Here is a 57,671-nt window from a genome sequence, read left to right as displayed (position 1 = left end):
CATAAAGCTGTCATTTTTTTCGATAATCGCAACATCGAATTTAGGATCGATTTTTTTCAATTCTTTGGCAACGGTCAAACCGCCCCAACCTCCACCGATAATAACCACTTGATGTTTACCGAGCATTTTAACGGAAGTTCCTTGTGCACCCGGAGTTGCACCAGTTGCAGTTGTACAACCGGAAACAGCAGCTGCCGCTACACTAATACCGGCAAATTTAAATAAGTCCCGTCTTGAAATATTCATAATGAATTCTCCTTCATCTTCAAGTATAAGATTTTTGTATCAGCCAGCAGTCTATCTACGCTTAGCTTAATGATTTTTAAATATTATAATTTTTAATTTTATAGGTACTATAAGTAAAAATTAAATCTCACATTTTTATTTTGACTCTATCCGTTAAAATAGGAGTTTTAATCCATTTTTATCACATTTTAGCCACAAAGCAGCCTCTTATATTTTTATCAACTTCCATTTTTATGTGATAATAATGTGATGAGCGACGCGCCCACAACTTTATGCTATCATTATGAGAAATTAAAATTCCGTACAGGGAGAGTAAGAACCATGGAAGTCAATAATTGCCAAAGCCTAGAAGAGGTACGCAGCCATATCGATCAATTGGATGATCAAATCGTCGAACTGATCGCCGCTCGTAACGGCTATGTGAAACAAGCTGCCAATTTCAAACACTCACTCGAAGAGATCAAAGCCAATGAGCGCATGGAAGCGGTAATGGATCGGGTAAGATCGCGTGCGATGGAGTTCGGCGTCTCTCCCAATCTTCTCACAAAACTTTACTCCATCATGATCGATGCGATGGTTGAAGCGGAGATTTCAGAGTTTAGGAATGCCAAGTCCCTTTAAAACTTCGTTACTTCTCCCCGACAAAGAGCCATCACCACTTTCCCTTTTAGCGTCTCATTTTTATAAAGGCTATGGTGGTGCGGAACGCTCGTACTTTGCGCCGGATCAAACACAATACAATCACAAGATGAACCGATTTTGATCTCTCCCGCATCTAGGCCTATCTGCGCTGCGGGAGCGTGAGAAGCTACCTTGAGCAATGTTGCCATATCAATAATATTCTCTGAGATGAGATACGTATACAACAACGGCAAATATTCTGCGATAGAGGTCGTACCGACGTGAGCATCGTAAAAGGTAATATCTTTATGAATATCGGAGTTCGGCTGATGCAATGCGCTCAAAGAGTGTATATCTCCTCGTTTCAAGGCTTCTATGAGTGCAAGACGTTTGCTCTCATTGACCAGTGGCGGATTGATCTTCGCATCGGTATCAAAGCCTAAACATGCCGAATCGTTTTTAAAGAGGTGGTGGATCGATACTTCACACTCAACTGCGACACCGTTTTTACGAGCCTCGCTAATCAACTCGATGGAACGAGGCTCTTTTATACTTTTGAATATGATTTTGATTCCGAAATAGCGCGCGATCTCAATCATCGATGCGACATGAACCACTTCTGAAATCGGAGGTATCCCCGGCAATCCCAGCTGAGATGCAACGGCACCGTCGGAGATAACACCGCTCTCAATCAAACTTTTCTCTTCCGCTTTATAGAAAATAGCCTTTTCTGCCATTTTTGCGTATTGGGCGATACGGCTAATGAGATTGTAATCATTGATCGTCGATGTGTGCAGTGCAACGCACCCTTTTTTCAGCATGATAGCGATATTGCTCAACACACCCGTATCATTCAACGCGCTTACTGAAGATTCGATCGTCGCACCGTTTTGTGAATAGCGGTGTTGTTGAACAAACTCCAAAGTGATCTCATCATCGATTCTCGGGTGGGTGTCACTCGCTAATACGGCTGTCGTTACTCCCCCGCTCAGCGCACGGTAGGAGAGCTTTTCGAGGTTGGTACGACTGAGTTGAGCATCTTTAAGACGCACATCGGTATCGACTAACCCCGGAATCAGATAGCACCCCTCGGCAGATACTATTTCATCCCCGCTTAAATTTTCTCCGATCTCAGTAATGATCCCCTCTTCAATCCGAACATCGCCGCGACGTTCTCCGTTGATGTCGCAGATAATTGCCCCCGTTATGATCATAATCGCTCCCGTTCGCTATAATTACGCAATTTTAATCTAAGTAACGTTTAAAAAGGGTTAGAGTGTCTAAAATCATTCTCTTGATCTTACCGATGATGGTGCTAATGGCAGCACCTTCATCCTATGAACAAGGCAAAAACCTCTATTTCGCCAAAGGGTGCAGCGGCTGTCACGGCATCTCGGCGGGTGGAACCAATCAATACCCCGCCCTCGCTTATCGCCGTAAAGTGTTTTTGATGAATAAATTACAAAACTATCGCTCCAAACAAGGTTCTACACAACAATCCCAGCTTATGATCCCTTTTGCAATGGGACTCAGCGATAAAGAGATTGACGCATTGACCACTTTTTTTAGCGAGTATCACGAAAATAAAAGTAACTATAAACCTGATTTAGGTGCCAGAGGAGACGGGGGATCATGAAATTATTAGTCAGCGCACTCGAACATTCTGCCAACATCCATTTGAAATATCTGGTGAAAGAGCTCGGAGACGAAGTAGCTTTATCAGGGATTTTTGACAGTGCGTTAGGAGATAGTATCGTCGATTTGCGTTCTACTTCGATCATGGGGTTTGTCGACGCGCTCAAAAAGCTCCCTTTCTTTTTTGCTCTCAAAGATGAGATGGTAGAACTAGCTCGTGATGCCGACAAAGTCCTTCTCATTGATTCTTCGGGGTTTAATCTCCCCTTGGCAAAAGCGATCCGAAAACGCTATCCTGACAAAGAGATCATTTACTATATCCTCCCTCAAGCGTGGGCATGGAAGAAAAAGCGTATCCCCGTACTCGAAAAAACAATTACCAAACTCTGTTCAATCCTCCCGTTTGAACCCTCGTACTATTCCCCTAACGCTCCTATCGAATACGTCGGGCACCCTCTGCTCGATGAGATTACCATCCGCAAAACCGATCTGACACCCAGCGGAAAAATCACCTTTATGCCCGGCAGCCGTCCCGGAGAGATCAAACGACTTATGAGTATTTTCCGTGAACTGCGCACTATGATTGATACACGCGCATTGATCGTCATTCCGCCGCACTTCACCAATGAGCAGGTCAAAGAGCTTTACGGAGATATTTCGACGTTTGAAATCACCCATGAAGCGCATCAAAGCCTTGCTGATTCTGATTTCGCTTTTATCTGCAGCGGAACGGCAACCCTCGAAGCGTCATTGATCGGAACGCCGTTTGCTCTCGTCTATATCGCCAAAGCACTCGATTACGCCATTGGAAAACGGTTAGTGAAACTCGATTATGCGGGACTAGGCAATCTCCTGTTTTTTCATCAATACGGACGAGCCATTCACCCTGAGTTCATTCAAAACTCCGTCAATGCTCAAAATCTGTATAATGCTTATCAAGAAATGGATAGAGAAGCTTTTTTCAAAGACGCTTCCCATCTACGAGAACTTTTAGGGCATGGCAGTGCTAAACGTGTCAGCCAAATTATCAAGGATACCAATGCTTAGAATTTTTTCATGGATTCAAACCTCTAGTCGCAAATTTACGGATGAAAAAATCATCCCTTATGTTTTTACATTGAGCGACGAGCCGATGCTCTTTCGGGATATGCTCAAAACCAATAAAATGTACCATGAGGGGTTGAAATTAGAGGGGAAAATACCGGGATTTCGTCTCAGTATCGGACGAAGTTATCTCGTATTCATCGGACTTTGGCACCTATTTATCCTCCCTGTATCAGTTGCATTTCACCCCTTTTTGGCAAAAATCGACTGCCATCTGCTCATCATCATGGCAATCTTGTTTACGGGGATGTTTTTTGCGACGTACGCTATTTATAAAGAGTACCTCATCGATACGGTTGCTTTAAAAATCATCAAAAACGGATGGGAAAACCATTTTCCCCATTTTGATTATGACCTTCATGCTAAAGAAGTCGCAAAGATTTATTCGGAAGCGTTGGAAAAAGAGATCCCGCATAAAAATATACAGCTCTACATTTTAGATAAATTAGTAGAGAATAAATAATCCTCTAAAAAGCATAGATAAGATCAAGAGAAGCCTTATTATCGGGTTGATCCGCTTCTAAGCTTTTCGTGACACTAAGTGACGTTTTCAATTTTTTGTTAATTTTATGTTTGTGCGCTACTTTGATTTTTTTGTTCGCCCCAAGTGTCGGGTCGGAATATTGTTCCAACACATACGAAGCGTTGATCGTAGTGATGTTACCGTCTGAGTAGGTCACCCCAGTCGTATAACTGTAGGGGTTTCGGTACAAAGTACTCTCAGATGCGGGAACCTCCAATAATGAATAGCTCCCCTCCGCAAAGAGATTATAAATACCATTGAGTGGATAGTGGGCTTTGAGCACACTCGTATATTTCGTAGGCTCAGGTACATCATAGGCAGTTTTTACCGGTATTGTGACATTCTCCGCAGCGTTCAGAGACAACGAATCCCATAATGTTTGACGATACTGAAGTAAGAGATTTGTTTTTCCGCTGGAAGGGGTATTATCCACTTTGGGCTTGATGTATGAGCCTTGAACTTTTGCGATGAACTGATCATTTGAGTATTGGGCGCCCATCGACACGGTATCAGCAGTCGTATTTTTTTTCATATCGTAGATGATACGTGTCTCACCCCCCAATAGAGGAACTAAAGGGGCATTTTTCGTGTATTGCAATGCTTTTTTAGTACACTGATTCTGAGAATAAGCCCACGTCGGAAGAGAGCTATCACATGGTGTGACGACACTATAATCCGCCCCCATCAATGCCGTCGCGAACATTATCAAGATGACACTACTGCATCGCACCTATAAACACCTACCGCTTAGAACATGGTGAAATTATAGCGGAATCGAAAACGTTACTTTTTGTATTTTCCCAATATCCCGATAAATGAAGGGATATTTGCCGCACCGTCATAGCGACCGATCTTTTTACCATTCGCATCGAGAAAATGAAATGTCGGAGTCCCCATATACCCTAACCCATCAGGGATAAAATCGTTATGAATATCGATATGAACAGGGATGAAGTTTTTGTGTACCTCGTTAATAACTGCATTTTCCTCAAAAACGATGTCACTCATATACTCACATGCCGGACAGTTCTCCCTTGAAAGCATCACCATAACTTTTTTCTTCTCTTTTTTAGCCTGTGCTAATGCCGCATCATACGACGAAGCCCATTTGAGTTCGGCACTTGCCAGACTTGCCAACAATGAAAGTGCTAAGATTATTTTTCCCATGATTATTGTCCTAAGTGTTTGATAAATTCTTGCGGCTCTTTGAACCCTACAATATCGGCATCTTTTTGGCGTGTTCCGTTTTCATCGAAAAACAATATCGCCGGAGGACCGAAAATTCCGAATTTGCTGCTGATCGCACGTGAGGCTTCATCGTTAGCGGTGAGATCAACCTGTACCAAAACATAGCTGTCCATCGCGGTTTTAACCCCCTCATCACTAAAGGTTTTTTCTTCGAGTTCTTTACACGCGGTGCACCAGTCGGCATAAAAATCGACCATCACACGTTTCCCTTTGTTTTCTGCCAAAATAGCATTTAACTCTTCGATAGAGGTGATCTTTTCAAATTTTTTATGCTCTTTTACCGAAATTGTCGCAGCCTGTGCTTGGGAAATAAACGGATCAAGCGGATGTAAAATATTTTTAGCACCAGCCATACCTCCGACCAAGAGGCTAATTCCATACAATAAGATCATAAATCCGAGCGCTTTGACGTTTGCACGGGAACTCCATGACGGATGAACGCCTAAGGGTTCTAACGCATTCATATTGATTGCTACAAACACCGCTAAACCGCCCCACAACAACAAGGTTGTATTTTCATCCAACACACGTCCCATCATCCATATCGCAATACCGAGCAACATAACCCCGAATACCGCTTTGATGACATCCATCCACATTCCCGGTTTCGGCATAAAGCGACCCGACGTTGTCCCGACAATCAGCAACGGAATCCCCATTCCGATAGAGAGGGAAAAGAGGGCTACCCCACCGAGCAGTGCATCACCCGTTTGACCGATATAGATCAGTGCTCCCGCCAACGGTGCCGCGACACACGGTCCGACGATCAGTGCCGACAAGAAGCCCATGATCGCGATTCCGATCACTCCGCTACGCTGAGAGCCGAGTTTACTGAGACGTGATTGGATGAAATTTGGAATTTGCAACTCATACACATCGAACATCGATAACGACAAGAGGACAAAGATGAGCGCAAATGCGGTAATAATCCACGGTGTTTGGAACGCAGCTTGGAGGTTCGCTCCGAACAGACCGGCTAAAACACCCGCGATCGTGTATGCAACCGCCATGGATAATACATAAACAAGAGAGAGTAAAAAAGCTCGCTTTGTCCCCATCCCTTTACCTTGGGCAAGAATAACCGAAGAGATGATCGGAATCATCGGGAATACACACGGAGTAAGTGCCAACAACAAACCGAATCCGAAGAAGCTCAGAATGATAAACCAAAGGCTTCCCCCTTTGATCACTCCGGCGATTTGATCCGTTTCGGATTCTTTAACCTCTGCTTTAGGTGCAGGAGAGGCTGCGACATCGATCGCTTTGGTTTCCACCGCAGGGGCTTTTAGAACAGATGATTCACTCATCGGAACTTTGGAAGCGTCCAACGTCACCTCCAACGTTTTCTCCATCGGTTCATAACACAACCCTGCGCTTGAGCACCCCTGATAGGAGAGTTTGATTTTCACCTTTTTTTCGCCGCTGAGTTCTTTGGTTTTTAAGAGCGCGATGCGGATCGCGGGGGAGGACTCATATACGCGCTCACCGTCAAGCTCGATCGGTTCAACCATCGTTACCGATTTAAAATCGATCCCGTCTTTTTTATCCGCATCTTCTACTTTGAGCTTATCGGCATAGATATGGATCTGATCGCCCATAATCATCTCAACACCGATTGTCTTAGAGTCAACCATTTTGGCTGAGGGCTTGAATGCCTCATCCGGCTGTAAAAAACCAACCGCCCAAACATTTAATGAAATAAGTAAAAACAATAGTCCACGCATACATAACCTTCTTGAAAAATCGTCTCTATTTTATCACAATTAGCTGTTACGAAACTCATAGAGAAACATTGTTAATATTTTTCAGCTTAGACATAGCCGTAAATGAGAAAATATAACACCGTTCGCCATGAGCCTGTCGAAGGGTGTTTTGTTCATGGTTCGACAAGCTCACCACGAACGGAAAAGTAGATTATGCAAGAAGTCTAATAAAAACAGAAAAACAGGGTCAGGTATTCAATCTTCACTTTTACAATTTTGTTTAGGCAACTTTACTATCGGTAACTTCCAACATACTTTCGATATTGAGGTGATAATCCAACTCTTCCCACTCGATACCTGTATTCATGCAAATTAATTTATAGTTTTTTAGTTGAGATATGGTCGCTTTTTTAAGTGGTTTGTACCATTCGATAGGTGTAGATATAATTCTCTCATCTTCTAACTTGACATGCAAATAAGTATCATCGAAATGGACTTCTTTCCCTTTAATTAAACCACTCATCCCACATCCTTTCAAATTCATTTTTATTTTCTTTGATAATTTCAAGTGCTACTTTTAAATCTTTGGCTTTTAAATAGTTTTGCACTACTGTTAAACTTTCCAATTCAACCTTTGCAAACCCTTCATTTTTCATCACATGAATATGTTTAGGTTCATGTTCATTTGCATAAAAAAAGAATTTAAAACCATTTAGATTCAATAACGTCGGCAACTGAAAATCCCATATTTTATTATCACTAGTATAGCATATTTTATTTCCTCGTTTAGAATGAGGATAAAATAATATTTTTCAGCTTAGACATAGCCGTAAATGCTACACTACCCGCAATTTTACACGGAGCATCCTATGTCCAACCGACTCGCCCTCGAAGATTCCCCTTATTTACAACAACATAAAGATAACCCACTGGAGTGGTATCCGTGGTGCGACGAAGCGTTCGAAAAAGCCCGTCGTGAACACAAAGCGATCTTTATCTCTATCGGATACAGCAGCTGCCACTGGTGCCATGTGATGGAGCATGAGGTATTTGAAAATCCGCAGATCGCCGAGTTCGTCAATCAACACTTCGTCTGCATCAAAGTCGATCGGGAAGAGCGTCCCGACATCGACAAGCACTACCAAGAGCTCCATAATCTCCTCAACCGACGAAGCGGCGGATGGCCTCTCTCTATTTTCGCCACCCCGCAGAACAAACCCTTTTATGCCGCTACCTATATACCGCCCCATAATCAAAATCAGATGATGGGATTCAGTGAGCTCACTGCTATCATCGCCGAAAAAGTAGCCCAAAATGACGAAAAACTCTTCCAAAACGCCGATGAGATCACCGCGTTTATGCGTCCGAAAAACGAAAGTGTCCAAGCGACTGTTTTGAACGAGAAAATCATCACCCAATTTATCCTCCAAGCTCAGCACAACTACGATGAGAGCAACGGCGGATTTTCCAAATCTCCGAAATTCCCCCATGTTTCCACCCTAAAAACACTCCTCACGCTCGAGCGGCTCCAAAGCGATGAGAAAATCAAAAAAATCATAACTCATACGCTCGACTCGATGGCGTTGGGGGGATTATACGATCATGTGGACGGCGGATTTTGCCGCTACAGCACCGATGAGTCGTGGCTCGTTCCCCATTTCGAAAAAATGACCTATGACAATGCCCTCCTCTGCGAACTCTATGCCCATGCAGGGATGGTGTATAGCGATGATCGATACCTCAAAATCGCTAAAGAGAGCGCCGATTTCATGATGCAATTTATGATGGAGGATGATCTGTTTTACAGCGCCAGCGATGCCGATAGCGAGGGAGAAGAGGGAAAATACTTTGTCTTCTCCTACGATGAGATCATCACCGTACTCGAAAAGCTCTCGATCTCGAATGTCCATGAAGCGGCGCACTCCATCGGCGCAACAGGGGGGGGGAATTTCGAGGGGCACTGCATCATCCGCCTCTCCAATAACGAACGTCCTGAATGGTTTGAACCTTTTTGCCGAGAACTCGGCATTTTACGTCAAAGCAGAACCTACCCCTTTATCGACCGCAAAGTGATCACGGCATGGAATGCGATGATGATTCAATCGCTGTTTGTTTTGGGAAAATCGAACAGCACCTACCAAGCGCAAGCGATCCGTTCCCTCGAAAAACTGAGCGAAACGATGTTTTTAAACGGGTTCCTCAAACACTCGACCCTTATCCATAAAACACCAAAAATTGATGCCTTTTTAGAGGATTACGCCTATTTGTGCAGTGCATTGATCGAAGGATACCAATCGACGTTTGATGAGCGCTATCTCATCGATGCACAGCGATATGCCAACAAAGCGTTGGAGCTCTTTTATGAAGAGGGGAAATGGTATTTCAGCCGTGGTGCCTTTACGACGGTAGCCGAGATGGATGATGGTACCTACCCGAGCGCGCTCGGAGTCATGGTCAATGCACTGCAAAGTCTCGGACTCCTCGTCGATCCGAAATACAGCCGTTTCGCCTTTAAAAGCCTCGAATACGTCTCCCTCAAACTGATGAAAACACCGATCTATTACCCTACCCTCACCGCTGAAGTGATCCGCCATCTTAAAGAGCAACGGTTGATCAAAAGCAACTCAGAGAATCTATCAAACATAACTGCCCATCTGAATTACCCCTTTGTTCTCCTCAAAAACGATGAAACGCTTCAAGAATTCACCATTTGCGGAGAGAATTCATGTTTTGCGGCAACAAAAGAGATAACAAAACTTGACGAATTAATCTCATCAACGTTATAATCAAAAAAAGTAAGGGGCAGTGAATGGGTGCAAAAAGCGCAATGGCAAAAGCTGAGATCACGGAAGCTGAAAAGATAGATGATGTCGTTCACGACGACCGACGCAAAACGCCGGAAGAGAATAAAAAAGAGCGCCGCAAAAGAAGCAAAGTCGAAGAGAGACTCCCCGTTTGGGTCAAACAATCGGTTTTGGAATACGAAAAAGAGCTAAAAAATCTCCAAATCGAACTTCTCAAACTCCAAAACCACGTCAAGGACGAGGGACACAAAATTCTCATGATTTTTGAAGGGCGTGACGCGGCAGGCAAAGGGGGGACGATCAAACGGATCACCGAACATCTCAACCCTCGCGGTGCCCGTATCGTCGCACTCGAAAAACCTTCCGATGTCGAAAAAACCCAATGGTATTTTCAACGCTACATCAAACATCTCCCGAGTGCGGGCGAAATCGTCCTCTTTGACCGTAGTTGGTACAATCGCGGAGGCGTTGAGCCGGTTATGGGATTTTGTACCCCCGAAGAACACCAAGAATTTTTGAATCATGTCAGCGAGTTTGAACGAATGCTCGTCAACTCAGGGATCATCCTCTTTAAATTCTACTTTTCCGTCTCCAAAGCTGAACAAGCCAAACGGTTCAAAGAGCGTAAAACCGACCCTCTCAAGCAATTCAAGCTCTCTCCCGTCGATGCCAAATCTCAAGATATGTGGGATAAATACACGGGGGCAAAACTCTCTATGTTAAAAGCTTCCCATACCGGAACGGCACCGTGGATCATCATCCGATCCGACAACAAGAAAAAAGCCCGTGTCAACTGTATCAAACACATCTTATCGAGTGTTCAATATCCGTCCAAAAATCCGCCCGATCTAAAAACATCCAAAAAGATTCTGATTTGGGGTGACGAAGAGATCAAACTGATGGAGAGCGGAATACTCCGCAGTGACAATAAAGAGCCCCACACAAAAAGCTAACCCTTAAATAGGGTTAGATAAACTTAAGGATTTCGGCTTCGATATTCTCTTTTTCAATGACGGTACTTTGTGTGATCGGCTTAGTGAACAGCCCTTTGATCATAGCGGGAATCGGTGTTTTAGCCGTTTTTGAGATGGATGCTAGGGCATCGATGTCGTTCGCATCCTTTTCACCCGTGAGGGCGTTCGCAATCGTCGGAGAAAACTTCGTCCACTCTGCGGTTGAATAAACGATAGTTTTAAGAGGCTTGGTGGCACAGCAGTCATACGCTTTGAAACAGGTCGCCGTATGCGGATCCATCAAATAGCCCGTATCAAACGCCTCTTTGATATACCCTTTCCCCTCCGCACCGTTACAATAATCGGCGGCAAAAAAGCTTTGTAGCTTCATCGTCTCATTATCGCTCAACGCATAGAAACGTTCCGCTTCGAGACCCGCCATCAGCTCTTTGGTTCGCTCGTAACCGAAAAGATCAAACAAGATACGCTCGACATTGGAAGAGATCAAAATATCCATCGCAGGTGATGTGGTCGCAACGACATGCTCGCCGCGCAAATCATAGCGCCCCGTGTTGATAAGACGGGTAAGGACGTTATTTTCGTTGGATGCGATAATGATCTTCTCGACAGGAAGACCCATTTTATAGGCGTAATACCCGCCAAGAGCATTTCCGAAATTCCCGCTTGGGACATCGAGATAGACTTTCTCACCCATAGCAATGACGTTTTGGCGAACCAGTTCGAGATAGCTGTGGATGTGGTAGATGATTTGAAAAATAATTCGTCCGAAGTTGACCGAATTTGCCGCAGAGAGGGAAATGTTTTTCGCTTTAAGGGCATCTTTGAACGTTTGAGAACCCAAAAGCTTTTTCAATGCACTTTGAGCATCATCGAAATCCCCTTTGATCCCGATCACTTTGAGATTTTGGGCATCTTCGGTCACCATTTGGAGGCGCTGAACGTCCGAGGTTCCCCCATCAGGATAGAGACACGCGACACGAACGTTCGCTCTGTTTTTAAAAGTTTCCAACGCCGCAGGACCCGTATCGCCGCTCGTTGCCGCTAGAATCAGATATTCCTCTCCGCGCTTTTGAGCGATAGAGCTAAGAACCACACCGAAAGGTTGAAGTGCCATATCTTTGAACGCACGGGTCGGTCCGTGATAGAGTTCGCTCACATACAAATCATCACGCACTTTGACGACCGGAACGGGGTTGGTCGGATCGTCGAATTTATCATAGAGGGAGAGGGCTTCATCGATTACGGAGCCGTCAATATCGATGGCAAGCATTGTGAGTAAATCTTTCGCCAGCTCTTTATAACTGGAGTTCAAATGCTTAGAGAGGAACGCTTCTCCAAGATTGGGCAATTCGCTCGGAACATACAATCCGCCGAACGATGCGATGGGACTTAAAATCGCCTCTGAAAAGGTAACCTGTTGTGGATGGATTCCGTCATTTCCGCGTGTTTCAATAAATTTCATTGGTTCACTTTATACAATTTTCGTGATTATAACAAAGAGCCTCTCAGCACTTGCTTAGTTAGAAAAGATACATTAAATCTTAGCAAAACGTATGGTAGAATAATCAGATGAAGCTTTTTACACTATTTTTCGCTCAAATATTGTTCATTGTTGGATTGATGGGTAATGAACCACCACTCACTAATCTGAAATATTGGGTTCTCTTTAGTGGCGGAGATGCCAGACCGATGCAACTGATGGTGGATAAGTTTAATGCCTCCCATAAACACATCAATGTTAAGATGAAAATTATAAAATGGGCAGAGTATTACCCCACTCTAAATAAAAATATTCACACCAAAAATGCTCCTGATATCGCTATCGTTCACGCATCACTACTCCCGTGGTATGTGCATCAAAATGCCTTAGCCGATTTAAATTCTTATGAGATACCGTGGAAGAATTTTTCCCCCCATTTGATTCAAGCGATCCGATTTGAACAAAAACATTATGCTCTCCCTCTGGATATGCATCCACAAGTTATGTATTTCAACAAAAAATATTTGGCACAGGCTCATCTTTTGGATAAAAACGGTAATCCAATCATAAGAAGCGGCATTGAGGGATTCGTAGAATTCTTACAAAAACTTCAAAAATCACTGCCGCCTGATGTCGTGGCATTCTCTACCCCAAACGACAATGTACTTAACTGGTGGATTTGGTACAGTCTCTATTCTCAACAAGAAAACGGAGGGTATATACTCAACAACAAAGCAGCCATTAACAATCCGGCGGGGAAAAAAGCGTTTGATTTTTTTTACAAAATGAGAGAAGCCAAAGTTTGGAATCAAGAGATACACGATGAAAAAGGCTACAACCTCTTTAAATTTAACAAAGCAGCAACAATGATTACAGGGGTTTGGACGACGTGGAATTTTCAACAAAATAAAGAGCTTGATTTTGGTGTCGTTGAGTTTCCGAAACTTTTTGATAAGAGTGCCAATTTCGGAGATTCACATACTTTTGTCATCCTAAAATCCAATGATTTGTCCAAACAAAAAGCCTCAGCCGAATTTATCAAATGGATTTCAGAAAACTCCTATGACTGGGCGATCTCAGGTCAGGTTCCCGCCAATCTAAACGTTTTAAAAACAGAAGAGTTCAAAAAACTCCCTTTTAGAAAAGTTTACGTTAAATCGGCACATGATATGGCACTCTATCCTAAAAATCTCAAACTCAAAGAGTGCAATGATGCCATGATTACGATTTTGAGTGATTTTTTGATGAGTCATGATTCGGTGGATGATGTCATGATTAAAGCAGAAAAAAGACTCAACACTATATTAAAAAAGTCCGAATAGATGTTTATTAAAAATTCCATATCAGTAAAGCTACTCAAAAAAATATTTTTGATCTATTTTGTCATCACCTTGATCATGACGATTACTCAGATTATGATTGAATATTACGATACCAAAAACAATGTCCAAAAAGATCTAGTCTCCCTCGAAAATACTTATATAAATTCACTCCAAAATGCTATTTGGGATATGGATGTGGATCAAATAGAGAGTTTGAGCGATTCCATTTCCAAACTGTCATTTGTAAAAGAGGTCATCCTTTTGGACCCTTCCGGAAATATTATCACTCATCATCAAGCACATAACATAACCAACCGTTTTTCTCATGAATTTAACATATTTAAAGTACATAATATGCAAAAAATAGTGATAGCAAAAGCGATCATCTCCTCCGATCAAAACAGTGTTATCGACATTGTCAAAACAGGGGTAATTCTGATAATCCTCAATGCCATGATCAAAAGCGTGATATTGTTATTTTTGTTTATTTGGGCATTTCAAAAAAATCTCGTTGAACCCCTTACCGATCTTACCAATCAAATCGGCGACATTGAATTTGACAATCTCGATCAGCATAAAATCAGTGTAAATGTTCCTAAAAGCAGCGAGCTTGATCTCCTCCAAAAAAAGTTTAATTTGATGATTGAAAAACTTAATCAACAAAAAAATATCATTTTAAATGCCGAACACGACTATGCCGCTCAACTGGAGCAAGAGGTGAAAGAACGGACATTAGAACTCGAACAACTCAACATAGGGTTAACCCATATCGCTACAACCGATTACCTCACCAACATTCGAAACCGACGAAGTTTTTTTGATGTCGGAGATCAATATTTCGTTATGGCAAAACGAAATCAAAAAGAGCTCTGTGTTTTGTCATTCGATCTTGATAATTTTAAGGCGATCAACGATACATACGGGCATCAAGTGGGAGATCAGGCACTCAAACAATTCGCCGATAACTGTAAAAAGCATCTCCGTGAAAGTGATGTTTTCGGACGGATGGGAGGGGAAGAGTTTACGGCATTGCTGTTTGAAACATCTTTAGAGGAGAGTATCCTATTGGCGGAACGAATCGTCCAAAGCACCTCCAAAATAGCCATCTATTCCGAAAAGGAACCCATCTTTTTTACTGTCAGTGTCGGTGTCGCCTCTATCCTCCCAAGCGATCAAAAAATGGATGATCTTCTCTTACGTGCCGACCGTGCCCTCTACCAAGCCAAAGCAAACGGACGGAACCAAGTCATTAGTTCGGAGTGTTAAGCCCAAAAAATAGTATTTTTTGTTTTTTTACACTAGAATACACCATCTTTTAAGACGGAATATATATGGCGACCATCTACGATCTCAAACCCGCTTTCCAAAATCTTCTTCGTCCTACAGTCCAAAATTTGGCGCGCTTAGGGGCAACTCCGAATCAAATCACCTATGCGGCACTCGCTCTCTCTTTTATCGCGGGGGGTGCTGTTGCACTCACCCACGGTGCGCTCTGGACACTGCTATCTATCCCTGCGGTGATGTTTGTGCGGATGGCGCTTAATGCGATCGATGGGATGCTCGCCAAAGAGCACGATATGAAAAGCGACGCAGGGGCGATGCTGAATGAAATGAGCGATGTCCTCTCGGATGCGGCGCTTTATCTCCCTTTTGCTCTGATCGGCGGTGTCTCGGCACTTTGGGTTGTGTTATTTGTTATTATGGCTATCCTCACAGAAATGGCGGGGGTGTTGGGAGCACTCATCGGGGGAGTGAGACGCTATGATGGACCGATGGGGAAAAGCGATCGAGCGTTTGTGATCGGCGCCCTCTCGCTGGCTCTTGGGCTGGGAGTTTTGCCTGATGGGTGGTTTGATGCCATTATGATCATCGCCACGCTGATGGGGGGATGGACGGTGCTTCGACGCTCTGTGCGGGGGTTAAAATCATGATAGAGACAATCACCACACTCTTTTCGGGTAAAAGCGGGATTGTTTTGCTGATTATTTTAGGGATATTGGCGTTTGCCACGTTGATCGTATCGGTGATCTTTCGCACCAAAACGTCCCAAGAGTTGAAAGACCGCGTCTATTCGTGGTGGATCATTATCGGCGCATTTATACTCGGGGCGATGCTCAACACGACCGTAGCGATGTTCTTTTTCGCTCTCATCAGCTATCTCGCCCTCAAAGAGTATTTCACCCTTATCCCCACCCGTCGCACCGATCGTCGTATCATCTTTTACGCCTACCTCTCCATCGTGTTTCAGTACTGGTTCGCGGGGGCGCAGTGGTATGGGATGTTTATCATTTGGATACCCGTCTACCTCTTTTTGCTCCTCCCGTTTCGTCAGGTACTCATCGGGGAGACGCAGGGATTTTTAGAGAACACGAGCCGCGTGCAGTGGGGGCTGATGATGTTTGTCTTCGGTCTGAGCCACCTCGCCTATATGATGACTCTCCCTGCTGTGGCGGGGCATGATGTCGGGGGAAAAGAGTTGGTGCTCTATCTCGTCGTCCTCACCGAACTCAACGATGTATTACAATATCTCTGGGGCAAGGCTCTGGGTAAACATAAAATCGTCCCGAAAGTAAGCCCCAACAAAACGATCGAGGGGTTCGTGGGTGCATTTATCACCCTCAGTGCTCTCGCGGTGGCATTTTCGTTTCTCACCCCTTTTACGACGCTTCAAGCGCTCGCGGCGGGGATGCTCATCAGCGGCGCGGGGTTCGTCGGCGATGTCGTCATTTCGATGGTCAAACGGGACATCGGGGTAAAAGATTCGGGGCATCTGCTGCCTGGGCATGGGGGGATACTTGATCGTGTCGATAGTCTCACCTATACCGCACCGCTTTTTTTCCATTTCACCTACTATCTCTACTATTAGGATAACACGATGCTAAAATGGCTCTTTTTCGCCCTCATCGTCCGTCCTACGGTATTGCTGGTCTTCGGAGTGCATGTGCGGGGGCGCGAACACCTAAGTCACGACAAACCCTGCATCATCGTCGCTAACCATAACAGCCATCTCGATACGCTGGTACTCATGAGCCTCTTTCCCCTGCGCAAAATCCACCGTATCCGCCCCGTCGCGGCGGCGGACTATTTTATGAAAAACCGCCTCATCGCGTGGTTCTCGACCCAGTTCATCGGGATTATCCCCCTAAGTCGAAAAGTAGAGAGATCGCACACGCATCCCCTCGAATCGGTGCGCCAAGCCCTCGAAGCGGGGAACAGCATCATCCTCTTCCCCGAGGGGAGTCGCGGCGAAGCGGAGCAGATGAGTAAATTCAAATCAGGAGTCGCCCATTTGGCAAAAATGGCTCCCCATATCAGCGTTGTCCCCATCTATCTCGGCGGCGCGGGAAAAGTGCTCCCCAAAGGGGAAGCGCTACTCGTCCCCTTTATCATCGATGTTCATATCAATGAGCCGATGATGATCGGCGAAGAAGATACTCAAGCGTTTACGGAGCGGTTGGAAGAGGTGATTAAAAAGGCGGGGGAGAAGGATGTATAAATTTCAGGATAATTTTAGGAAAACACATTTAATATTTCGATATGTCTAAGTTTTTAGGAATATAGTTATGAAAACCATTGATATCCATACCCACCTTCTCAGCAGTGATGTAGCGTTTGATCGTTTTTACGACAAATTGGCATTGCGTTTTTTTGCCAAAAAGTTCGGAATGAACCCCAAAGCACTCGTCCGCGATCCCTACGGCGAATACACCCGCGCACTGGTCGAATCGGTCAGAGGTTCACGACACGTTGAGAAAATCGTCCTCTTCGGTGTCGATGCACGGGTTGATGAAGAGGGAGAAATTCTTCACAAAGACATCACCGTGTGTGCGACCAACGAAGACGTAGCGGCGTTGTACCGAGGGAACGAGGATGTCATCATCCCCTTTTTCTCCATCAATCCCAAACGCCCCGATGCGCTCGATCTCATCGACCGCTACGCCGATGCGGGATTTGCGGGGGCAAAGTTTTTGCAAAACTACTGGGGGGTCGATACCCGCGAAGCGCGTTATCGTCCCTATTTCGACAAACTCGCACAGCGCGATCTGCCGCTGATCGTCCATGTGGGGAGTGAGAGCAGTGTTCACTCTTTTAAATCGTGTGAGAGTATCGATATGCTGAGTCATCCACTCGAAGCGGGGGTTCAGGTGATCTGCGCACATATGGCACTCACCTATGAACCACGCCAAATATTCAAAGCCCTCTCCAAAAATCCGAAACATTTTAACGACGAGTACTTTATCCTTCTCGAAATGCTTAGAGAACATGATAATCTCTATGCTGACATAAGCGCCCTCCTCACCCCCGTGAGAGCAAAAGTATTGCGCCATCTGAGCAGACAGAGCGACATCCATCACAAGCTCCTCTTCGGCACCGATTTCCCCGTACCCTTTAGCACGATGCTCAACAGCTACGATCTCCCCTATCGCAAACGCTTTTCTCTCTCACGCGAAGCGAACCCATTTGATCGCTATGCCAAGGCGATTTTAGAGTACTTCCCGGCAGAGAGTCCCATCTATACCAACTACACCAAACTATTAGGAGAATAAGATGACAACCGGAAATTTCGCAAGCTTCGATGGCTCAGAGCTTTTTTATCGTGAATGGTCGCCGCAAAATCCTAACGGCAAAATCGTGCTGCTCCTCCATCGCGGACATGAGCACTCAGAGCGACTCGATCCCATCGCCCGTAACGCGATTTTCGAGGGGTACAAAGTGTTCTCGTATGACAATCGAGGGCATGGATACACTAGAGCCGAGGCGACCTATGAGTTTATGAATCTGGTACGCGATTTGGAGGCGTTTGTCCGCTTTGTCTGTGCCAAAGAGGGAAAAAGCGCCGAAGATATTTTCGTCGTCGCCAACTCGGTCGCGGGGGTCGTCGCTTCGACGTGGGTGCACGATTATGCTCCGCGTATCGCGGGGATGGCACTGGTCGCTCCGGCGTTTGTCATCAAACTCTATATCCCTCTCGCCAAACCCTCACTCGATTTGATGATACGGTTTAATCCCCGCATGAACATCAAATCCTACGTCAAAGCGAAGTTTTTGACCCATAATACGATAGAGCAGGAGCGATACAACACCGATCCGCTCATCACTCCCAACATCCCCGCACGACAACTCGTGACACTCCTCGATACCGCAAAACGGATTGTGGAGGATGCGAGCCACATCGTCACCCCGACATTGGTACTCTCGGCAACATCGGATTATGTCGTGGACAGTCGCGTTCAAAAGGTATTTTATGAGCGTCTCAGTTCCCCGTTAAAACGGTTCGTGGAGTTGAAAGGGTTTTATCACGGTGTCCTCTATGAAGCGGAAGCGCACAAAGCGATCGATGCCATCGGAGTGTTTATGGAGGAGTGTTTCAACACCCCTAAAACCGATAAGAGTGAGCATCTCATCGCGTTGACCCAAAATGAAAAAGATAAAATCGCACGAGGGGAGATCACCACGTGTCAAAAGTTCTCTTTTGGGGTTCAGCGTTTTATGCTAAACACCTTGGGGTGGATGAGTGATGGGATGAAAATCGGGCTGAAATACGGGTTCGATTCGGGGGTTACACTCGATTATGTCTACAAAAATACCCCAAGCGGTGTGGGTCTGCTAGGGAAACTCTCCGATAAAAACTATCTCGAGAGCATCGGATGGAGAGGGATTCGTCAGCGTAAAGTCAACGCTATCATTACTATCCGCGAAAAAATCGATCAGCTGCGCGGCGAGGGGAAAAATGTAAAAATTCTCGATATTGCCGGAGGACCCGCCCGCTATCTCATCGAACTCGCAGAGGAGTACCCCGACATTGAGGTACTGGTGCGCGATTATCAGGAACAAAACGTCGAGCAAGGGCGCGCATTGGCAAAAGAGCGGGGTCTCTCTAATATCCGTTACGAGCAAGCCGATGCGTTTGATAAAACCAATTACGACCGAAATACCTACGAGCCGAATATCGTTGTCGTCTCAGGGGTATTTGAGCTGTTTGAACAAAATGCACTGATCCAAAATGCCATTGAGGGGATCACTTCGATGATCGCACCGAATGGGTATTTGGTCTATACGGGTCAGCCGTGGCATCCGCAGTTGGAACAAATCGCCCATGTGCTTGGGAACCATCAGCAAACGCAATGGATAATGCGCCGCCGAAGCCAGTATGAACTCGATACCCTCTTTGGCTCCTACGGGTTTGATAAAGAGGGGATGCGGATCGATGATTGGGGTATTTTCACCGTCTCATCGGCGCGACGTAGATAACCATGTATCCGTTTGATCCTGCCCTAGATGCCTCTGCCACCCTCAAAGAGCGATTTGTATGGGTACTTTTTATGGGAGCGCTCTTTTTTATCCTCTACGGTGCGGCGAATCAGTACGCTTCGCTCACCCCCCACCCCTCGATTTTTATGGAGTGGGAGCGGCACATTCCGTTCGTCCCCTCATTCATCATCCCCTATATGTCCTCGGATGTGATGTTTTGTATCGCATTTTTGCTTCCGCAGAGCCGTTTGGAGCTTCGTATCCTTGCGTTGCGGGTGCTCTTTATCGTTGCTTTATCAGTCCTCATCTTTACCCTTTTTCCGCTCCAATTCGGATTTGAAAAACCCAAAAGCGATGAGTATCAATGGCTCTTTGGGGTTCTCAGTGCCGATCTGCCTTACAATCAGCTCCCCTCGTTGCACATCAGTTTTGCCATCGTGCTGTGGATGTCGATGCGCGCTCATTTGAAAAACGTTTTTCTAAAATACGCCGTTGCTCTGTGGCTTTGGCTCATCGCCCTCTCCACACTGCTGGTGTATCAGCACCATTTTATCGATCTCCCGACGGGGGCACTCATGGGGGCACTCGCTATCGCCCTAATCCGTCCGAATAACCGGCTTCTGGAGAAGTTCACCACTCCGCGCAGTCTCAAAGTGGGGCTTTATTATTTGGGTGCGGCGGTTTTGTTTCTCGTCGCAGCGTTCGCATATCACTCCCTCATCGCACTGTGGCTGTTTCTCTCGATGGCAGCGGTAGCTATCGTCTATGCGTTTGGACTCAATCATCTCATTGCAGGGGAAGAGTCAAAGGCTTCATTATGGCAATGGATCGTGTTTGCCCCCTATTTTATCGGGACAAACCTCTCATGGCGATGGTACAAACAAAAATTGCCGTTAATGAGCCACGTGGAGGAACGCATCTATTTCGGACGTCACCCATCATCCCACGAATACGACCTTATCCGATCCCTTGGGATCAACCACGCGATCAATCTGGCATTGGAACATCAGATCAACCGCTCTACACTGGAGCAGACGAGAATACCATTTTTGGATTTGACGATCCCCTCTCCCGAGGCACTGCACCGCGTCGTTATGATGATCGAAGATAAAAAAGAGCGCGGTGTCTATGTCCATTGCGCTCTAGGGCTCTCTCGCAGTGTTATGGCGATCGGTGCGTGGATGTTGTACCGTGGACACACGATGGAGCAGATCGAAGAGCGGCTCAATAGTATCCGTAGTGCCTATGTCAAATCGAAATACGTGTATGTGGCACTGGGTCTGTATCAATCGCATTTAGAATCACTTCGCGCGAGTGATTCAGTCTCATATTAGCTCAGATTTATTATCATATCTATATGTTTAAGTTTTTAGGATTATAACGATGAAAACCAATTATACCCATGCTCTTCCGCCCGAATGGAAACCGATGTCCGATATTTTTACCGCGTTGGGGGATGAACACCGTCAGCGGATGCTGATGCTGTTCGAGCCGGATGAGCGGCTCACAGCGGGGCAAATCGCCGATGCCTCGACACTAGCACGCACCACCGTATCGCATCATCTCAAAATCCTCCGTCAGGCCGAAGTGCTCTTGAGCGAGAAAAAAGGGAAAGAGGTGTGGTTTTGGATCAATAAACCTCTACTGGAGCAAACGTTTGGCAATGTACTCAACTATTTACAAGGAAATTCTCAATGATTAAATCGATTTTATATGTAATCGTCCGTCTTTTATTTCGGATAAAAGTAGTCGGAGAGTTTCAACGCGAAGAAAACCATACGATTATCATAGCCAACCATCAATCGTTTTTAGACGGGCTGATTTTGGGGTTGGTACTTCCGATCAAACCGGTTTTCGTGGTCAATACCGAAATCGCCAAACGCCCGCTGGTAAGAGCATTTTTATCGCTGAGCGAATACCTCGCCATCGATCCCTCCAATCCGATGGCGATCAAACAGATCATCCGTCTCGTCGAAAGCGGTCGTCCTGTCGTCATTTTCCCTGAGGGGCGGATCACGACGACGGGAAGTTTGATGAAGATTTATGAGGGGTCGGCGTTCGTCACGGTCAAAACGGAGGCGACGATCCATCCCGTGATTATCGAGGGGGCGACATTCAGTACCCTCTCACGGATGCACACGGAACATCCGAAACGGTGGTTTCCGCAAATCACCCTCACCTATTGCACCCCGACCCGTCTGCGTATCTCTGAGGGGGGAAGTGCTCATGAAAAACGTACCAAATCGGGCGAAGCGATGCGTACACTGTTGCAACAGTGTATCTTCGAATCGCGAACCCCAAATACCCTTTTCGGAGCATTCGTCGATGCGGCGGAAGATTACGGTTATTCGCACCGCATTGCCGAAGACACCAAACAAATCGAGTACACCTACCGACAGGTGCTAACGATGGCATTGGGATTGGGGAGACTCCTCTCCCCTCATACCGCTCCCAAAGAAGCGGTTGGGGTATTGATGCCCACAGCGGTTCCGACATTGGGGCTTATTCTCGGACTCAATGCGTTTGGACGAACTCCCGCAATGCTCAACTTTACCGCCGGAAGCGATGGATTACAAAATGCCTGCACCGCCGCACAGATCAACACGATCATCACCTCCCGTGCTTTTGTAACACAAGGGAAACTCGAACCCAAACTGGAGGGGTTACACGGTGTAACGATCCTCTATCTCGAAGACCTCCGTCCTCAAATGCGTCTCATCGACAAACTCTGGCTCATGGGATTCGCACGATGGTTCCCGCGTGCAGTGATGCACAAAGTAGCTCCTGAAGATACGGCGGTGATCCTCTTTACCTCAGGGTCGGAAGGGAAACCCAAAGGGGTTGTCCTCTCGCACGATGCGATTATGGCAAATATCGCTCAACTGCGTTCCATCGTCGATTTCTCGACGGAAGACAAAATGCTCAATGCCCTGCCGATTTTCCACTCCTTCGGTTTGACAGCGGGGACATTGTTGCCGATTATGGGAGGGATTCCCCTCTTTTTGTACCCATCCCCACTGCATTACCGCGTTATCCCAGAGATCGCGTATGACCGATCGTGCACGATCCTCTTTGGAACCAGCACCTTTTTGAACCATTATGCCGCCCATGCCCATCCCTACGATTTTTATCGCCTCCGCTACGTCGTAGCCGGAGCTGAAAAGCTCTCGGAGAGTGTCAAAGAGCTGTGGTTCGAGAAATTCGGGATACGGATTTTCGAAGGGTACGGGGCGACCGAAACGGCTCCCGTTATCGCCGTCAATACCCCGATGGCGTACCGAAGCGGCACCGTAGGACAGATTTTGCCGGGGATTGAGGCAAAACTCATTAGTGTTCCGGGGATCGATGAGGGGGGAATCTTGCACGTCAAAGGACCGAACGTTATGAGCGGCTATCTACGTGCTGAGCGTCCCGGATTTTTGGAAAAACCGACCTCTGATGCGGGAGAGGGGTGGTACGATACGGGAGACATCGTCACGATCGATGAGCGTGGATTTGTTCGCATAGCGGGACGGGTCAAACGGTTCGCCAAGATCGCGGGGGAGATGATCTCCCTCGAATCGGTTGAGAAACTCGCCCTCACCGCTTCACCGAGCCATTTTCATGCGACATCATCCCAAAATGATGAGTCCAGAGGGGAAGCCCTCGTCCTCTTTACGACCGACAGAGAGCTAAAACGCGATACCCTCCAACAAGCCGCACGGGAGCGAGGATACCCTGAAATCGCCGTTCCTCGCAAAATCGTTTATGTCGATGCCATCCCTGTTTTGGGGACAGGCAAAACCGATTACGTCACCCTCAAATCAATGGCGGCGGATGCATGAGCAGTCCACTTTATCTGCTCAAAACACACCGTTTTGCCCCGCTGTTCGGAACCCAGTTTTTAGGGGCATTTAACGACAATCTCTTTAAAAATACCCTTGCGGTGCTCCTCACCTTTCAAGCCGCCGAGTGGACTTCGATCTCCTCCGCCCTCCTCGCTCCGCTGATCGGAGCCGTCTTTATCCTCCCCTTTTTCCTTTTCTCAGGAGTGGCGGGAGAGTTGGCGGATAAGTTTGATAAAGCGCGTCTCGCACGTATCGTCAAAGTGTGGGAGATCTTTTTGATGGTGATCGCCACGGTGGGATTTGCGACCCATTCGTTTATCACCCTTATGATCGTCGTGTTCGGGATGGGGATGCACTCGACGCTGTTCGGTCCGATCAAATACTCGATCATCCCTCAGCACATGGGGGAAAATGAGCTGGTCAGCGCCAACGCCCTCGTCGAATCGGGGACATTCGCCGCGATTTTACTGGGGACACTCATCGGCGGGGTACTATCGGGAATCCCCAACGGCGGAGTGATTGCCGGTATCGCCTCCATCGCGGTCGCCATCATCGGATACACCCTCAGCCGCTATATCCCAAACGCCCCCTCCCTGAGCCCTGAGATGCCGTTTTCGCTCAACCTCATTGCCCAAACACGCAACGCTATCCGATTGGCGTACCAAAATCGGATGGTTTTTCTTTCTATTTTGGCGATCTCATGGTTTTGGCTTTATGGGGCATTGCTCCTCTCTCAGTTCCCCTCATTCGTTCAATCGGTGTTGATGGGGGATGAGACGACGGTGACGATACTGCTGAGCCTCTTTACCCTCGGGATCGGTGCGGGTTCCATCCTCTGTGAGCGGCTCAGCCACCATAGCCTCCGCGTCTCGCTGGTTGTTATCGGAGCTATCGGAATGGGGCTGTCGGGGATCGATTTTGCCCTTGCCGCGCAACACTTCACCACGACAGGAGATATATACGCAAACCCGCAGTTTTTCCATATTCTCTTTGATCTAACCCTCATCGGAGTGTTCGGCGGGCTTTATAGCGTTCCGCTGTATGCCCTGATGCAAGGGCGAAGCGAAGCCCATTCTCGCTCCCGCATCATCGCCGCCAACAATATCCTCAATGCCCTTTTTATGGTTTCAGGTGCGGTTGTGACGATACTACTTCTAGGAGATGGTTGGAGTATCCCCGATATTTTTCTCCTCGTCGGCATTACGACTTTGCTCGTTGCAGGAATCATTGCACGACTAATCCACACAAAGGCAAAAAATGAATTATAGAACCCTCATAATCTCACTGACCCTAGCCGCATTTACCCTCCTCTCCGCCGAATCGGATTTGGCACAGCTGGTGAATACCGCCCGTCAAAACGACGCGATAGCGGTAGAAGACCTTATCCGCCGTTCTCTCGATCTTCGGGAAAAGATCCCCCCTTTTATGAGTGAAGCGGAAAGCTCAATTCGCTCGCACAAAGGGGCACTCCCATCGACCCTGTCGGTGAGAATCGCCAAATCGATCCGTGAAGCCGATGCCGTACGAACCAGTTTATTTCCGTATGCGTTGCGCTACCGTAATGCGCTTTACCGCACCGATGAATCGTTAGGGGATCGCGACCGTATCGAATCAATCGTGATTTCAATGGCGGCGGCGCTGACTCTCTATGACAATGCCCAATTTATGCAAGATCATATGCATGACAAAAGCGAAATCCGCGCTAAACTCAATGAAGCCTATCCCGAGTACGGAGTGGATGAAAACTTTTACAAAGACTCACTGATGAGAGCCAATACCCTCACCTATCGCTCCACGATGCTCGATGCCATCCGCTTTTTCGAGGATAACCGCAAGACGATTGCTCTCTATATCGCTCAAGGTGACCCTTCGATCCGCTATCTATACGATTACATCGACCACTCACCGATGCGTGCGACGTTAGGGGGAGATAACGCGTTCAAAGAGATTGCCGATCAGGTGAGCGTACTCGTCTCCCGTACCGCTGAATTGCCGTTCTCAACCGTCGAAAAACTCAAATTCACCTTTTCAAAAGTGCTAGGCAACACGATGGGGATGGTACGATGGCGCAGCGGAAAACTGCGTGAGGACAAAGCATTTCTCGCTGATTTTTCGGCACAGCTCAAACCCGGAGACGTATTGCTGGAAAAGACCCCATTTGCTTTGACCGACAAAACGATTCCGGGGCATTTCGGTCATGCGGCGCTCTACATCGGAACGTATGAACAGCTTCGCGATTTGGGAGCATTGAACGAACCGTTTATTAAACGCCATCTCGATGAGATCAAAGAGGGCAAAGTGATCCTCGAAGCGCTTCGCGAGGGGGTCGTACTTAACAGCGTCGAGCATTTTATGAATATCGATGACGTTGCGACACTCCGTCCGAGCCATTTATCCTCCGATGAGATACGCGGTTCATTGGATCTGGCACTGAGCAATTACGGTAAAAAGTACGATTTTGATTTCAACGTCAACACCACCGAAACCATCGTCTGTTCTGAACTCGTCTATGTTGCCTATCCGCAGATCGATTTTGTGACGAAAAAAGTATTGACGAGCTTTACGATCTCACCCGATGACATCGCCGTCCTCGCCTCAGGAGATACCAATGCTCCGTTGGAACTGACATTTTTTGCGCATGATGGGAAGAAGGTGTATGCCAAAGGGGAAAATGACGAAGGGGAGAAACTCTATCGAACCCTTGTCGGGATCGAAGAGAAATATCGCTAAGGACTACAGAGTAATCTGTGTCCCAACCCCCTCAGAAGTGAAGAGTTCGAGCAAGATCGCGTGTTCGATACGTCCGTCGATGATGTGGGCTTTTTGAACCCCCGCATCGACTGCTTCGAGACATGAATCGACTTTTGGAACCATCCCGCCGCTAATCGTACCGTCCGCTTTAAGCGCTTCAACCTGCGCTTCAGTGAGGGTTGAGAAAAGCTCTTTATCTTTGTTTAGCACTCCCGAAGTGTCCGTCATAAAGATCACTTTGCACGCACCGATAGCCGCCGCGATAGCCGATGCGGCAAGGTCGGCGTTGATGTTATATCCCGGATGACCGACGATAGGATCACACCCGATAGGAGCGATGACGGGGATGAAACCCTCTTGCAAAAGGTTATGGATAACCGAGCCATTCACACTCTCGACTCGCCCCGTAAGACCAAATTTCGCTTCGTCTTTGGGCTTGGCACGCAAGAAATGGGCATCTTTACCGCTGATACCGATCGCTTTGGCACCGTAGGAGTTGAGGAGAGAGGTGATCTCTTTGTTGATCTCGCCGCTAAGTACCATCTCGACAATCCGCATCACTTCAGGGGTGCTGACCCGCTCACCGTCGATAAACTCGGTCGGGATTTTGAGATCGGACAAGAGCTGAGAGATACGGCTTCCGCCGCCGTGTACGATCACCACTTTCACCCCGACGAGGTGAAGCAGTACGATGTCTTGGGCAAATTTGGCTTTGAGTTCATCGGAGGTTTGAGCCGACCCGCCGTATTTAATGACAACGATCTCATCACGAAACTCTTTGATGAACGGCATCGCGTCCATAAGAGTTTTAACGGTATCAATTTTTCGCTGCATTTACATAATCCTTCACTGTAGTAATTATCGTCTCATTTAACTCAATAGAGAGTTCCAAAACCGAGATATTGAGTTTAAAAGACGACATTTTAACCAAGTCTTTTGAAGTTACCAAGAGGCTCGTAGCACCCGTGCGCTCCACAATCATTTCCAACTCCCCTTGGGTAAAGAAATGGTGATCTTCAAAATAGACCTTCTCTATCACTTCCGGTAAAAAAGGATCAAGCCGCTCTGGGCGTGCAATCGCGGTCACCAATACCATTTTTTCGGTTGGATTTTTGAGGGTAACGGAGCGTTTGAAATCGACCCTCTCCATCATCACGATAACCTTTTTGGTACTCCACAACTTCTCCCGATACGCCCCTGATGGGAGACAATACGGGTTTGGGGTGGGGACGGCAATGAGGAGGTTGAGTTTCTCTATCGAGTGTTTCCCATACCCGTCATCAAGCAATACGACATCGCATCCCATCGACGCCGCTTCCGCAATCGCCCGTTCACGGATCTCGCTGACGATAACCATCGCACTGTCGAGCATCTGGGCGTAGAGCATCGCTTCATCACCGCTTTTAATCACATCGCAGAGGATCGTCGATTTGTCTTTGACGACCACCATACCGCGGCTTTGCCGTCCGTAACCGCGCAACACGATCGCCGGTTTTTCAAAATGTTTGGCGAGTTCAACCACAATCGGGGTTTTACCGCTCCCGCCGACGATGAGATTTCCGACACTCACCACCGGTATTCCAAACGATTTAGGACGACTTCGCAGATAACGGATATAGGCCAATAAACAGTAGATCCAGCTGAGCGGTAAAAGGAGGAGAGAGAGGATTTTTTGGATCAGCGAGGGGTTATACAGATAGCGTTCCCCCCATTGAACCCAGAAACGTTTCAAACGCGTGTAGAAGCTACATCCAAAATTGCGTCACAGATCTCTTCAACCTGATCATCGCTAAGAGCCGCGTAATTCGGGATCGAGAGTACTTGCTGATAGTTGCGCAGTGCGATCGGGAAATCGTTGACTCTCAATGAGTATTTCGTTTTGTAATAGCTGAGCAAATGGAGCGGTATATAGTGCAACCCGCACTCGATTCCGCGAGCGGCGAGTTCGCGTGCAAACGAGTCACGGTTTTTATCGACCTTGATAATATAAAGCGAATACGGATGCTCTTCATTCGCGATAGGGGTACGGATATGCGGTGCATCCGCCAAACGCTCGTTAAAAATTTCGGCGATGGCGCGCTGACGTTCGATATTCTCATCTTGTTTTTCAAGCTGTACCAAAATCGTAGCAGCATCGAGCGGGCTCATCATATACTGACTTCCGATGTCGACAACATCATAGATATACCCCAACCCCTCTTCATCAATCACCATCGCGTGGTTGCGAAGCGAGCGCGCACGCTCCATGATCTCTTCATCATCACACACCAACATCCCGCCGTTGCAAACGTTGCGACGCAAATGGGGACTGAAATCAAAACAGGTGATGTCGGCACCGGTAGAACCGATTTTTTGACCGTTATAGGTTGCCCCCAGCGCGTCGGAAGCATCTTCGACGATTTTGACATCATACTCTTTCGCCATGGCGTAGAGTCGATCGAGTTCAACGCTTTGACCCGCTACGTGAGAGACGATCACCGCTTTGAGTTTTTTGGATTTGTTTTCCGCCAAATAGGCTTCGAGTTTATCCAAATCGATCGTAAAGGTATCGGGATTAATGTCGATGAAAATCGGCTCCGCATCGAAATGGCGCACCACTTCCGGAACCGACGGATAAGCATTGATCGAACAGAGTACTTTATCACCCCGTTTGAGATCTATCGCCAACATCGCCAAATGGAGCGCCGCCGTTCCGTGCGATGTCGCCAGCGCATATCCGGCTCCCGTATAGGACTCAAATGCCGCTTCTAAATCTTCGACGATGTTCGGTGCTTCTCCGTCAAATACTTCGTCAATCTTCTCACGTTCATCTCCGCCGACTTCAACACGGTAAAATGGGATACTCATAGTCTGTTCCTTTTTCATAGGGTAATATCTCTGGGATAATTGAAATCATGATTGAGCGTCCGTGACGTCAATTTTGCGATTACCGGCATACGCCGTTTGAATTGATTCTGATAAATTCTTTTTACTATCATACCGACTAATTCAGGGTTTTCACCATCAGCTATCATCTCTTCGGCGGTATGACGCTCTTCCACATACCGTTTTAGGACACGATCAAGATCCGCATAGGGGTAGCCGATCTCCGCTTCATCACTCTGCCCCGCCCACAAATCTGCCGAGGGGGGCTTATCGATAATCGAGCTTGGAACCCCTAAATAGCGAGCCAACTCGAACACTTCCGTTTTATACAGATCGCCGATAGGATTGAGCGCACTGGCTAAATCGCCATAAAGAGTCCCGTATCCGAGCATCAGTTCGCTTTTGTTACTGGTTCCCAAAACCAAAGCCCCCTCGCGCGCCGAAATATCGAACAATGTTACCATTCGTAACCGTGCTGAGAGATTCCCGACCCGAAGCGGTGACATATCGGACGTTTCATACGCTCGTAGCATCGGTTCAATACTTTTGACCTCTGAACGAAGCGAAAAAACGTTACATAATTCATCCGCATCGTCCAAAGAGTTTTGAGATGAATAGTGTGAGGGCATTTTGACGCAAAGCAGATCATCCCCGAACGCACGGTGTGCCAACACCGCCACGACCGCAGAATCGATCCCTCCGCTTAAACCCACTACCACTTTTTTCAAACCGGTTTTACGAACTTCCTGATTGAGAAATTCACTCAAATACCGGCTGATCAGCTCGTATTTACTCACCGCTTAACCTTATTTTAGTATTAACTATTTGTATTATAACTAATTTTATTATCAAAGATAGTCAACACTTCGTTAACGAAATACATTCCAGCTCTCCCTCATCAAAACCGGCACTTTTTCTCGCACTGCAATTGATGTCAATCCTGCGGGGAAAACTGTTGGGATAGTATTTTTCGATGATCTCGAAATAGCTGGAGAGCTCTTTTTGCTCCCATTCGCACGCATAGGCAAACCAGACATCCCCTTTACGGACATGATCGACCTCTTCACTGAGTATAACGTGCAACGCCGCCATGATTTTTTGGATCATCGGATCGCTCTTATGAGGTTCTAATTTACGAAGGATGAGAGGGGTCGCGTCCAAGCCGTTGGCTTCGAGATACCTCGGAACGACCGCCATCCGCTCGTAGAGGTTCAGTGTCCGCATAGATGCTTCAAACAGGGCATCATGCACCGGATACTCGCCGTAATAGCCCCCTAGCTCTTTTAACAAACCCTCAATCATCTCGAAATGGCGCACCTCATCATCGGCAACAACGAGCCAATCATCTTCAAATGCTTCACCCAACCCGCGAAAACGGTACACCGCATCGAGCGCCAAATCGATAGCGCTGTATTCGATATGGGCAATCGCATGGAGGAGTAAAATTTGTCCGTGAGGGGTACCCAGTTTTGTCCGTCTGGGAACCTCTTTTGGATCGATGATCGTACAATGATTTCGATACGAGGGGTAGCTAAAAACGATAGGTTCAGCTGTGCTATTGCGTGTGATCTCGCCGCGACGATAGAGATCGTAAAACGCTCTGAAAAGAGCTATTTTTTCATTCGGAGCAGAGGTGGTTAAAAGAGTTTCTAAAGTGCTATAGAGTTCCATAAAAGCCATTATATCGTATACTCTCGCTTATGAAATCATCCGAAAAAGCCTACACCCTCTATATCCTAAAGTGCAGTGACGATACCTACTACACGGGGATCGCTATCGACGTGGAAAAACGGCTCGCTGAGCATAACTCCTCGGAAAAGGGAGCCAAATACACCCGTTCGCGCCGTCCGGTAACACTGATGTACAGTGAAACGTGCAGTGATAAAAGCAGTGCGTTGAAACGGGAACTCGCTATCAAACGGATGAAACGCACCACAAAAGAGGGATTGTGGAGCTAATCTTTATGCTACAATCCGACTAAAAAAGAGCACATTATGGAAATCCTAAAACGCCCGATGGGCGATTATCAAACCAACTGTTATATTGTTAAAATTGACGGCAAAGAGATCATCATCGATCCGGGGATGGGGGCGACCGAGTGGGTTATGGCGAATGTCAAAAACCCTGTTGCGATCCTCAACACTCACGGTCATTTCGACCACGTATGGAGCAACAGTGCCCTGCAAGAAAAGCTGAATATCCCCCTCTACTCTCCCAAAGGGGATGTGATGCTCCTCAAAAACAGCACATGGATGCCGGAACTCCCCCCATCAACACCCGATGTTGAAGTAGACGGTGATCAAACGCTCGACATCAGCGGGATTGAGGTCAAATTTCACCATTTTCCGGGGCATTGTCCGGGGTGTTCTATGATCGAAATCGGAGATGTTATCTTTAGCGGAGATTTTTTGTTTGAAGGCTCTATCGGGCGATGGGATTTCCCCTACTCCGATGCAAACTCTATGCGTGAAAGTTTGAAAAAGTTTGCGGCATGGACGATCGATAAGCCCCTATATCCGGGGCATGGAAACTCAACATCGGTTCGAGCGGAACAACGAAATGTCGAGTATTGGATGAGGATGGTTTAACCTTCGATATTTTTCAAAAGATCCAAACGGAGAACATGGCGTTCAGTTACGACGGTTTTAAATTCCCCTTCGAATACCTTGATTTCATGGACAAATCCGCGAACGGTCACATTTCGCTTTCGCCCCTCTTTTTGGTGCTCCGTCGCTTCAAACGTTACCGTATCCCCTACGCGTACGGGAGCTAAGAATAAACAGTTACACGATGCCAATACGACATTAGGTTCATTTACCGATGCCATAGCGGCAAAATCGGCGGCACTGAAAATAAATCCACCGTGCACCAATCCTATCTCATCGGCACGCATAGCTTCAACCGTTTCCAACATAATTTTTGCATATCCCGCTTCCATTTTTACGATCTCTCCGCTGTAAACGGTGTTGATTCTCTCATGGGTATTGAGCGCTGTCTGCGGGTTTATCGCGACTTGAATCTCTTCATTCATTAAATCCAGTTGATCTTTTTCCAAACTTACCCTCTTTTAATCCGAATGTATCCCCGCTTCGGTGCAGGGTATCCCTCTACTGTTTTGGTACTATCGGCAGGATCAAGAAAATCTTCAAGGCTTTGCGATTCTATCCAGTCGGTTTTGCGTTGTTCATCGGATGTCGTTACCACCGTTCCCAACACCTCAAAGGAGTTAAATCCGGCGCGGGTACACCAGTTTTCGAGCGCTTTGAGAGTCGGAACGAAATAGACATTGGTGATTTTGGAGTAGCTTCCGCTCGGACAAAGAGCGACGGGTTCCTCTCCGTCGATGATAAAGGTATCGAGATAAATCTCGCCCCCCTCGGCTAACCCTTGTCCCAATGCTTTGATCATCGCTACGGGATCGCTTCGATGGTAGAGTACCCCCAGACAAAAGATCACATCAAATTTCTCTTCGTAAAAGGGCAGATGTTCCACGCCAAGGAGTTCATACACAATATCGCTTTTGACAAAATGGTTGATGAAATCGAACTGTGATTTAAAGAGCGCCGAGGGGTCAAATCCGACCACTTTTGCCGGAGCGTCTTCGAGAAAACGGAACATATAATAGCCGTTGTTGCATCCGATGTCGGCTACTTTTTTGCCGTGAAGATTGAAATGGGGACGGAGAAAGTTGTATTTGAGGTCTGAGCGCCATTCGGTATCGATAAACAGCCCGAACAGATCAAACGGCCCTTTTCGCCACGGCATCATAAGGCGGGCGATACGTTCGAGTTCGTTTACATCCACCGCCTCATCCGATGTGAGGGCAACGGTATTACCCAGTTCAATCTGAGCTTCGATCTGCGGGAGCTGATTTAGCGCTTCACGTAATGGAGCGATGTTTTTCCATGTCATCCATTTTTGGCGCTCTTCTCGAACTGCATTTAAATCCATACCGTCTCCTCATAATAATCTCGAAATTTTAGCGATATTAGGCTAAAATGCCCCCATGCGTATAGAACAAAAAGCCACCCTCATTTCCAGTTCCGTTGCCCTGACATTGGTAGCGTTAAAACTCACATTCGGTATCATCAGCGGCTCTGTTGCCGTATTAGCCTCGGCTATCGATTCTTTGCTTGACCTCGTCGTCTCTGCGTTCAACTACTTTGCCCTTCACCACTCCGACAAAGAACCTGATGAGCATTTCAACTTCGGACGACGTAAACTCGAACCCCTTGCCGCGGTTATCGAGGGGACGATCATCAGCCTTTCCGCCCTCTTTATCCTCTATGAGTCGATCTCTAAAATTGTGCAGGGAAGCAGTGTAGAACATTTAGATGCCTCTATCATCGTAATGATGCTTTCTATCGTGATTACTGCGGCATTGGTGGTATTTTTACGATATGTAGCCAAGAAAACAGGAAACATGGTGATTCGAGCCGATGCCCTGCATTACCAAACGGACCTCCTCAGCAACGGTGCGGTACTCGTTGCACTGGGACTGATCGCCCTCACCGACATTCCCCTGATCGATCCGATATTAGGGATCGGTATCAGTGCGTATATGCTCTATTCGGCATTTCCTCTGATCAAAGAGGGGACTTTGATGCTCCTCGATGCGGCACTCGATACCCAAAGTGTTGAGCGAATCAACAAACTCTTAAATTCCCAAGCCGATATTAGTTCTCACCACGATCTACGAACACGACGCTCAGGAAGCGATGTTTACATGAGCGTCCATATCGTATTTAGCATCAGCACCTCACTCTACGATGCTCATATGGTAGGAGATCGAATCGAACTTGCTCTCAAAAATCTCTTCCCAGACGATACAGTACATGCACTGATCCATCTCGATCCGTATGACGATTCTGAAGAACAGCATTTAGATTGATTTTTGCCTTCGCGCTTAACGCGCGTACTCGACAGCTCTGCTTTCACGGATAACGCTTACTTTGATCTCTCCGGGGAACTGCACTTTTTGAGAAATCTCATCGGCAATCTCGCGGGCGATCAAAGTCGTCTCATCGTCACTCACATTTTGGGCACTGACGATAACCCGTACTTCACGCCCCGCATTGATCGCGTAAGCTTGTTTAACACCCGCTTTTTGAGTGGCGATCTCTTCGATCTCACTCACACGGCGTAAGAAACTCTCCAACACTTCGCGTCGTGCTCCCGGACGGGCGGCGGAGAGGGTATCGGCGGCACACACCGCCGCACACTCGATACTTTTGATCTCTTCATGACCGTGATGGGCATAAATCGCATTGATAACGACCGGATCTTCACCGTAGCGACGGCACAGTTCCACCCCGATGTCAACATGGTTCCCCCCGTTATCTTGGGTCAGAGTTTTACCGATGTCATGGAGCAATCCCGCACGGCGGGCGAGTTTGACATCACCCCCCATCTCAGAAGCCATAATTCCCGCTAAATGCGCCACTTCGAGTGTATGGGCAAGGGCATTTTGACCGTAGCTCGAGCGGTATTTGAGCCGACCGACCAGTTTCATCAATTCAGGATGGACACCCCCTATCCCTAATTCAAGGACAACCTCTTCCCCTTCTCGCGTTGTCGCCTCTTCAAACTCATCGGATACTTTTTGGTACACCTCTTCGATCCGAGCAGGCTGAATACGTCCGTCTTGGATCAAAAGCTCAATCGTTTTCGTCGCAATGGCACGGCGATAGAGGTTGAATGAACTCACGATAATCGCATTCGGTGTCTCATCGATGATAATATCGACACCGCTCACCATTTCGAGGGTTTTGATATTACGTCCCTCTTTGCCGATAATGCGCCCTTTGAGCTCATCATCATCGAGATGGATTACACTAATCAGTCGTTCTGCGGCATATTCCCCCGCAAATCGTGATGTTGCCTGTGCCAAAATATATTCGGCTTTGCGTTTGAGTTGCTCTTTGGTTTGCTCTTCTAATTTGCGTAGCTCTCTCGCTAATTCCAGCCGTTCGTTCTCACGAATTTGATCCAATAAAATCGTTTTCGCTTCGTGTGCCGATAATCCGGCACGCTGTTCGACGATCACCTTAATTTGTTCACTTTTTTGGCGGTAGTCTTCTTTTAATTTCTCTAATGCTCGTTCATTACGCTCAATATTAAGTCGTCTGTTTTCGAGTGCGGCACGTTCTTGTGAGAGCTTTTCCACTTCGTTTTGTCGAAGATTTTCAAACTCCCGTTCTGAACGTTCAATCTTCTCTTCACGAAAAGCAAAATCTTTTTTTACTTGTTCAGACGTTTCATCGTACCGCTTTTGCGCCTCTTTCTCGATCTCTCGAGAGCGAAGCGAGGAGCGTTCTAACATCATTTGCGCTTCATTCTCGATCGCTTTGGATTTGGCTTTCGCCTGTTCCAAATAGAGATCAAAATGAGCTGCGGTAATCTTTTTTGAAATTAAAAATCCGACCAACCCGCTCACAGCGGCGATGCCGCTTCCTACGAGTAGTTCGTTCAACATTGGTTTTCCTCATACTTTGAACCCCATAGGGAGTTATGAGTAGATCTCCTTGCACATCATAATCATCACAAATATCATACGTCGTTCGACACGCGCACGATTGAATAAAAATAGTAAACGGTTTCGTTTTTAGGGTCGGAAAAAATCGATCATACATCCCTTTACCGAAACCTACTCGGCGCAAAGATCCGTCTACCCCTACTACAGGGACAATAGCTACATCTATTAAATTATATTTTCTATACGAATTCCGCGGCTCATAAATCCCAAAAGCTTTACGTTCCAACGGGTATCTAAATGGTACCATTTTGAAACTGACGCCATCCATAAACGGTAAAAATACCTTTTTTTTAGTCCGCGAAGAAAGTACGGTTTTGCGAATATCCGCTTCAAATCCCATCGGCCAATAAAACAGTATCCGCTTTACATCCAATGTTTGAAGGATATGCTGTAATGTTTGATTCACCTTCGCATTACGCCATGTTTTAGTATTGGGGTTAGAACTTTTCAACCGTTTTAGACATTCTCCTCTAAAATCGCTTTTGGTCACTTTTTACCTTTGCTTCGTTATAATCTTCATTATTTTACTCTAAAAAAGGTTTTGTATGCGTTTGACCCATTTAATAATCTCTTTATTTTCACTCTCCCTCCTCTTTCAAGGATGTAACAAGAAAGAGTCTTCCGAAGAGGCACTGGTTTCAACCGCCGCTTTCACGTTAATGGATACCCAAGGCAAAAGTTATACGGTAGAAAAACGGGGAGCTGACTTTACCCTCGATGCGGGAGAAGACAAAGTGGTCTTGTTTGATATTTTTGCCACATGGTGCCCTCCTTGCCAAGCTGAAGTCATGGCGTTAGGAAATCTGCAAAAAAAATACGGTGATGACTTGATCGTTATGGGGATCACAATAGAAGAAGACAAAAGCAATGCCGAACTCGATGCGTTCCGCGAAAAATACCGAGGGGGTACGTATCTGATCTCCAACAAAGCCGATAACCAGAACCTCGCTCGTGCGATCGCATCCACTATCGGCGTGGGTCAACAGTTCCCGATCCCTTTGATGGTTTTGTATAAAAACGGTCAATACGTCACCCATTACGAAGGGGCTACCCAAGAAGAGATCATCGATCGCGACATCGCGATGGCATTAGGAAAATAACCATGTTCTCATTTATCAAAAAGGGGCTTCAAAAAACACTCGAAGCGATCAGCGCGATTATCCCTGAGAAAAAAGAGACGATCAGCAAAGATGAACTCGAAAATATCCTCCTCGAAGCCGATGTCGAATACGATCTGGTCGAAATCATCCTCCGAGAGCTCTATCAAGAGAACATCACCCGCGATCAGCTCCGTTCCAAACTCCTCGCAACCCTCAGCTATGCCCAAAATACTTTGCCCGATAATCCTGAAAAACCGACGGTTACCCTCATCATCGGCGTTAACGGGGCGGGGAAAACAACCACCATCGCGAAACTCGCGCAACACCATTTGAACAAGGGTGAGCGGGTTATCCTCGGAGCTGGAGATACCTTCCGCGCCGCCGCCATCGAACAACTCACCCGCTGGGCGGACAAACTCGATGTCCCGATCATCTCGTCTCGCCAAGGACACGATCCGAGTGCCGTAGCATACGATACGATCGAGTCGGCAAAAGCACGCGGATTTGAGCAGGTAATCATCGACACCGCCGGTCGGCTCCACACCCAAACGAATCTTGGGAATGAGCTGAAAAAAATCGTCCGTATCTGTGACAAAGCCCATAGCGGAGCACCGCACCGCAAAATCCTCATCCTAGACGGTACGCAAGGCTCTTCGGCTATCGCCCAAGCCAAAGCATTTAATGAAATGGTAGGTGTGGACGGCATCATTATCACCAAGCTCGACGGAACGGCGAAAGGGGGATCGGTTTTCTCGATCGCCTACGCCCTTTCGCTTCCTATCCTCTACATCGGTGTCGGAGAACAGCCCGAGCATCTGATACCGTTTGACAAATACCAATTTGTGGACGGCATTTTGGACGCGATCTACGGAGAAAACGAGCATCCCTAACGAGATGCTTCAAAACCCCTCAAAAACCACCTCATCAATATTTTCCGGTTGCAAATATTTGGTTGCGAATATCTTATAAACACCGCTCGTATACAACAACGACAAAATATTTTTGTCAATCTCATTATCTTTTGCCATAAACGATAAGATTTTCATGATTTCAGAGAGTTTTTTCGCTTTTTTATACGGTCGGTCGGAGGCGGAGAGTGCTTCGAAAATATCGGCGATCGCCAAAATACGAGCCTCGATACTCAGCTGATCCCCCTTTAATCCACGCGGATAGCCTAACCCGTTGATCTTTTCATGATGGGCGCCTGCGATTTCGGGGACACGGGATAGTTTTCTAGGAAACGGCAACGCTTGCAGCATCTTTAAACTAATATCGGCATGATTGTTGATAATCTCTCGTTGTTCCGTCGTCAATGTCCCTTTTTGCACGGTGAGATTCGCGATTTCGTCTTCGCTCAATACCGGTTCGCACGTTCCGAACAACTCGATTTGGCGTGCCGCAATCGATTTGATTCTCTCAATATTCTCATCGCTAAAATACTCGCTCCCTTCATTTGCCGCAACCAAAAAGGCAATCTCCTCGTCCAACGCGCTCAATGTCTTATCCCGCAATGCTTTGTCTTCATCCGATTGGGATGAATGCAAAAAGGCGATCTGAGCATCCCGTTTCAGCAGTTCATATTTGAGTTTAACCGTCTCAATACGGTCATAAAGGGTTTCTAACTTCGTAGATTTGTCCACAACATATTCGGGAAGGACGATTTTCCCAATATCATGCATCAATGCCGAAAACTTGATCTCTTTCAATTGCTCGTCAGAATAGAATGTCTCTGCGAATGTTGTCTGATCCATATTGATCGCATTTGCCAACGACAACGACAAATCCATCATCCGATCGATATGCCCCGCCGTATAGGGAGATTTCTCTTCGATGGCCATATTGATCGTATGTAAAAACGACTCCAATAAAACCTCTAAGTCGTTGATCAGTTTTTGTTTTGTGAGGGCAACGGCGGCTTGAGAACCGATGGAGAGCGCCAACTCTTCATCATCAAACTCAAACTCGACGACATCACCGAAACTGTTTCGCTTATTGATCAGTTGCAGCACTCCGATCAGATTGTCTTCATGATCTTTGAGCGGAATAACGAGCATACTCTGGGATCGATACCCCGTTTGAGCGTCAAACGTTTTGGTACCGCTAAAATCATACTCTTCGCAGTCGTAGACATCGGGGATGTTAATGATATAGCCATCGAGCGCACACACCGTTGCCACCATATGCCGATTTTGATCCCCTAGCGGCAGATACATTTCCAACGGTATCCACTGTATCGGTTCAGATCGCCCCCCCATGCTGATGTTCAAGGTATCATTTTGGATCACCTTGAACTCAAGCTGTTTGGACGTTTCATTGTACAGATACAACGTACCCGCATCGGCATTGGTCAGGAGTTTTGACTGCTTGATGATGAGTTCCAAAAGCGAATCGATATTTTTTTCCGAAGAGAGTGCCGTCCCGATCATCAGGATTTGGGACGAAAACGAGTGGTTGTGATCTTTTTTGTACACCGGAACCGTCGGGTCAAACGGGAGAACCGTATAATCGTCCACCTCTTTGAGGACAAGCCCCTTAATCTTTGATTCTTTTAACTCCTGTCGAATATCCGCCTCAAAATGGGATTTTAGATGAACCGGATAAATCGCGAAATCGTCTCTTTTGGATTTTAATCGCTCCTCCGCCAGTAATGCGGGAGTCAAATGTTTGCTGTTGCGGGCGACCGCTTCGTATTCAGACGAAAAAGAGACATCGATGACCAACGAGTGGATCGAATGATCGCTTTCCAGCAGCTCCCATATTCGGTCGCATTTATAGGTATCCGAGGTAAATAAGACCCCGTCTTCCTGATGTCGAATCACAAATCCGCAGCTCCCCTCGGTGTGATTATTGAGAAATGGAGTGATCGTAATATCATCGATCGAATAGGCCCTATCGGGGAGTATCTCGATCAAATCTACGGTTTTGGTATTTTCCAGCAATAAATCGATCTCTTGAAAATTCGGCCAGATACGATAGTTAAAAATAAATGCGCGCAAATCGTTGAGCGTCTCCGCCAACGCATAAATTTTCAACGGTGTTTTTTTATGCGTCACGAAAAGCTCGGCAACGAACGGAATGTCGACGATATGATCCAAATGCGAATGGGTCAAAAAGATGTGTTCAATATCAAATATATCACGCCCCATCCCGCGAATAAGATTTCCCGCATCGATGACACAGTGTTTCGAAACACGCAAACAGGTGGTCTCTTTGTTGGGAGACAATGTCCCTGCCGTCCCCAAAAACTCGATAACACGAGGATTTATCGGGTTTAGTTTCTTTTTTTGCGTGTTAGTATCCGACATCTGCTTTTCCCTCTTTCACGTCAACTTATTTTTCATCCAAAATCAATGTTGCATTCTCGAATTTTAAATTTCCCGTCGCGATTTTATGAATGAGTCGGACATAGGAGGCACTCACTCTATCGATGGAAGAGAGTTTATCAAAAATAGATAAAGCCCTCTCAAAATCGGCGTGATAAAAGTATTCCAATGCACTATTATACTCATCGATCCACTGAATATACTCATCTGAGAGTGCGCTATCGATGGGTTCGAATACCTTGACGCCAGACGTTCGACCGACCACCTGAATCGTCCCAAGCTCCCTGCAAACAATCACTTGATCGTCACGATTCAAACACATTTTAGTCTCTTCCGACATCATACAGCTCGATCCGAACTGCTTGTTCGCCGATTCGAGTCGAGAAGCCAAATTCCCCGCATCCCCGATAAACGTATAATCAAAGCGCTTTTCGGTACCGAAGTTTCCGACAATGACCTCTCCGGTATGTATACCGAAGCGTGTTCTCACGCTAAATCCGTATTTCTTTTCTAACATAGGATTGTAGGCTTGTATAGCGCGTTGGCAGTTCAATACGGATGCCACCGCACGTTTTGCATGATCTTTCTGATGCAGCGGCGCATTCCAAAAAGCGATAATCGCATCTCCTTCATACTTATCGATCGTACCGCCGGCTTCCAAAATCACATCACTCATCAATCCCAAATACTCATTCAAAAATTTGGCTAAAACTTCCGGTTCTAGCTTCGATGAAATGGCGGTAAACCCCTCAATATCGGTAAAAAGAATCGTCAATACCTCTTTACTTCCCCCTAATCGGAGTCTATCGGGGTATTTGATAAGTTCGTCAATGACTTGCGGACTGATGTAGCGTGCAAAAGCGCTTTTAATAAAACGGCGTTGTGCACCTTCGTGAAAATAGTTAATGCTAAACGCCACAAACCACGACGCGATTATCCCTAAAATAAAAATACTCACATTGAACCAAAAACCGCCGTAGTACAAAACAATGCTTGAGGCGACTGCGAGGGTCAACAGTATCGCTGAGTAGAGGAGTCCGATCTTCAACGATATATGATGACGTATCCCGAAAAAGGTAACGAATGTGACTAGAAAAAGCAACGAATACGTAATAGAATAAGGGAGTTCAGAGATAAAATTCTGATGCAAAATATTATCTAAAACTGCGGCGTTTATCTCCGTTCCGGGATAGATATTTTGCATCGGTACACTTTTCAAATCCATTAAACCGGGGGCACTCATGCCGATGAAAACGTAGCTTTGATTGAGATCATATTGTTTGACGTGATGAATGTCACCCGCTTCGTTCGATAACTGAGCCTGAACGATAGATGCCGCATTAATCGTCTCATACGTTTGCGCAGGTCCATAGTAATTAATGATTTTCAGATCCGTATCGACGCTCGGAGCGCACTCTTTCGTCGATAAACAAGCCGCCATAGGTAATGAGGGGACATAACCTAGGTCAAAGACCGAGGTTAGATGTGCCTTTCGGATAATACCGTCAGAATCAGGGTGGGAGTTGACCGAACCGATCTGTTTATACCCCTTTGCAATAGCCCTATCCGGAAAAGAGGCCAAAGGATAGACAGCATTAGCAGATAGATCCTCGGAGAGAGGAGGATAGGAAGGTTTGAGTATCTCTGAGGGCCATCGGCGATCATTCCCCTGATTACGGCTCAAAACGAATGAGCCTACACCATTAGCATGTTCTAATGCGCTTATCAGCCGTTTATCATCCTCCACCCCATAGAGCGACGGCTCTTGAAAAAGAACATCGAAGACGACAGCTTTAGCCCCGTGCTGAACACAATAGTCGATAATCTTCGCATACATTTCACGCGGCCACGGCCAAGAAAGCGAATAGTTCTCTTTTGCCCAGTCCAACGAACTCTGATCGATCAAAATGAGTTTTATACTTTTGTCATGATCTTCCGCGTTCTGTAGATTCGCGACCCGAACATCCCATAGCTTATTTTCAAATGTCTGAAGAAACGGGCTCTTACCAAAAAAATAGAGACTAAGAGTACAGACGAATGCCCATAGTGCCGCTTGGTAAATTTTGATTTTCATTAAATATTTTTCATGTTTTTAGCAAAACGTTGATTTCTTATCATCGGAATTTGCACGGCTTCAAAACGTGCTTCTTTGAGATTCTCAATTCTCTCCAGCGGCAATGGATGTGTAGAACCAAACCCCTTGTCCCCCGATTTCACTTTCTTTTCCATCTCATGAAGCATTTGTGTTAACGCCGTTGGATCATACCCTGATCGCTCCAAAATTTTAATCGCCGTTGCATCGGCTTCATATTCGTATTCTCGCGAATACCCGTTTACCATCAGATTACTCACAACGTCATTAATACTGTTTTCAAACACGCTTACCAGTTTCGCGACATCTTTTTTCGAATACTGTTTTGCCGATTCTACCGCTAAAACAGATCCGAATTCGCTCCATCGGCTATTTTTAATCGTTTTCAGCCCATGTGTGTTGCTGATATGTCCGATTTCATGCGCTAAAATTGCCGCTAATTGATCTTCATTCCGTGCACAGCGCAACATTCCGCGTGTAATAAAAATAAACCCGCCCGGAGCGGCAAATGCATTGATCTCATCGGAATTCAAAATCTGAAAATGGTATCCCCCGAACGTTATCGGAGTATCCGAGTGATAGCTTAACTGGTTTCCGACCATCGTTACGTATTCATCCATCGATTGATTTTTGTAGGGCTGGTATTCGGAAAAAACCTTGGCCGATACGGTTCGACCGATGTAATACTCCTGATCGGGGGTAATATCTTCGATACTTTTGACAAAAGAGTTTCCGATTTTCAGTATTTGTTCTCTTTTCTCCGCTGAAATCCCCGTATGCGGCAAAAGTGTATCAGCCAAAGGCATAATTTGCTGCTGCATGTTGGTGCTGCACCCGCTTAATAACAAAACAAAAGTTCCCATAAAAAATGCTTTTTTCATATTGACACCCCGTCTCATTGTTTTAATTGCCCGTTAAGGACAAAAGAGGTTTGTAACTGCGGCTTAATCGTCCGTTTCTCCATGGAATCGACCAAATCAAAACGCATTTTTGGATTTTGTTCCCGATAGCTGGCTTCAACTTGTTTATTGAACCCTTTTCCCGCCAGCATCACTTCATTACTGGAAACCGACGAAGGGGCATTTGTATTGGCCTCACTCATTGATAAATTGTCGACGGCTGATGATGCATGAATCCACCCCTTTTTAGAAGCGAAGCTCACCTTTTTCCAGTTCTCTTTCTCTTCAATTACTTTCACTTCATCTCCGAACTTACACGTAGCAACCGTTTTGGCTAAAAAGGAGGGGGTCTCTTTTAATAACGTCTGTTTTTGCCGTATAAAGATACTGGCTCCGTACATTTGCGAAAGAGACAGAGATATTATCAGGAGTGATTTCAATACAAATCGCATTTAATGATCCTTATGTTGAAAAATATTTTTAATAATAACAAAAAAAACATATATAAATCTAATTTTGACATTAGCTTTGATACAATAAAGAACATATACGTTAATTTTAAAAAAAGATTCCCAAATGGCCAAGAAAAAAAACGTCCTCTTTGAATGTCAACACTGCGGATTCACTACCCCCAAATGGATGGGAAAATGTACCAATTGCGGCGGATGGGACAGCTTTGTCGAACTGAGTGAGCAACAGCAGGAGGTGATCAAACTCACCTCTACCTCTTCCCCCTCCGGCGGAGTAAAAGCCAAAGAGATCACTCAGATCGTCGAAGAACATACCGAACGCTTCAGCAGTGACGATGCCGAGCTGGATATGGTTCTCGGCGGAGGTGTCGTCCCCGGTTCATTGGTGCTAATCGGCGGGAGTCCGGGGGTCGGGAAATCGACCCTCCTCCTCAAAATCGGCTCGAATCTCGCGAAACAAAACCGCAACGTCCTCTACGTCTCGGGCGAAGAGAGCGAAGGGCAGATCAAACTCCGAGCCAACCGGCTGGGAGCCAATGTCGATAACCTCTATCTCCTCGCCGAGATACGACTGGAACAAGTCCTTGCCGAACTGCATGAACGCGCTTATGAGTGTATCATCATCGACTCGATACAAACCCTCTACTCCGAAACGATCGCTTCGGCTCCCGGATCGGTGACGCAGGTGAGACAGATCACCTTTGATCTGATGCGTATCGCCAAAGAGCGCCGTATCGCTATCTTCATCATCGGACATATCACCAAAGAGGGCTCCATTGCAGGGCCGCGCGTCTTGGAACACATGGTCGATGTTGTCCTCTATTTCGAGGGGGACAGCGGACATGAACTGCGAATTTTGAGAGGGTTTAAAAACCGTTTCGGACCTACAAGCGAAATCGGAGTATTCGAGATGCGTCACGACGGTCTGGTCTCGGCAAAAGACCTCTCCTCGCGCTTTTTCAACCGCACAAAATCCCAAAGCGGTTCCGCCCTCACCGTTATCATGGAGGGGACTCGCCCCATCGTCCTCGAAGTACAAGCGCTGGTAAGCGACACTCACGCCCCCAATCCGAAACGTCAGGCAACGGGGTTTGAGAACAACCGCCTCAATATGCTTCTCGCACTGCTGGAGCGCAAACTCGAAATCCCTCTCAACAGCTATGATGTATTTATCAATATCACGGGGGGGATCAAAATCACCGAAACCTCCGCCGATTTGGCAATTCTCGCCGCCATCATCAGCAGTTTTCGCAACCGTGCTATCTCCAAAGAGACGGTCTTTATCGGCGAAGTCTCCCTCGTAGGGGATATTCGTGAAGTATACCAACTCGATCAGCGTCTCAAAGAGGCGGCTTCTCAACAGATCACCAAAGCGCTGATTCCTAAAAAACCGATTGAGAAAACAGCGATCAAATGTTACGAAATTGACGAAGTAAGTAAACTACTTGAGTGGTTTTAACCAAAATTTCCGTATAATTACCCATTACAAACGAAGGATTTTTTATGCCAGTATGTTCTATTGTTGCCGACCATAAATCCGAAGAGCGATACACGAAACTCTCACTCGCTTATTCAACCGAAGAAGAACACCAAATGATCGAGAAAGCGATAGCGGAATGTACACCGCTATGTTCAATCCAACCGAATGTTTACGGCGGTGCCGTGACAGAGGGAAAACGGATGATTACGATCGAATATCATGATGATTGTGACCGTGAGGGCGGAAAAGTATATGATGCGATTATTAAGCACTTGGGGATTGAAGCGTGTCGCTAAGCAAAAATCCTGCCGATCAAAGCGTCCAGCGTCTCAAAGAGTTTGCCGACGGCAACGAAACGTTTCAACAAACCTATTTTAAAAAACATGAGACGCAACTACTCAGTCTCGTCAAAGAGGGGCAGAACCCTCGCGCCCTTTTTATCGGATGTTCTGATTCTCGGGTTATTCCCGATCTCATCGTCCAATCGAGTCCGGGGGATCTGTTTGTCGTCCGTAACGTCGGCAATTTCGTCGCACCCTATAAACCCGATGAGGATTTTCACTCAACGGCGGCAGGGATAGAGTATGCGGTATTGGTATTGGAAGTATCCGAAATCATTATTTGCGGACACTCCCACTGCGGAGCTATCGAAGCACTCTATAAATCATCGTGTGACACTTCGATGATCCATACCGCCAAATGGCTTACCCTCGGAGAAAAAGCAAAATCGATGGCAATGATCGCATTGGGAGAGAATGCACCGCGCGAAGAGCTACTACGTGCCACAGAACAGCTCTCCATTGTGACCCAAATCGAAAATCTTCTCACCTATCCATACGTGAAAAAAATGGTAGAAGAGGAAAAACTCTTTATCCACGGATGGTATTACGATATTGAAACGGGTGCTATCGAGTATTATGATCCCGATACCTATGAATTTCGTCCGCTCAGTGAGTTGGGGGATTGATTTTCCCCGTTTTACATATCCAAGTATAAGAACAAAGCCGATAAAAAGTAGTTAGCAACAAAGATCGCGACAGCCGAGTAAACAACGGCATAAATCGTCGATTGCCCTACCCCACGTGCTCCGCCGCTTGTATGGTAACCGATATAACTTCCGATAGAGCTGACAATAAATCCAAATACCGCCGCTTTGATCACCCCGATCATAATGTCATCAAACTCACCCAAACGCATCAATACATCTTGATATGCGATAGGATTAATCCCCAATACCCCTATTGAGATTACATACGCTGAACTGATGGCGATAAAATCAAACCAAATGACCAGTAACGGCAGAGAAATAACCGTTGCCACAATACGCGGGGTTATCAAATATCCTTTGGAATCCACCCCCAAAATATCGATTGCATCGATCTGTTCACTCACCCGCATCGTCCCGAGCTCCGCCGCCATCGCACTGATAGAGCGAGAGATCAGCATCAATGAGGCAAAAACAGGTCCCAATTCTCGGGTAATCGAATAAAAAATCGTATATCCGGTAAAATTTTCGGCTCCGAATTGATGAAACCCGTTATAGAGCTGGATCGCTTCGACCATTCCCGTAAATAACGCCGTTAAGGTGATTACACCCATACATCCCATACCGACCGTTTCGATTTGAGTGAATAAGATTTTCGGACGTTTGAAAATATCCGGATAGAGTTTAAAAAGATGTAATTGAAATAGAATAAACTGACCGAACCGCTCAATTGTTTCATAAAATCGGACAAATGGACGACCGATATAACCTAAAAGTCTTTCTACCATAAAGATTCCCTTCATTTCATCTGCTAAGTTTACCAAAATTTCCATTAGGTACCGTGGCAAATTTCATAAGTTTCTCGCTACAATAAAGAATTAACTTTATCCTAGGAGCTATGGATGGCTGAAAAAGAAAAAGAAGAACACGAAGCCGAAGAAGGCGGAAAGAAAAAATCGGGGAATATGCTCCTGATTATTATCATCGCAGTATTGGTTCTCATTTTAGTAATCGGAGGGGTTGTTGCCGCACTCATGATGGGAAACCATGATGCAGAAGCCGAAGCCGGCAAAGGGGCAAAAACCGAAGTAGCTGCAGAGGGACATGCGACAGAAGGCGAAGCAACTCACGATGGTGAAGCCAAAGCCACAGAAGTGAGTAACGAGGCACTGACGGAAGTGGGTATTATGTTTCCTCTCGAACCGTTTACCGTTAATCTTCTCAGTGAAAGCGGACGTCGCTATCTAAAATGCGAAATGAATTTGGAAATGGACGGAAAAGAGCTCTCACCGGAATTGGAAGAGAAAAAACCGGTATTCCGCGATATTATTATCCGTATTTTAAGTTCTAAATCACTTGAAGAGATTTCGACCAGTAAAGGGAAAGAAAAACTAAAAGAAGAGATTGTCAGAGACTTGAATACTCGTTTGAAAGACGGTAAAATCAAAAATGTCCACTTTACCGACTTCGTGGTGCAATGATCGGCATCGACCTCATCAAAACTGACCGCATGAAACGTCTAATCGAGCGTTTCGGCGATCGGGGACTTCAAAAATTTTTATCCGAAAATGAAATATCTTTAATCAAAAACCATCGTAATGCGGCAGGCTTTTGGGCGGCAAAAGAGGCATGTGCAAAAGCACTGGGGTGCGGTATCGGAAGCGATTGCGGCTTTCACGACATCATCCTCTCCAAAACCCCCAAAGGCTCACCCATCATTTCCCTCTCCGAAGAGGTCAAACAGCGATTTGGGGTCACCTCACTATCGGTTTCAATCACCCATGACGGAGAGTATGCCATTGCCGTCGTCGCACTCGAATCCTATCTCTTAATCTCTTAAAGGTAAACCTATGCAAGAACTCCTAAGCATTCAAAAATATGCCTCCAAACACCATATCAGTACATTTAACGTCATTAAAAAAACGATGAGCGGAGAATTGCCTACCGTCGTCAAAGAAGAGAACGGTAAAGAAGTAACCTATATTGTGATGAACTCTTCTTCCACTCAGCCTAAAAACGATTTCAACAGTACCGCTAGTGAAGAGTTTGAGATCGATTACAAAAAAGCGTACGAAGATTTGAACAAAGAGTATTTGATCCTAAAGACCAAATACGAAAGACTATTAGCATTGCAGGGTGAAAACTAAATCACCCTCCCCCGACAAAATCAAGCAATTCGATCGTATCACCCTCTTTGAGAACTGCATTTCCCCATGCGTCTTGTTTCACAATCTCCATATTCAGAGCCGATGCCATAACACGCTCTTCCAATCCCAAAGATCTGATAAGATCGAGCATACTCGATCCCTCTGCTAACTCTCTCATTTCACCGTTTACTTTGATCTGCATAGCTACTCCTACATCGACATTCTAATCAGTTGAGCGATTTGAAAATTTTTCTTGGCAATCGCGAAATCATACGCGGTGGCCCCGTCATTATTTTTGAGATGGGGATCGGCTTTGGCTTTTAAGAGAAAATCGACCACCGCTTCGTTACCGCTAAACGCCGCTTGGTGAAGCGGTGTGACCCCGTCTTTGTTGGCAAGATTGACATCCGCACCGTGCAATACCACAAAGGTGACCAGCTCAAGATTACGCATCTTGATGGCTAAAATCAGGGGCGTATACCCGTTGAAATCCTGCGCATTTATATCCGCACCGTTATCGAGCAAGAGTTGCGCAACTTTTAAATCACCCATTTTGATCGCTACGTGCAACGCGCTCAATCCAGCTGCGTTTTGTTCATCTACACTGTGCTTGGTAGCCAAATGAGCTTTGATTTTCGACACATCTCCCTCATACGCCGCATCGTGCAGTACTCCGCCGTATAGCGCAATCGCAACGAGCAGTAAAAATGGTATCCGTACCATTACGACTCCTTGATAAAACGTATCATCTTAAACCGCTCTCCCATCAAGGACGGGGTGATCAAAATTTTCACTTTTTCCAGCTCTTGGGTATAAATCTCATCACCCGCATGTTCTTTGAGCATCGCCAACAAATCGAGTATCCCCATCTCCACCAACGCCACCAGTTGTGTCGCGTACTGTGCACATTTGATCCCTTGTGCCTCGTACGCCTCTTTAACATGGGTAAAGTTCACATCGTACGTAATATCGCTTTTACCGAATGCCTCTAATCGCTTAAGAGCCTCATCGAAAAGGGGAAACGTCTGATGTTCTTGATAAACACGGATCGAAAAATCGCTCCGAGCTTCCAACTCACCATAATCAAATGTCATAAATTCAAAACGCTTTGATGCGCGGCTCATCGCCTCGGCAAACGATTCGTATCCTAGTGCGATTTCCCCTCGATCTTGCTTATATTTTTCAGCCAATGCCGTGATTTTAGGATCATCAATATCAAAAACAATCTCATGATTCTCTACGCGAGCGATTTTCCCTTTGTAAAAAAGTTCACATCCGAATGCATCAAAAATCTCGTTTGCGATAAAAAAGGTCGATTGTTCGTTTAACTCACCGAGATCGCTATAGTGTTCCAGTGCAACCGCATTGCCGAACGATTCATCAAAATAAGACTTTTGAGCCGTTCTCAGATTCTCAAACCGTTCAACGATCCCAAAACGGAGCGTTTGCAACAGTTGCGGTCGGAGGGTATGAAGAAACTCGATAATATCAGCCAACAGATAGCCATGATGAGCCCCGATCTCACAAATCAGCGAATCAGGTCTCAAAAACCCCTCATCGAGCCGTTTGAGGATATGGTTGGCAATTGAGCCGCCAAAAAACTTCGAGGTGCTCACCGCTGTGTAAAAGTCCCCTTTTTTTCCGATCGGACGATACGAAGCATAATATCCTGACTCACCGTAGAGCCAATCGTTCATGTACTGACTAAATTGCACGTACTTCCTTAGAGCGTCGCAACCGCTTTTTCAAGACGTGCAAACCCCTCATCAATATCGGCTTTCGTAATCGTGAGCGGCGGAAGGAAACGGAGTGTATTACGCCCCGCTTTGAGAACGATTACCCCCGCATCACGCGCGGCATTGATGATCTTGCCCAGCGTATCGGCATCACACACACGAAGTCCGCGCATCATCCCAAGCCCGACGTGCTCCAAAAAGATGGCAGGATGCCCTTTTGCAAAGGTAGCCAATGAGGTTTCGAAATAGATGAGATGTTCATCCAATTCACCGCTCTCTTTGATCTCTTCGAGAATGTCGAGTACTTCATTTGCCGCCGCTGTCGAGAGATAGTTCCCTCCGAACGTCGAACCGTGATCCCCGGGTGCAAAAATATCTTTTTTGCTTGTCATAACGACACCGATAGGGACACCGCCCCCCAGACCTTTTGCCAACGTAATCACATCAGGTTCGATCCCATAGAGGTTAGACGCTAAAAACTCACCCGTGCGGTAAATCCCCGTCTGTACTTCATCCACCATCAGCAAAATATCGCGCGATTTTAGCATTGCTGATAGGGCTTGTACTTTAGCACGATCCTGAGGTTGAACTCCCCCCTCCCCTTGTACGAGTTCGATCATCACCGCAACCGTATGATCATCGATCAACGATTCGATCTCATCGATATTTTTGGCGTACACAAACCCGTCAGGAAACGGCCCGAAATAGTTGTGCATCGACTCTTGCCCCGTTGCTTTGAGCGCCGTAATCGTACGTCCGTGAAACGAGTGATCGAGGGTGATGATTTTATAGCGCTTCGGCTGTCCTTCGACCTCTCCGTACTTTCGAGCGATTTTGATCGCCCCCTCGTTCGCTTCGGCTCCGCTGTTACCGAAAAAGCATTTCATATCGTAACCGCTGAGTTCAACGATACGGCGTGCGCACTCGGCTTGGGGAGCGATGTAATAGAGATTGGAAACATGGATCACTTTACTCACTTGGTCACATATAGCTTTTGTGAGGCGATCATTGGAGTGTCCGACACTGCACACGGCGATCCCTGCGGCGAAATCGATATACTCTTTCCCCTCAGAGTCGATCAAAATCGCATTTTTACCTGATACGAAGCTGACATTTTGGCGTCCGTAGGTCGGTAATACATATTGTTCAAAATTTTTAGTCATTTTTTAGTCACCTTTATTTTAGTTTCTTGATACACGGCACTCTCCCCCTCATAGCTGAGCAATGAGGGAGTCAGTACATTCACTTGTGGCGTTCCCGAATAGATCAACAGACAATCTCGCCTCAACGTCCCATCATGTTTCACTGCCATTTCAACGCTCCCGCTTGGAGATGAGAGCCTTACTATCTCCCCCTCCTCGAATCCCGCTTCAGGATGAAAATAGACCCCAGTAGAGCGTTTAAACTGAGAGTTAAGCCCTTTGGAGTATTTAGGGGTAATGAGGTTAAATCCCTCACTCGCATCCATTTCCAAATCGACCTCGTCCAAAAACTCAAATTCTCCATTTTGAAATCCCGTTTCATAGGGGATTTGTGGAGCATTTTTTCGATACCCGACACCCTCGGAATATTCGATTTGATTTCGAAAAAAATCCAAATAATACGCTTCACGCTCAAAAGCCACCCCAAACGCATCGCACAATAGATGTGTCAGCTCATACTCGCTAATTCCCGTACTACTCTGCGACAGTTGCGGCATCTCTTGTAATGTGTAATCGCCGTACGAACTGCGAAAATCATTTTTTTCCAAGAAGGTTTTCGCCGGAATCACCAAATCGGACGAACGTGATGTTTCATTTGCATAAAGCCCGAAATAGACGCTAAACCCTGCACTCTCAAACGATCGTGTCACACTATCGCTATTGGGCATTTGAGCCAAAGGGTTTGATCCCTGAATGAAAACACAATTATACTTTGAAAAGTCAACAGTTGGCTTACTCACACGATGAGAAATGGGTTTAAAAGGCAACTCGATACCGCTCAACGAGTTACCTAAAAAACTGACACCGCATCCGCGTTTCCCAAACAGCCCCATTACCGCTGCGAAACCATCGATAGCACGGAGGACATCTGCTCCGTTACGGTATTTTTGAACCCCGATACCGACTAAAATCGCCGTCTTTTTTCCCTGCACCATCTCGAGGATCGATCCGATCTCTCCCAAAGTAACATCGATAGCATCCAACGTTGCTTTGATCCGAACACTCTGGGTCAACTCGTAAAAATCGCTGTAGCCGCTTGCATATTCTTCCAAAAAATCTTTATCATGCAACCCTTCGATAATCGCAAAGCGGCTGAGCAACAGCGCCAGATACATATCCCCGTGAGGCTTGATCTGAATATGGAGATCCGCTTTGTGAGCCATCGCCGTTTTCACGGGATCAATGACAATGATTTTTTTTCCCTCCAAAAAGGGAAGCACATGAGAATGGGTCGTATGAGGATTTCGTCCCCACAAAATAACCACTTCACTTTCCTCTAGCATCGATGGGATGAGGACTTCATTACTCCCCCGTCCCGCCAATACACCCGCTTCTCCCGCACCGTCACATAAACTTCCTGAGGTTCCCACTGCGTTGATACCGGCAAAAAAATGCTCAACCGAGCGCTGCATCAAACCTACATTACCGCTTCCTCGGTAATAGAGCGTCTCAGAGGATTTAGAGCTTTTTAACGCTTCAATCAACAACTCAACTGCACGTTCCATCGAAATCTCTTCACCTCGAAACATCGGAGCCGTCAAACGTTCGGCTTGGTTAAAATGGTTCAGATTCGGACACAAATAACCTCGCGTAATTGGGTGTTCTTTGTCCCCTTTGAGCTTAGCGTTTTCATCAAGCGTTACACGACAGGCATCATAACAATCAAGAGGGCAAGCCGAGGTTGAATTCATTTCAATCAAAATTTTCTTTCAAAATAGGTGTTATTTAACATTTTACCCTCAGCACCCTTTAGTTTTTAGTAAAAAAAACCCCTGATTTGGATATGATTAAAGAATATAAATATTTCGAGGTCACTATGTCTCTTTTAGAACACGTCGACGCCGCCACCAACTTAGCCAAAAATAATGAAGTACAATTATTGGTTTTTAAAATTGATGCCGCTGAAGAGTCCCCATACTACGCCATCAATGTTTTTAAAACCCGTGAAGTGGTCGAGTCAAAACGGCACCATCTCACCCAGATCCCGGGAGCACATCCACTATTGGAAGGAACGATTGTTTTACGTGAACTTCAAATCCCGATTTTAAATCTGCCGAAATGGCTTGGGGTTCAACTCCCTGATGAGAAACGCAAAGCATCCAATCTCCTAATCTGCGATTTTAACGGGATTGTCATCGGTATCCGTATTATGTTTGCGTACCGTGTTATCAAGAAAAACTGGAACGAAATGCATGCGCCGGACAGTTACCGATTAGGAGACGACGGTCTGGTAATCAACGATACCCGTTTGGATGATGGAAGTCTGTGTTTGGTTCTCGATTATGAAAAACTTTTAGCCGATGTTATCCCTCAGGCGATGGTCAATGTTGATAATGCAACCAAAGCTCTCCACAACATCGCTATTCCTGAAAAATTGAAAAACGGTGTTGTCCTCATCGCCGAAGATTCAAAAACCGCACAGCGCCATTTGCGCCAGATTTTCGAGCATGCCCATATCGGCTACCAAATTTTTAACAACGGACGGGATTTGGTGGAATTCATTGCCAAACATCCGAGCCCTGCATCGATACCGGCCATCATTACCGATATTGAAATGCCTGAAATGTCAGGGTTTACCGTTATTCAATCGCTTAAAGCCAATCCTCTTACCAAATCGATCCCGATTATCGTCAACAGTTCTATGACGGGTGATAATAACAAACGTGAAGCGGCTTCTTTGGGGGCTGACGGATTTATCGATAAAACGAAAAGTGAAAATATTTTAGCACTGATTGTAGAAAAAATGAATGAGGAATCAACGAAGCTTCTCCCTCGTTAAGGGAGAATCAGTAGAGTTACTCTACAACTGCCAATACTTGACCTGCTTCGATTTTATCGTTTACATTGACGTTGATCGATGTAACTTTTCCGTTACGCGGAGCGACAACATCAATCTCCATTTTCATCGCTTCAAGAATCATGATTTTATCACCGGCATTGACACTGTCACCGACAGCGGCAACAAGTTTGAATACTGAACCCGGAAGTTCTGCACAAATCGCGTTTGCATTTGCTACCGGAGCTGCTGCAACCGGTGCCGCTACAGGTGCTGCCGCTACCGGAGCCGCAACCGGCGCTGCTACTGATACTGATTGAACATTTGCGTTACCATCTACGATTTGTACGTTATATTGTTGTCCGTCTACGATTACTGTGTACGTTCCATTTGCCATTGTGAAATTCTCCTGTTTTGATTGATTTGGTTGTTTTGATTCTGCCGCTTTCGGGCTATTTTTTCGAACGTTTACGGTCGCTTCCCCTTTGAGGAATGCAATCCCTTTGACATCACATGAAGCAGCGATGAAAATATTCTCATCGGTAGCTTCCAGTCCTTCGTCACTCAACTTTTTAGTCCAGTAAGCGATCGATTTTGTCTCATCACGATCGGCAATGTCGATTGCATTGTCTGTTGTCGGATCGAGTTTGAGTTGCTCTTGAGCGATACGAACCACTTCTGCATCGGGTGCAGTAGGGGTTTTACCGAAGTAACCCAATACCATTTTGCCATAACCCGGTGCGATTTTTTTCCATGGTCCCATAAGGGCGTTGTTCAGCGCTTGTTGGAAATAGAACTGAGATACCGGAGTAACGGATGTTCCGTAACCCCCTTTCTCAACCACTTCACGCATTGCACGGATAACTTCAGGATAACGATCCAACATGTTGTTATCGCGCATCATTTGGGTATTGGCAGTCAGTGCGCCCCCCGGCATCGGAGAGAACGGGATGAGAGGTGAAACCTGCGTCGCTTCCGGCGGCATGAAATAGTCTTTCAAACAATCGCCCAATACATCTTCGTATTTGAGGATCTTTTCGACATCAAGCCCGCCGAGATCGTAGTTTTTACCCTTAACGGCATGAAGCATCGTCAAAATATCGGGTTGAGACGTACCGCCGCTCACCGGTGATGCCGCCATATCGATACCGTCTACTCCGGCATCGAGTGCCGCAAGATAACACGCGACACTCACCCCTGCCGTTTCATGGGTATGAAGACGCAAATGGGTCCCCTCAGGAACCAAACGACGAGCCATTTGAAGTGTTTCATACACTTTTTGAGGACTTGAAGTTCCGCTCGCATCTTTAAAACAGATAGAGCTGTATGGAATGCCCGAATCCAAAATATCGCGAAGTGTTTTCTCATAAAATGCGACATCATGCGCACCGACACACCCCGGAGGGAGATCCATCATGGTGACAACCACTTCGTGTTTCAACCCGTGATGAACGATACGTTCACCCGAGTATTTAAGGTTTTCGACATCATTCAATGCATCAAAGTTACGGATCGTTGTCGTTCCGTGTTTTTTGAACATTTTGGCATGTAAATCGACCATTTCACGGCTGCCGGTATCGAGCATAACCGTATTAACCCCGCGTGCAAGGGTTTGAAGATTTGCGTCCGGTCCCACGATAGCGCGGAAACGATCCATCATATCGAATGCATTTTCGTTTAGATAGAAAAAAAGGCTTTGAAAACGTGCTCCGCCTCCAAATTCAAAATGTCGGATTCCCGCCTCCGCAGCCGCTTCGACCGCAGGGAAGAAATCTTCCATCAACACCCGACCGCCGAATACGGACTGAAAGCCGTCACGGAACGTGGTGTCCATCACATCGATGTATTTTTTTGCCATTTACGTAATCCCTACTTCTTTATATTGTTACGGTGGTGAATTGCGGCTACCAGTGCCGCGATTCCTAACAAGCCACCATTTTGAGAGTTTTCCATTTCATGATGGTGCAAAGCAGCCGCAATCGCCGCTACTTTTGCCCGAACATCACTGTTTTCCAAATCATGGTGGTGCAATGCCGCTGCAATTGCTGCTACTTTGGCACCTTGTGCACGATCATGCGATGCATCAGCTGCAAAGTTTTGAGATTCCGGGGCATTCTTGGATTGAAACATTGTTAAATATTTCATTACTTTTTTCAGTAATGCCATTCACTATCCCCTGTTTAATTTGCACGCGTAATCTTTACACGATGCGTGATTTTAGTATAAAGTTCATTAAAAAAGATTTACTAGGTGCACTTTCAATGAACCTTTTAGTTTCTTTCGTTACAATCCGCCTCATTATTTTATACACAGAGGTATCTCATGGATCTAAGCAAAATCGGTTACGGCGAAAATCCCGATAAAGTCAAAGCAATTATTGAAATTGCATGTGGATCAAACATCAAATACGAAGTAGAAAAAGAGAGCGGTGCATTGGTACTTGACCGTGTAATGCATTCAGCTATGTACTATCCGGCAAACTACGGATTTGTCAACAAAACGCTTTCACAAGACGGCGATCCGGCTGATATTTTAATCCTTACCGAGTATCCTATGGTTGAGGGATGTGTAACAAACTGCCGCCTTGTCGGTGTTCTCATTATGGAAGATGAAAGCGGTATCGATGAAAAATTGCTTGCCGTTCCAACCTCTAAAATCGATCCGACGTTTGAAGAGATCCAAGACCTCGGCGATATTCCGAAACACACGTTGGCAAAAATCAAAAACTTCTTCGAAACGTACAAAATGCTCGAGCCGGGTAAATGGGTAAAAGTAAAAGGGTTTGAAGATAAAGCATCCGCGACTAAAATCCTCGAAGACGCTATCAAAAATTACAAAGAGTAAGGTTCATGATCAATTTCGACTCTCCCGATTTTTTTGCCTACGCGATATTTGGGCTAATACTCAATTTCGTATTCTCGATCGCGTTCGGGCTCTATCTCAGTAAAAATATCGGAGTCGAAGAGATGATGCTCTCCAAGGGGAGCAAAGAACAGCCGTGGTGGCTCGCCCTCTCGCTGGCTGTCCCGTATGCCAAAATGGCGATAACCCTCTATCGGGTTGCCATTTTACAGCTCTACTTTCTCGATCAGGGAAAAAGCCACAAAGAGTACTGGATTTATCTCACAACCAACGATGAGAAACACTAACTCTACTTCTCTTCTTTAATACACCATTTTCGAATCAACGTTTCGTGCAATCCGATTTTCTCTTTTGTAGCCCCGAATTCGGCTCTCTTTAATCTCGCATTCCACTCTTTTTGATTAAAGGCAGGATCAACAACTGCTAACCCTTCTCGTAAAAGCATCTCACTGTAACTCTCAGGTCCGTTTGCGTATAGGACACACCCCTGTTCAATTCTCTCATAATGATACGATTGCTGAAGTATTAAATGCTCACGAGCATAGTGTTTCTGATGCGGGTGCGATAGATAAAAAGCGTCAATAGCCGATCGGCACTCTTGCGGCGAAGCACTGTTTTGGAGCATTTTTTCCAATGTCACGACACCGAAGGGTTCACATACTACCGAAGCGTTTTGGTACAGTAGGGTTTGTTTTGCATTATTATCTAT

General features: G+C 46.2%; 62 protein-coding genes (2 of these 62 cut by a window edge). 32 read left to right on the top strand and 30 right to left on the bottom strand.

Features of this window, described 5'->3' with window-relative positions:
- Positions 1-246: the beginning of an FAD/NAD(P)-binding oxidoreductase gene (locus tag VFW36_RS06760; RefSeq protein WP_329658050.1), read on the bottom strand. 1,155 nt of this gene lie to the left of the window's left edge; only the first 246 of its 1,401 coding nucleotides appear in the window; the start codon lies at positions 244-246; its stop codon lies off the left edge, out of view.
- A 321-nt stretch (positions 247-567) separates the two neighbouring features.
- Here VFW36_RS06760 and VFW36_RS06755 point away from each other — a divergent pair, with 321 nt between their 5' ends.
- On the top strand, positions 568-867 hold the full coding sequence (locus tag VFW36_RS06755; RefSeq protein ID WP_329658049.1) for a chorismate mutase: 300 nt from the start codon (positions 568-570) through the stop codon (positions 865-867).
- Here the strand turns inward: VFW36_RS06755 and VFW36_RS06750 are convergent.
- Complete coding sequence (locus VFW36_RS06750; protein ID WP_329658048.1) at positions 864-2,081, bottom strand: dihydroorotase; 1,218 nt, start codon at positions 2,079-2,081, stop codon at positions 864-866. The genes VFW36_RS06755 and VFW36_RS06750 overlap by 4 nt on opposite strands.
- A gap of 62 nt (positions 2,082-2,143) precedes the next feature.
- On the opposite strand from VFW36_RS06750, the gene VFW36_RS06745 reads away from it, so the two are divergent.
- The 3 genes from VFW36_RS06745 to VFW36_RS06735 are packed head-to-tail and all read left to right on the top strand — an operon-like array spanning position 2,144 to position 4,069.
- On the top strand, positions 2,144-2,503 hold the full coding sequence (locus VFW36_RS06745) for a c-type cytochrome (protein ID WP_329658047.1): 360 nt from the start codon (positions 2,144-2,146) through the stop codon (positions 2,501-2,503).
- Entirely contained in the window at positions 2,500-3,549 is a 1,050-nt protein-coding gene (gene lpxB / locus VFW36_RS06740) for a lipid-A-disaccharide synthase (protein ID WP_329658046.1), read from the top strand. Before VFW36_RS06745 ends, lpxB begins: the two co-directional genes overlap by 4 nt.
- Positions 3,542-4,069: a hypothetical protein gene (locus tag VFW36_RS06735; protein WP_329658045.1), complete on the top strand. Its 528-nt coding sequence runs from the start codon at positions 3,542-3,544 to the stop codon at positions 4,067-4,069. The genes lpxB and VFW36_RS06735 overlap by 8 nt, the downstream gene beginning before the upstream one ends.
- Positions 4,070-4,073: 4 nt before the next feature.
- Here the strand turns inward: VFW36_RS06735 and VFW36_RS06730 are convergent, their stop codons facing one another.
- From VFW36_RS06730 to VFW36_RS06710, 5 genes are all read right to left on the bottom strand, one after another.
- Complete coding sequence (locus tag VFW36_RS06730; protein ID WP_329658044.1) at positions 4,074-4,859, bottom strand: hypothetical protein; 786 nt, start codon at positions 4,857-4,859, stop codon at positions 4,074-4,076.
- A gap of 53 nt (positions 4,860-4,912) precedes the next feature.
- Complete coding sequence (locus VFW36_RS06725) at positions 4,913-5,296, bottom strand: thioredoxin family protein (protein ID WP_329658043.1); 384 nt, start codon at positions 5,294-5,296, stop codon at positions 4,913-4,915.
- A 2-nt stretch (positions 5,297-5,298) separates the two neighbouring features.
- Entirely contained in the window at positions 5,299-7,101 is a 1,803-nt protein-coding gene (dsbD, locus tag VFW36_RS06720; RefSeq protein ID WP_329658042.1) for a protein-disulfide reductase DsbD, read from the bottom strand.
- 259 nt (positions 7,102-7,360) lie between these two features.
- Positions 7,361-7,603 (bottom strand): DUF2442 domain-containing protein, encoded by a 243-nt coding sequence (locus tag VFW36_RS06715; protein ID WP_329658041.1) that lies wholly within the window; start codon positions 7,601-7,603, stop codon positions 7,361-7,363.
- Positions 7,587-7,814: a DUF4160 domain-containing protein gene (locus tag VFW36_RS06710; protein WP_329658040.1), complete on the bottom strand. Its 228-nt coding sequence runs from the start codon at positions 7,812-7,814 to the stop codon at positions 7,587-7,589. The genes VFW36_RS06715 and VFW36_RS06710 overlap by 17 nt, the downstream gene beginning before the upstream one ends.
- A gap of 135 nt (positions 7,815-7,949) precedes the next feature.
- Here VFW36_RS06710 and VFW36_RS06705 point away from each other — a divergent pair, with 135 nt between their 5' ends.
- Positions 7,950-9,866 (top strand): thioredoxin domain-containing protein, encoded by a 1,917-nt coding sequence (locus tag VFW36_RS06705; protein WP_329658039.1) that lies wholly within the window; start codon positions 7,950-7,952, stop codon positions 9,864-9,866.
- Between the two features lie 23 nt (positions 9,867-9,889).
- On the top strand, positions 9,890-10,837 hold the full coding sequence (gene ppk2 / locus VFW36_RS06700) for a polyphosphate kinase 2 (protein ID WP_329658038.1): 948 nt from the start codon (positions 9,890-9,892) through the stop codon (positions 10,835-10,837).
- A gap of 13 nt (positions 10,838-10,850) precedes the next feature.
- Here the strand turns inward: ppk2 and thrC are convergent, their stop codons facing one another.
- Positions 10,851-12,320: a threonine synthase gene (gene thrC, locus VFW36_RS06695; protein ID WP_329658037.1), complete on the bottom strand. Its 1,470-nt coding sequence runs from the start codon at positions 12,318-12,320 to the stop codon at positions 10,851-10,853.
- A 107-nt stretch (positions 12,321-12,427) separates the two neighbouring features.
- On the opposite strand from thrC, the gene VFW36_RS06690 reads away from it, so the two are divergent.
- From VFW36_RS06690 to VFW36_RS06635, 12 genes are all read left to right on the top strand, one after another.
- On the top strand, positions 12,428-13,660 hold the full coding sequence (locus VFW36_RS06690) for an extracellular solute-binding protein (protein WP_329658036.1): 1,233 nt from the start codon (positions 12,428-12,430) through the stop codon (positions 13,658-13,660).
- Positions 13,661-13,708: 48 nt separating this feature from the next.
- Positions 13,709-14,926, top strand: a complete 1,218-nt coding sequence (locus VFW36_RS06685) for a diguanylate cyclase (RefSeq protein ID WP_329658035.1) — start codon at positions 13,709-13,711, stop codon at positions 14,924-14,926.
- A 65-nt stretch (positions 14,927-14,991) separates the two neighbouring features.
- Complete coding sequence (locus VFW36_RS06680; protein ID WP_329658034.1) at positions 14,992-15,591, top strand: CDP-alcohol phosphatidyltransferase family protein; 600 nt, start codon at positions 14,992-14,994, stop codon at positions 15,589-15,591.
- Positions 15,588-16,526 carry a phosphatidate cytidylyltransferase gene (locus VFW36_RS06675; RefSeq protein WP_329658033.1) on the top strand — a complete coding sequence of 313 codons (939 nt, stop codon included), beginning with the start codon at positions 15,588-15,590 and terminating at the stop codon, positions 16,524-16,526. The genes VFW36_RS06680 and VFW36_RS06675 overlap by 4 nt, the downstream gene beginning before the upstream one ends.
- 9 nt (positions 16,527-16,535) lie before the next feature.
- Positions 16,536-17,156, top strand: a complete 621-nt coding sequence (locus VFW36_RS06670; RefSeq protein WP_329658032.1) for a lysophospholipid acyltransferase family protein — start codon at positions 16,536-16,538, stop codon at positions 17,154-17,156.
- A 67-nt stretch (positions 17,157-17,223) separates the two neighbouring features.
- Entirely contained in the window at positions 17,224-18,207 is a 984-nt protein-coding gene (locus VFW36_RS06665) for an amidohydrolase family protein (RefSeq protein WP_329658031.1), read from the top strand.
- Between the two features lies 1 nt (position 18,208).
- Entirely contained in the window at positions 18,209-19,912 is a 1,704-nt protein-coding gene (locus tag VFW36_RS06660; protein ID WP_329658030.1) for a bifunctional alpha/beta hydrolase/class I SAM-dependent methyltransferase, read from the top strand.
- Positions 19,913-19,914: 2 nt separating this feature from the next.
- On the top strand, positions 19,915-21,246 hold the full coding sequence (locus VFW36_RS06655; RefSeq protein ID WP_329658029.1) for a dual specificity protein phosphatase family protein: 1,332 nt from the start codon (positions 19,915-19,917) through the stop codon (positions 21,244-21,246).
- 49 nt (positions 21,247-21,295) lie between these two features.
- A complete protein-coding gene (locus VFW36_RS06650) occupies positions 21,296-21,610 on the top strand; it encodes a metalloregulator ArsR/SmtB family transcription factor (RefSeq protein WP_329658028.1) in 315 nt (104 codons plus the stop codon).
- Positions 21,607-23,736, top strand: a complete 2,130-nt coding sequence (gene aas / locus VFW36_RS06645) for a bifunctional acyl-ACP--phospholipid O-acyltransferase/long-chain-fatty-acid--ACP ligase (RefSeq protein WP_329658027.1) — start codon at positions 21,607-21,609, stop codon at positions 23,734-23,736. The genes VFW36_RS06650 and aas overlap by 4 nt, the downstream gene beginning before the upstream one ends.
- A complete protein-coding gene (locus VFW36_RS06640; RefSeq protein WP_329658026.1) occupies positions 23,733-25,007 on the top strand; it encodes an MFS transporter in 1,275 nt (424 codons plus the stop codon). The genes aas and VFW36_RS06640 overlap by 4 nt, the downstream gene beginning before the upstream one ends.
- Complete coding sequence (locus VFW36_RS06635; protein WP_329658025.1) at positions 24,997-26,469, top strand: YiiX/YebB-like N1pC/P60 family cysteine hydrolase; 1,473 nt, start codon at positions 24,997-24,999, stop codon at positions 26,467-26,469. The genes VFW36_RS06640 and VFW36_RS06635 overlap by 11 nt, the downstream gene beginning before the upstream one ends.
- A gap of 3 nt (positions 26,470-26,472) precedes the next feature.
- Here VFW36_RS06635 and argB read toward each other — a convergent pair whose 3' ends face one another.
- From argB to VFW36_RS06610, 5 genes are all read right to left on the bottom strand, one after another.
- Entirely contained in the window at positions 26,473-27,324 is an 852-nt protein-coding gene (gene argB / locus VFW36_RS06630) for an acetylglutamate kinase (RefSeq protein ID WP_295014632.1), read from the bottom strand.
- On the bottom strand, positions 27,308-28,222 hold the full coding sequence (locus tag VFW36_RS06625) for a tetraacyldisaccharide 4'-kinase (RefSeq protein ID WP_329658024.1): 915 nt from the start codon (positions 28,220-28,222) through the stop codon (positions 27,308-27,310). Before VFW36_RS06625 ends, argB begins: the two co-directional genes overlap by 17 nt.
- Positions 28,219-29,337, bottom strand: coding sequence for a DegT/DnrJ/EryC1/StrS aminotransferase family protein (locus VFW36_RS06620; RefSeq protein WP_329658023.1), 1,119 nt, complete (start codon positions 29,335-29,337; stop codon positions 28,219-28,221). Before VFW36_RS06620 ends, VFW36_RS06625 begins: the two co-directional genes overlap by 4 nt.
- A gap of 14 nt (positions 29,338-29,351) precedes the next feature.
- Entirely contained in the window at positions 29,352-30,152 is an 801-nt protein-coding gene (locus VFW36_RS06615; protein ID WP_329658022.1) for an NAD+ synthase, read from the bottom strand.
- A 61-nt stretch (positions 30,153-30,213) separates the two neighbouring features.
- Positions 30,214-31,026, bottom strand: a complete 813-nt coding sequence (locus VFW36_RS06610) for a ferritin-like domain-containing protein (RefSeq protein WP_329658021.1) — start codon at positions 31,024-31,026, stop codon at positions 30,214-30,216.
- Positions 31,027-31,055: 29 nt separating this feature from the next.
- Between VFW36_RS06610 and VFW36_RS06605 the strand changes: the two genes are divergently transcribed.
- Both VFW36_RS06605 and VFW36_RS06600 read left to right on the top strand, forming a co-directional pair.
- Positions 31,056-31,313 carry a GIY-YIG nuclease family protein gene (locus VFW36_RS06605; RefSeq protein ID WP_329658020.1) on the top strand — a complete coding sequence of 86 codons (258 nt, stop codon included), beginning with the start codon at positions 31,056-31,058 and terminating at the stop codon, positions 31,311-31,313.
- Positions 31,314-31,349: 36 nt separating this feature from the next.
- Complete coding sequence (locus VFW36_RS06600; protein WP_329658019.1) at positions 31,350-31,943, top strand: MBL fold metallo-hydrolase; 594 nt, start codon at positions 31,350-31,352, stop codon at positions 31,941-31,943.
- Here the strand turns inward: VFW36_RS06600 and VFW36_RS06595 are convergent.
- Together VFW36_RS06595 and cmoB are read right to left on the bottom strand one after the other, a co-directional pair.
- Positions 31,940-32,410, bottom strand: a complete 471-nt coding sequence (locus VFW36_RS06595; protein ID WP_329658018.1) for a PaaI family thioesterase — start codon at positions 32,408-32,410, stop codon at positions 31,940-31,942. The two genes, VFW36_RS06600 and VFW36_RS06595, sit on opposite strands and share 4 nt — an antisense overlap.
- A gap of 2 nt (positions 32,411-32,412) precedes the next feature.
- Positions 32,413-33,306 (bottom strand): tRNA 5-methoxyuridine(34)/uridine 5-oxyacetic acid(34) synthase CmoB, encoded by an 894-nt coding sequence (gene cmoB / locus VFW36_RS06590; protein ID WP_329658017.1) that lies wholly within the window; start codon positions 33,304-33,306, stop codon positions 32,413-32,415.
- A gap of 55 nt (positions 33,307-33,361) precedes the next feature.
- On the opposite strand from cmoB, the gene VFW36_RS06585 reads away from it, so the two are divergent.
- The gene (locus tag VFW36_RS06585) at positions 33,362-34,246 is read left to right on the top strand and encodes a cation diffusion facilitator family transporter (RefSeq protein ID WP_329658016.1); all 885 of its coding nucleotides are present in this window, start codon (positions 33,362-33,364) and stop codon (positions 34,244-34,246) included.
- 15 nt (positions 34,247-34,261) lie between these two features.
- On the opposite strand, the gene rny is transcribed toward VFW36_RS06585, so the two are convergent.
- Positions 34,262-35,830, bottom strand: a complete 1,569-nt coding sequence (rny, locus tag VFW36_RS06580) for a ribonuclease Y (protein WP_329658015.1) — start codon at positions 35,828-35,830, stop codon at positions 34,262-34,264.
- Positions 35,736-36,380: a 5-formyltetrahydrofolate cyclo-ligase gene (locus tag VFW36_RS06575; RefSeq protein ID WP_329658014.1), complete on the bottom strand. Its 645-nt coding sequence runs from the start codon at positions 36,378-36,380 to the stop codon at positions 35,736-35,738. The genes rny and VFW36_RS06575 overlap by 95 nt, the downstream gene beginning before the upstream one ends.
- A 55-nt stretch (positions 36,381-36,435) precedes the next feature.
- On the opposite strand from VFW36_RS06575, the gene VFW36_RS06570 reads away from it, so the two are divergent.
- Positions 36,436-36,990 (top strand): TlpA disulfide reductase family protein, encoded by a 555-nt coding sequence (locus tag VFW36_RS06570; RefSeq protein ID WP_329658013.1) that lies wholly within the window; start codon positions 36,436-36,438, stop codon positions 36,988-36,990.
- A 2-nt stretch (positions 36,991-36,992) separates the two neighbouring features.
- Positions 36,993-37,880, top strand: coding sequence for a signal recognition particle-docking protein FtsY (ftsY, locus tag VFW36_RS06565; protein ID WP_329658012.1), 888 nt, complete (start codon positions 36,993-36,995; stop codon positions 37,878-37,880).
- 9 nt (positions 37,881-37,889) lie between these two features.
- Here the strand turns inward: ftsY and VFW36_RS06560 are convergent, their stop codons facing one another.
- From VFW36_RS06560 to VFW36_RS06545, 4 genes are read right to left on the bottom strand one after another with little or no spacing between them, the layout of a single operon-like run.
- Complete coding sequence (locus VFW36_RS06560) at positions 37,890-40,295, bottom strand: HD domain-containing phosphohydrolase (protein WP_329658011.1); 2,406 nt, start codon at positions 40,293-40,295, stop codon at positions 37,890-37,892.
- Positions 40,296-40,320: 25 nt separating this feature from the next.
- Positions 40,321-42,387 carry an adenylate/guanylate cyclase domain-containing protein gene (locus VFW36_RS06555; protein WP_329658010.1) on the bottom strand — a complete coding sequence of 689 codons (2,067 nt, stop codon included), beginning with the start codon at positions 42,385-42,387 and terminating at the stop codon, positions 40,321-40,323.
- A complete protein-coding gene (locus VFW36_RS06550; RefSeq protein ID WP_329658009.1) occupies positions 42,387-43,286 on the bottom strand; it encodes a M48 family metalloprotease in 900 nt (299 codons plus the stop codon). The genes VFW36_RS06555 and VFW36_RS06550 overlap by 1 nt, the downstream gene beginning before the upstream one ends.
- 14 nt (positions 43,287-43,300) lie before the next feature.
- Positions 43,301-43,756 carry an SH3 domain-containing protein gene (locus VFW36_RS06545; RefSeq protein WP_329658008.1) on the bottom strand — a complete coding sequence of 152 codons (456 nt, stop codon included), beginning with the start codon at positions 43,754-43,756 and terminating at the stop codon, positions 43,301-43,303.
- A gap of 124 nt (positions 43,757-43,880) precedes the next feature.
- Between VFW36_RS06545 and radA the strand changes: the two genes are divergently transcribed.
- From radA to VFW36_RS06530, 3 genes are read left to right on the top strand one after another with little or no spacing between them, the layout of a single operon-like run.
- Complete coding sequence (radA, locus tag VFW36_RS06540) at positions 43,881-45,233, top strand: DNA repair protein RadA (RefSeq protein ID WP_329658007.1); 1,353 nt, start codon at positions 43,881-43,883, stop codon at positions 45,231-45,233.
- A gap of 44 nt (positions 45,234-45,277) precedes the next feature.
- On the top strand, positions 45,278-45,550 hold the full coding sequence (locus tag VFW36_RS06535) for a hypothetical protein (protein WP_329658006.1): 273 nt from the start codon (positions 45,278-45,280) through the stop codon (positions 45,548-45,550).
- Positions 45,541-46,221, top strand: a complete 681-nt coding sequence (locus tag VFW36_RS06530; protein WP_329658005.1) for a carbonic anhydrase — start codon at positions 45,541-45,543, stop codon at positions 46,219-46,221. Before VFW36_RS06535 ends, VFW36_RS06530 begins: the two co-directional genes overlap by 10 nt.
- A gap of 11 nt (positions 46,222-46,232) precedes the next feature.
- Here VFW36_RS06530 and VFW36_RS06525 read toward each other — a convergent pair whose 3' ends face one another.
- Positions 46,233-47,027, bottom strand: coding sequence for an ABC transporter permease (locus VFW36_RS06525; protein WP_329658004.1), 795 nt, complete (start codon positions 47,025-47,027; stop codon positions 46,233-46,235).
- Between the two features lie 114 nt (positions 47,028-47,141).
- Between VFW36_RS06525 and fliL the strand changes: the two genes are divergently transcribed.
- The 3 genes from fliL to VFW36_RS06510 are packed head-to-tail and all read left to right on the top strand — an operon-like array spanning position 47,142 to position 48,386.
- On the top strand, positions 47,142-47,720 hold the full coding sequence (fliL, locus tag VFW36_RS06520) for a flagellar basal body-associated protein FliL (protein ID WP_329658003.1): 579 nt from the start codon (positions 47,142-47,144) through the stop codon (positions 47,718-47,720).
- Entirely contained in the window at positions 47,717-48,079 is a 363-nt protein-coding gene (acpS, locus tag VFW36_RS06515; protein ID WP_329658002.1) for a holo-ACP synthase, read from the top strand. Before fliL ends, acpS begins: the two co-directional genes overlap by 4 nt.
- Positions 48,080-48,089: 10 nt before the next feature.
- The gene (locus VFW36_RS06510) at positions 48,090-48,386 is read left to right on the top strand and encodes a hypothetical protein (RefSeq protein WP_329658001.1); all 297 of its coding nucleotides are present in this window, start codon (positions 48,090-48,092) and stop codon (positions 48,384-48,386) included.
- A 1-nt stretch (position 48,387) separates the two neighbouring features.
- On the opposite strand, the gene thiS is transcribed toward VFW36_RS06510, so the two are convergent.
- From thiS to VFW36_RS06485, 5 genes are read right to left on the bottom strand one after another with little or no spacing between them, the layout of a single operon-like run.
- Positions 48,388-48,588 carry a sulfur carrier protein ThiS gene (thiS, locus tag VFW36_RS06505; RefSeq protein ID WP_329658000.1) on the bottom strand — a complete coding sequence of 67 codons (201 nt, stop codon included), beginning with the start codon at positions 48,586-48,588 and terminating at the stop codon, positions 48,388-48,390.
- 8 nt (positions 48,589-48,596) lie between these two features.
- Positions 48,597-49,109: an ankyrin repeat domain-containing protein gene (locus tag VFW36_RS06500; protein WP_329657999.1), complete on the bottom strand. Its 513-nt coding sequence runs from the start codon at positions 49,107-49,109 to the stop codon at positions 48,597-48,599.
- A complete protein-coding gene (locus VFW36_RS06495; RefSeq protein WP_329657998.1) occupies positions 49,109-50,101 on the bottom strand; it encodes an SAM-dependent methyltransferase in 993 nt (330 codons plus the stop codon). The genes VFW36_RS06500 and VFW36_RS06495 overlap by 1 nt, the downstream gene beginning before the upstream one ends.
- Positions 50,102-50,109: 8 nt before the next feature.
- A complete protein-coding gene (locus tag VFW36_RS06490; protein WP_329657997.1) occupies positions 50,110-51,285 on the bottom strand; it encodes an aspartate aminotransferase family protein in 1,176 nt (391 codons plus the stop codon).
- On the bottom strand, positions 51,282-53,015 hold the full coding sequence (locus VFW36_RS06485) for a molybdopterin-dependent oxidoreductase (protein ID WP_329657996.1): 1,734 nt from the start codon (positions 53,013-53,015) through the stop codon (positions 51,282-51,284). Before VFW36_RS06485 ends, VFW36_RS06490 begins: the two co-directional genes overlap by 4 nt.
- Before the next feature lie 92 nt (positions 53,016-53,107).
- Between VFW36_RS06485 and VFW36_RS06480 the strand changes: the two genes are divergently transcribed.
- Positions 53,108-54,103, top strand: a complete 996-nt coding sequence (locus tag VFW36_RS06480) for a chemotaxis protein (RefSeq protein ID WP_329657995.1) — start codon at positions 53,108-53,110, stop codon at positions 54,101-54,103.
- A gap of 16 nt (positions 54,104-54,119) precedes the next feature.
- Here the strand turns inward: VFW36_RS06480 and VFW36_RS06475 are convergent, their stop codons facing one another.
- Both VFW36_RS06475 and VFW36_RS06470 read right to left on the bottom strand, forming a co-directional pair.
- Positions 54,120-55,958, bottom strand: a complete 1,839-nt coding sequence (locus tag VFW36_RS06475) for a biotin/lipoyl-containing protein (RefSeq protein ID WP_329657994.1) — start codon at positions 55,956-55,958, stop codon at positions 54,120-54,122.
- 11 nt (positions 55,959-55,969) lie between these two features.
- Positions 55,970-56,245 (bottom strand): hypothetical protein, encoded by a 276-nt coding sequence (locus VFW36_RS06470; RefSeq protein WP_329657993.1) that lies wholly within the window; start codon positions 56,243-56,245, stop codon positions 55,970-55,972.
- 177 nt (positions 56,246-56,422) lie between these two features.
- On the opposite strand from VFW36_RS06470, the gene ppa reads away from it, so the two are divergent.
- Together ppa and VFW36_RS06460 are read left to right on the top strand one after the other, a co-directional pair.
- Entirely contained in the window at positions 56,423-56,944 is a 522-nt protein-coding gene (gene ppa, locus VFW36_RS06465) for an inorganic diphosphatase (RefSeq protein WP_015653254.1), read from the top strand.
- A 5-nt stretch (positions 56,945-56,949) separates the two neighbouring features.
- Positions 56,950-57,249: a hypothetical protein gene (locus VFW36_RS06460; RefSeq protein ID WP_329657992.1), complete on the top strand. Its 300-nt coding sequence runs from the start codon at positions 56,950-56,952 to the stop codon at positions 57,247-57,249.
- 2 nt (positions 57,250-57,251) lie between these two features.
- Here the strand turns inward: VFW36_RS06460 and VFW36_RS06455 are convergent, their stop codons facing one another.
- On the bottom strand, positions 57,252-57,671 hold the 3' portion of the coding sequence (locus VFW36_RS06455; RefSeq protein ID WP_329657991.1) for a hypothetical protein. It continues 45 nt past the right edge of the window; 420 of the gene's 465 nt are visible here — the last part of the coding sequence; its start codon lies beyond the right edge, outside the window — the gene reads right to left on this strand; the stop codon is at positions 57,252-57,254.

This window comes from Sulfuricurvum sp., from assembly GCF_036279695.1.
GTDB lineage: Bacteria > Campylobacterota > Campylobacteria > Campylobacterales > Sulfurimonadaceae > Sulfuricurvum.
This window is presented reverse-complemented; position numbering and strand designations above follow the sequence as displayed.

Bases quoted from the DNA above. Each gene is read 5' to 3' on its own strand.
- VFW36_RS06680 (WP_329658034.1), top strand. From the start codon at position 14,992: ATGGCGACCATCTACGATCTCAAACCCGCTTTCCAAAATCTTCTTCGT.
- VFW36_RS06735 (WP_329658045.1), top strand. From the start codon at position 3,542: ATGCTTAGAATTTTTTCATGGATTCAAACCTCTAGTCGCAAATTTACG.
- VFW36_RS06660 (WP_329658030.1), top strand. From the start codon at position 18,209: ATGACAACCGGAAATTTCGCAAGCTTCGATGGCTCAGAGCTTTTTTAT.
- ppa (WP_015653254.1), top strand. From the start codon at position 56,423: ATGGATCTAAGCAAAATCGGTTACGGCGAAAATCCCGATAAAGTCAAA.
- VFW36_RS06490 (WP_329657997.1), bottom strand. From the start codon at position 51,285: ATGACTAAAAATTTTGAACAATATGTATTACCGACCTACGGACGCCAA.
- VFW36_RS06725 (WP_329658043.1), bottom strand. From the start codon at position 5,296: ATGGGAAAAATAATCTTAGCACTTTCATTGTTGGCAAGTCTGGCAAGT.
- VFW36_RS06650 (WP_329658028.1), top strand. From the start codon at position 21,296: ATGAAAACCAATTATACCCATGCTCTTCCGCCCGAATGGAAACCGATG.
- cmoB (WP_329658017.1), bottom strand. From the start codon at position 33,306: ATGGATTTAAATGCAGTTCGAGAAGAGCGCCAAAAATGGATGACATGG.
- VFW36_RS06485 (WP_329657996.1), bottom strand. From the start codon at position 53,015: ATGAATTCAACCTCGGCTTGCCCTCTTGATTGTTATGATGCCTGTCGT.
- VFW36_RS06750 (WP_329658048.1), bottom strand. From the start codon at position 2,081: ATGATCATAACGGGGGCAATTATCTGCGACATCAACGGAGAACGTCGC.
- radA (WP_329658007.1), top strand. From the start codon at position 43,881: ATGGCCAAGAAAAAAAACGTCCTCTTTGAATGTCAACACTGCGGATTC.
- VFW36_RS06585 (WP_329658016.1), top strand. From the start codon at position 33,362: ATGCGTATAGAACAAAAAGCCACCCTCATTTCCAGTTCCGTTGCCCTG.
- VFW36_RS06550 (WP_329658009.1), bottom strand. From the start codon at position 43,286: ATGAAAAAAGCATTTTTTATGGGAACTTTTGTTTTGTTATTAAGCGGG.
- VFW36_RS06715 (WP_329658041.1), bottom strand. From the start codon at position 7,603: ATGAGTGGTTTAATTAAAGGGAAAGAAGTCCATTTCGATGATACTTAT.
- VFW36_RS06470 (WP_329657993.1), bottom strand. From the start codon at position 56,245: ATGAAATATTTAACAATGTTTCAATCCAAGAATGCCCCGGAATCTCAA.
- VFW36_RS06675 (WP_329658033.1), top strand. From the start codon at position 15,588: ATGATAGAGACAATCACCACACTCTTTTCGGGTAAAAGCGGGATTGTT.
- argB (WP_295014632.1), bottom strand. From the start codon at position 27,324: ATGCAGCGAAAAATTGATACCGTTAAAACTCTTATGGACGCGATGCCG.
- VFW36_RS06460 (WP_329657992.1), top strand. From the start codon at position 56,950: ATGATCAATTTCGACTCTCCCGATTTTTTTGCCTACGCGATATTTGGG.
- VFW36_RS06510 (WP_329658001.1), top strand. From the start codon at position 48,090: ATGCAAGAACTCCTAAGCATTCAAAAATATGCCTCCAAACACCATATC.
- VFW36_RS06705 (WP_329658039.1), top strand. From the start codon at position 7,950: ATGTCCAACCGACTCGCCCTCGAAGATTCCCCTTATTTACAACAACAT.
- VFW36_RS06610 (WP_329658021.1), bottom strand. From the start codon at position 31,026: ATGGAACTCTATAGCACTTTAGAAACTCTTTTAACCACCTCTGCTCCG.
- aas (WP_329658027.1), top strand. From the start codon at position 21,607: ATGATTAAATCGATTTTATATGTAATCGTCCGTCTTTTATTTCGGATA.
- VFW36_RS06570 (WP_329658013.1), top strand. From the start codon at position 36,436: ATGCGTTTGACCCATTTAATAATCTCTTTATTTTCACTCTCCCTCCTC.
- acpS (WP_329658002.1), top strand. From the start codon at position 47,717: ATGATCGGCATCGACCTCATCAAAACTGACCGCATGAAACGTCTAATC.
- VFW36_RS06475 (WP_329657994.1), bottom strand. From the start codon at position 55,958: ATGGCAAAAAAATACATCGATGTGATGGACACCACGTTCCGTGACGGC.
- dsbD (WP_329658042.1), bottom strand. From the start codon at position 7,101: ATGCGTGGACTATTGTTTTTACTTATTTCATTAAATGTTTGGGCGGTT.
- VFW36_RS06665 (WP_329658031.1), top strand. From the start codon at position 17,224: ATGAAAACCATTGATATCCATACCCACCTTCTCAGCAGTGATGTAGCG.
- VFW36_RS06525 (WP_329658004.1), bottom strand. From the start codon at position 47,027: ATGGTAGAAAGACTTTTAGGTTATATCGGTCGTCCATTTGTCCGATTT.
- VFW36_RS06555 (WP_329658010.1), bottom strand. From the start codon at position 42,387: ATGAAAATCAAAATTTACCAAGCGGCACTATGGGCATTCGTCTGTACT.
- ftsY (WP_329658012.1), top strand. From the start codon at position 36,993: ATGTTCTCATTTATCAAAAAGGGGCTTCAAAAAACACTCGAAGCGATC.
- VFW36_RS06545 (WP_329658008.1), bottom strand. From the start codon at position 43,756: ATGCGATTTGTATTGAAATCACTCCTGATAATATCTCTGTCTCTTTCG.
- VFW36_RS06655 (WP_329658029.1), top strand. From the start codon at position 19,915: ATGTATCCGTTTGATCCTGCCCTAGATGCCTCTGCCACCCTCAAAGAG.
- VFW36_RS06605 (WP_329658020.1), top strand. From the start codon at position 31,056: ATGAAATCATCCGAAAAAGCCTACACCCTCTATATCCTAAAGTGCAGT.
- VFW36_RS06600 (WP_329658019.1), top strand. From the start codon at position 31,350: ATGGAAATCCTAAAACGCCCGATGGGCGATTATCAAACCAACTGTTAT.
- VFW36_RS06620 (WP_329658023.1), bottom strand. From the start codon at position 29,337: ATGAGTATCCCATTTTACCGTGTTGAAGTCGGCGGAGATGAACGTGAG.
- VFW36_RS06635 (WP_329658025.1), top strand. From the start codon at position 24,997: ATGAATTATAGAACCCTCATAATCTCACTGACCCTAGCCGCATTTACC.
- thrC (WP_329658037.1), bottom strand. From the start codon at position 12,320: ATGAAATTTATTGAAACACGCGGAAATGACGGAATCCATCCACAACAG.
- VFW36_RS06690 (WP_329658036.1), top strand. From the start codon at position 12,428: ATGAAGCTTTTTACACTATTTTTCGCTCAAATATTGTTCATTGTTGGA.
- thiS (WP_329658000.1), bottom strand. From the start codon at position 48,588: ATGCAGATCAAAGTAAACGGTGAAATGAGAGAGTTAGCAGAGGGATCG.
- VFW36_RS06670 (WP_329658032.1), top strand. From the start codon at position 16,536: ATGCTAAAATGGCTCTTTTTCGCCCTCATCGTCCGTCCTACGGTATTG.
- rny (WP_329658015.1), bottom strand. From the start codon at position 35,830: ATGTTGAACGAACTACTCGTAGGAAGCGGCATCGCCGCTGTGAGCGGG.
- VFW36_RS06560 (WP_329658011.1), bottom strand. From the start codon at position 40,295: ATGTCGGATACTAACACGCAAAAAAAGAAACTAAACCCGATAAATCCT.
- VFW36_RS06755 (WP_329658049.1), top strand. From the start codon at position 568: ATGGAAGTCAATAATTGCCAAAGCCTAGAAGAGGTACGCAGCCATATC.
- VFW36_RS06500 (WP_329657999.1), bottom strand. From the start codon at position 49,109: ATGGTACGGATACCATTTTTACTGCTCGTTGCGATTGCGCTATACGGC.
- ppk2 (WP_329658038.1), top strand. From the start codon at position 9,890: ATGGGTGCAAAAAGCGCAATGGCAAAAGCTGAGATCACGGAAGCTGAA.
- VFW36_RS06480 (WP_329657995.1), top strand. From the start codon at position 53,108: ATGATTAAAGAATATAAATATTTCGAGGTCACTATGTCTCTTTTAGAA.
- VFW36_RS06535 (WP_329658006.1), top strand. From the start codon at position 45,278: ATGCCAGTATGTTCTATTGTTGCCGACCATAAATCCGAAGAGCGATAC.
- fliL (WP_329658003.1), top strand. From the start codon at position 47,142: ATGGCTGAAAAAGAAAAAGAAGAACACGAAGCCGAAGAAGGCGGAAAG.
- VFW36_RS06640 (WP_329658026.1), top strand. From the start codon at position 23,733: ATGAGCAGTCCACTTTATCTGCTCAAAACACACCGTTTTGCCCCGCTG.
- lpxB (WP_329658046.1), top strand. From the start codon at position 2,500: ATGAAATTATTAGTCAGCGCACTCGAACATTCTGCCAACATCCATTTG.